At 59.4% G+C, this 55,443-nt stretch carries 59 protein-coding genes, 1 tRNA gene and 2 pseudogenes (2 of these 62 cut by a window edge); 20 read left to right on the top strand and 42 right to left on the bottom strand.

What is annotated here, in order from left to right; translation table 11 throughout:
* The 4 genes from xseA to ACW55A_RS02110 form a co-directional block, all read left to right on the top strand.
* Window positions 1-1,181, top strand: partial view of an exodeoxyribonuclease VII large subunit gene (xseA, locus tag ACW55A_RS02125; RefSeq protein ID WP_498810455.1) — the 3' portion only. Its footprint begins 199 nt before the window's first position; only the last 1,181 of its 1,380 coding nucleotides appear in the window; its start codon lies beyond the left edge, outside the window; the stop codon is at window positions 1,179-1,181.
* Between the two features lie 7 nt (window positions 1,182-1,188).
* Window positions 1,189-2,013: a peptidoglycan DD-metalloendopeptidase family protein gene (locus tag ACW55A_RS02120; RefSeq protein ID WP_498810453.1), complete on the top strand. Its 825-nt coding sequence runs from the start codon at window positions 1,189-1,191 to the stop codon at window positions 2,011-2,013.
* A 373-nt stretch (window positions 2,014-2,386) separates the two neighbouring features.
* Complete coding sequence (leuA, locus tag ACW55A_RS02115) at window positions 2,387-4,057, top strand: 2-isopropylmalate synthase (RefSeq protein ID WP_003433446.1); 1,671 nt, start codon at window positions 2,387-2,389, stop codon at window positions 4,055-4,057.
* A gap of 356 nt (window positions 4,058-4,413) precedes the next feature.
* On the top strand, window positions 4,414-5,283 hold the full coding sequence (locus ACW55A_RS02110; RefSeq protein ID WP_003365065.1) for an isocitrate lyase/PEP mutase family protein: 870 nt from the start codon (window positions 4,414-4,416) through the stop codon (window positions 5,281-5,283).
* A gap of 111 nt (window positions 5,284-5,394) precedes the next feature.
* On the opposite strand, the gene ACW55A_RS02105 is transcribed toward ACW55A_RS02110, so the two are convergent.
* The 22 genes and pseudogenes from ACW55A_RS02105 to trmJ form a co-directional block, all read right to left on the bottom strand.
* Window positions 5,395-5,841, bottom strand: a complete 447-nt coding sequence (locus ACW55A_RS02105) for a FlxA-like family protein (RefSeq protein WP_054080731.1) — start codon at window positions 5,839-5,841, stop codon at window positions 5,395-5,397.
* Between the two features lie 59 nt (window positions 5,842-5,900).
* Window positions 5,901-6,692, bottom strand: coding sequence for an amidohydrolase (locus tag ACW55A_RS02100; RefSeq protein ID WP_024662103.1), 792 nt, complete (start codon window positions 6,690-6,692; stop codon window positions 5,901-5,903).
* Entirely contained in the window at window positions 6,680-7,828 is a 1,149-nt protein-coding gene (locus ACW55A_RS02095; RefSeq protein WP_003433449.1) for a pyridoxal phosphate-dependent aminotransferase, read from the bottom strand. Before ACW55A_RS02095 ends, ACW55A_RS02100 begins: the two co-directional genes overlap by 13 nt.
* Before the next feature lie 110 nt (window positions 7,829-7,938).
* Entirely contained in the window at window positions 7,939-9,411 is a 1,473-nt protein-coding gene (der, locus tag ACW55A_RS02090; RefSeq protein ID WP_003365072.1) for a ribosome biogenesis GTPase Der, read from the bottom strand.
* Window positions 9,412-9,549: 138 nt separating this feature from the next.
* The gene (bamB, locus tag ACW55A_RS02085) at window positions 9,550-10,695 is read right to left on the bottom strand and encodes an outer membrane protein assembly factor BamB (RefSeq protein WP_003365073.1); all 1,146 of its coding nucleotides are present in this window, start codon (window positions 10,693-10,695) and stop codon (window positions 9,550-9,552) included.
* 1 nt (window position 10,696) lies between these two features.
* Window positions 10,697-11,338: a YfgM family protein gene (locus tag ACW55A_RS02080; RefSeq protein ID WP_002552488.1), complete on the bottom strand. Its 642-nt coding sequence runs from the start codon at window positions 11,336-11,338 to the stop codon at window positions 10,697-10,699.
* Between the two features lie 39 nt (window positions 11,339-11,377).
* On the bottom strand, window positions 11,378-12,667 hold the full coding sequence (gene hisS, locus ACW55A_RS02075; RefSeq protein WP_003365074.1) for a histidine--tRNA ligase: 1,290 nt from the start codon (window positions 12,665-12,667) through the stop codon (window positions 11,378-11,380).
* A gap of 22 nt (window positions 12,668-12,689) precedes the next feature.
* Window positions 12,690-13,799 (bottom strand): flavodoxin-dependent (E)-4-hydroxy-3-methylbut-2-enyl-diphosphate synthase, encoded by a 1,110-nt coding sequence (ispG, locus tag ACW55A_RS02070; RefSeq protein WP_003365075.1) that lies wholly within the window; start codon window positions 13,797-13,799, stop codon window positions 12,690-12,692.
* 3 nt (window positions 13,800-13,802) lie between these two features.
* Window positions 13,803-14,813 carry a RodZ domain-containing protein gene (locus tag ACW55A_RS02065; RefSeq protein WP_054080729.1) on the bottom strand — a complete coding sequence of 337 codons (1,011 nt, stop codon included), beginning with the start codon at window positions 14,811-14,813 and terminating at the stop codon, window positions 13,803-13,805.
* Entirely contained in the window at window positions 14,813-15,571 is a 759-nt protein-coding gene (gene pilW / locus ACW55A_RS02060; RefSeq protein WP_003409116.1) for a type IV pilus biogenesis/stability protein PilW, read from the bottom strand. The genes ACW55A_RS02065 and pilW overlap by 1 nt, the downstream gene beginning before the upstream one ends.
* A gap of 26 nt (window positions 15,572-15,597) precedes the next feature.
* The gene (gene rlmN / locus ACW55A_RS02055; protein WP_003433455.1) at window positions 15,598-16,746 is read right to left on the bottom strand and encodes a dual-specificity RNA methyltransferase RlmN; all 1,149 of its coding nucleotides are present in this window, start codon (window positions 16,744-16,746) and stop codon (window positions 15,598-15,600) included.
* 33 nt (window positions 16,747-16,779) lie between these two features.
* Window positions 16,780-17,205, bottom strand: a complete 426-nt coding sequence (gene ndk, locus ACW55A_RS02050; protein ID WP_002552482.1) for a nucleoside-diphosphate kinase — start codon at window positions 17,203-17,205, stop codon at window positions 16,780-16,782.
* Between the two features lie 96 nt (window positions 17,206-17,301).
* Window positions 17,302-17,502, bottom strand: coding sequence for a Fe-S cluster assembly protein IscX (gene iscX / locus ACW55A_RS02045; RefSeq protein WP_002552481.1), 201 nt, complete (start codon window positions 17,500-17,502; stop codon window positions 17,302-17,304).
* A gap of 14 nt (window positions 17,503-17,516) precedes the next feature.
* On the bottom strand, window positions 17,517-17,858 hold the full coding sequence (gene fdx / locus ACW55A_RS02040; RefSeq protein ID WP_003433456.1) for an ISC system 2Fe-2S type ferredoxin: 342 nt from the start codon (window positions 17,856-17,858) through the stop codon (window positions 17,517-17,519).
* Between the two features lie 3 nt (window positions 17,859-17,861).
* Window positions 17,862-19,724: a Fe-S protein assembly chaperone HscA gene (gene hscA, locus ACW55A_RS02035; RefSeq protein WP_455807828.1), complete on the bottom strand. Its 1,863-nt coding sequence runs from the start codon at window positions 19,722-19,724 to the stop codon at window positions 17,862-17,864.
* 44 nt (window positions 19,725-19,768) lie between these two features.
* Window positions 19,769-20,290, bottom strand: a complete 522-nt coding sequence (gene hscB, locus ACW55A_RS02030; protein WP_002552478.1) for a co-chaperone HscB — start codon at window positions 20,288-20,290, stop codon at window positions 19,769-19,771.
* 11 nt (window positions 20,291-20,301) lie between these two features.
* Window positions 20,302-20,625, bottom strand: coding sequence for an iron-sulfur cluster assembly protein IscA (iscA, locus tag ACW55A_RS02025; RefSeq protein WP_003365093.1), 324 nt, complete (start codon window positions 20,623-20,625; stop codon window positions 20,302-20,304).
* Between the two features lie 71 nt (window positions 20,626-20,696).
* Entirely contained in the window at window positions 20,697-21,083 is a 387-nt protein-coding gene (iscU, locus tag ACW55A_RS02020; RefSeq protein ID WP_002552476.1) for a Fe-S cluster assembly scaffold IscU, read from the bottom strand.
* 82 nt (window positions 21,084-21,165) lie between these two features.
* Window positions 21,166-22,380, bottom strand: a complete 1,215-nt coding sequence (locus ACW55A_RS02015; RefSeq protein WP_498810442.1) for an IscS subfamily cysteine desulfurase — start codon at window positions 22,378-22,380, stop codon at window positions 21,166-21,168.
* Window positions 22,381-22,424: 44 nt separating this feature from the next.
* Entirely contained in the window at window positions 22,425-22,916 is a 492-nt protein-coding gene (gene iscR, locus ACW55A_RS02010) for a Fe-S cluster assembly transcriptional regulator IscR (protein ID WP_002552474.1), read from the bottom strand.
* Between the two features lie 435 nt (window positions 22,917-23,351).
* Window positions 23,352-23,852, bottom strand: a pseudogene (cysE, locus tag ACW55A_RS02005) (serine O-acetyltransferase); the annotation flags it as partial.
* Complete coding sequence (gene trmJ / locus ACW55A_RS02000; protein ID WP_455807830.1) at window positions 23,852-24,616, bottom strand: tRNA (cytosine(32)/uridine(32)-2'-O)-methyltransferase TrmJ; 765 nt, start codon at window positions 24,614-24,616, stop codon at window positions 23,852-23,854. The gene trmJ and the pseudogene cysE, both read right to left, overlap by 1 nt.
* Window positions 24,617-24,831: 215 nt before the next feature.
* Here trmJ and suhB point away from each other — a divergent pair, with 215 nt between their 5' ends.
* On the top strand, window positions 24,832-25,647 hold the full coding sequence (gene suhB, locus ACW55A_RS01995) for a type III secretion system regulator SuhB (protein ID WP_003314166.1): 816 nt from the start codon (window positions 24,832-24,834) through the stop codon (window positions 25,645-25,647).
* Between the two features lie 66 nt (window positions 25,648-25,713).
* On the opposite strand, the gene ACW55A_RS01990 is transcribed toward suhB, so the two are convergent.
* The 6 genes from ACW55A_RS01990 to queA form a co-directional block, all read right to left on the bottom strand.
* Entirely contained in the window at window positions 25,714-26,253 is a 540-nt protein-coding gene (locus tag ACW55A_RS01990; RefSeq protein WP_002552471.1) for a glycine zipper 2TM domain-containing protein, read from the bottom strand.
* A gap of 108 nt (window positions 26,254-26,361) precedes the next feature.
* Window positions 26,362-27,273, bottom strand: coding sequence for a protein translocase subunit SecF (gene secF / locus ACW55A_RS01985; protein ID WP_003433459.1), 912 nt, complete (start codon window positions 27,271-27,273; stop codon window positions 26,362-26,364).
* 9 nt (window positions 27,274-27,282) lie between these two features.
* Window positions 27,283-29,151, bottom strand: a complete 1,869-nt coding sequence (gene secD / locus ACW55A_RS01980; RefSeq protein ID WP_003433461.1) for a protein translocase subunit SecD — start codon at window positions 29,149-29,151, stop codon at window positions 27,283-27,285.
* 63 nt (window positions 29,152-29,214) lie between these two features.
* A complete protein-coding gene (gene yajC, locus ACW55A_RS01975; protein ID WP_002552468.1) occupies window positions 29,215-29,550 on the bottom strand; it encodes a preprotein translocase subunit YajC in 336 nt (111 codons plus the stop codon).
* A gap of 53 nt (window positions 29,551-29,603) precedes the next feature.
* Window positions 29,604-30,737 (bottom strand): tRNA guanosine(34) transglycosylase Tgt, encoded by a 1,134-nt coding sequence (gene tgt, locus ACW55A_RS01970; protein WP_003409100.1) that lies wholly within the window; start codon window positions 30,735-30,737, stop codon window positions 29,604-29,606.
* Window positions 30,734-31,798 (bottom strand): tRNA preQ1(34) S-adenosylmethionine ribosyltransferase-isomerase QueA, encoded by a 1,065-nt coding sequence (gene queA, locus ACW55A_RS01965; RefSeq protein WP_002552466.1) that lies wholly within the window; start codon window positions 31,796-31,798, stop codon window positions 30,734-30,736. The genes tgt and queA overlap by 4 nt, the downstream gene beginning before the upstream one ends.
* Before the next feature lie 117 nt (window positions 31,799-31,915).
* Between queA and ACW55A_RS01960 the strand changes: the two genes are divergently transcribed.
* The 3 genes from ACW55A_RS01960 (at window position 31,916) to ACW55A_RS01950 (ending at window position 33,891) form a co-directional block, all read left to right on the top strand.
* Window positions 31,916-32,000: transfer RNA gene (locus ACW55A_RS01960), tRNA-Leu, on the top strand.
* Window positions 32,001-32,320: 320 nt separating this feature from the next.
* A complete protein-coding gene (locus tag ACW55A_RS01955) occupies window positions 32,321-32,704 on the top strand; it encodes a type III secretion system chaperone (protein WP_455807831.1) in 384 nt (127 codons plus the stop codon).
* A 59-nt stretch (window positions 32,705-32,763) separates the two neighbouring features.
* Window positions 32,764-33,891: a T3SS effector HopA1 family protein gene (locus ACW55A_RS01950; protein ID WP_003365117.1), complete on the top strand. Its 1,128-nt coding sequence runs from the start codon at window positions 32,764-32,766 to the stop codon at window positions 33,889-33,891.
* 147 nt (window positions 33,892-34,038) lie between these two features.
* Here ACW55A_RS01950 and ACW55A_RS01945 read toward each other — a convergent pair.
* From ACW55A_RS01945 to hrpL, 3 genes and pseudogenes are all read right to left on the bottom strand, one after another.
* Window positions 34,039-34,247: pseudogene (locus ACW55A_RS01945) on the bottom strand (hypothetical protein); the annotation flags it as partial.
* A 259-nt stretch (window positions 34,248-34,506) separates the two neighbouring features.
* Window positions 34,507-36,810: a type III effector HrpK domain-containing protein gene (locus ACW55A_RS01940; RefSeq protein ID WP_455807832.1), complete on the bottom strand. Its 2,304-nt coding sequence runs from the start codon at window positions 36,808-36,810 to the stop codon at window positions 34,507-34,509.
* A gap of 73 nt (window positions 36,811-36,883) precedes the next feature.
* Window positions 36,884-37,438, bottom strand: a complete 555-nt coding sequence (gene hrpL, locus ACW55A_RS01935) for an RNA polymerase sigma factor HrpL (RefSeq protein ID WP_003365122.1) — start codon at window positions 37,436-37,438, stop codon at window positions 36,884-36,886.
* Between the two features lie 242 nt (window positions 37,439-37,680).
* On the opposite strand from hrpL, the gene sctW reads away from it, so the two are divergent.
* From sctW to sctU, 12 genes are read left to right on the top strand one after another with little or no spacing between them, the layout of a single operon-like run.
* The gene (sctW, locus tag ACW55A_RS01930) at window positions 37,681-38,787 is read left to right on the top strand and encodes a type III secretion system gatekeeper subunit SctW (protein WP_003365124.1); all 1,107 of its coding nucleotides are present in this window, start codon (window positions 37,681-37,683) and stop codon (window positions 38,785-38,787) included.
* The gene (gene sctV / locus ACW55A_RS01925; RefSeq protein ID WP_498810433.1) at window positions 38,787-40,874 is read left to right on the top strand and encodes a type III secretion system export apparatus subunit SctV; all 2,088 of its coding nucleotides are present in this window, start codon (window positions 38,787-38,789) and stop codon (window positions 40,872-40,874) included. Before sctW ends, sctV begins: the two co-directional genes overlap by 1 nt.
* A gap of 33 nt (window positions 40,875-40,907) precedes the next feature.
* Complete coding sequence (sctD, locus tag ACW55A_RS01920; RefSeq protein WP_003365128.1) at window positions 40,908-41,882, top strand: type III secretion system inner membrane ring subunit SctD; 975 nt, start codon at window positions 40,908-40,910, stop codon at window positions 41,880-41,882.
* The gene (gene hrcN, locus ACW55A_RS01915; protein ID WP_003365129.1) at window positions 41,879-43,228 is read left to right on the top strand and encodes a type III secretion system ATPase HrcN; all 1,350 of its coding nucleotides are present in this window, start codon (window positions 41,879-41,881) and stop codon (window positions 43,226-43,228) included. The genes sctD and hrcN overlap by 4 nt, the downstream gene beginning before the upstream one ends.
* Before the next feature lie 2 nt (window positions 43,229-43,230).
* Window positions 43,231-43,677, top strand: a complete 447-nt coding sequence (locus ACW55A_RS01910; RefSeq protein WP_003365131.1) for a hypothetical protein — start codon at window positions 43,231-43,233, stop codon at window positions 43,675-43,677.
* A gap of 6 nt (window positions 43,678-43,683) precedes the next feature.
* Window positions 43,684-44,256, top strand: a complete 573-nt coding sequence (gene hrpP, locus ACW55A_RS01905) for a type III secretion system protein HrpP (RefSeq protein ID WP_455807834.1) — start codon at window positions 43,684-43,686, stop codon at window positions 44,254-44,256.
* Window positions 44,253-44,969 (top strand): hypothetical protein, encoded by a 717-nt coding sequence (locus tag ACW55A_RS01900; RefSeq protein ID WP_060708756.1) that lies wholly within the window; start codon window positions 44,253-44,255, stop codon window positions 44,967-44,969. Before hrpP ends, ACW55A_RS01900 begins: the two co-directional genes overlap by 4 nt.
* The gene (locus ACW55A_RS01895; protein ID WP_455807835.1) at window positions 44,959-45,360 is read left to right on the top strand and encodes a FliM/FliN family flagellar motor switch protein; all 402 of its coding nucleotides are present in this window, start codon (window positions 44,959-44,961) and stop codon (window positions 45,358-45,360) included. The genes ACW55A_RS01900 and ACW55A_RS01895 overlap by 11 nt, the downstream gene beginning before the upstream one ends.
* The gene (sctR, locus tag ACW55A_RS01890) at window positions 45,357-46,010 is read left to right on the top strand and encodes a type III secretion system export apparatus subunit SctR (RefSeq protein ID WP_003409078.1); all 654 of its coding nucleotides are present in this window, start codon (window positions 45,357-45,359) and stop codon (window positions 46,008-46,010) included. The genes ACW55A_RS01895 and sctR overlap by 4 nt, the downstream gene beginning before the upstream one ends.
* 7 nt (window positions 46,011-46,017) lie before the next feature.
* Window positions 46,018-46,284 carry a type III secretion system export apparatus subunit SctS gene (gene sctS, locus ACW55A_RS01885; protein WP_003339811.1) on the top strand — a complete coding sequence of 89 codons (267 nt, stop codon included), beginning with the start codon at window positions 46,018-46,020 and terminating at the stop codon, window positions 46,282-46,284.
* Window positions 46,285-47,079 (top strand): type III secretion system export apparatus subunit SctT, encoded by a 795-nt coding sequence (gene sctT / locus ACW55A_RS01880; RefSeq protein ID WP_003433471.1) that lies wholly within the window; start codon window positions 46,285-46,287, stop codon window positions 47,077-47,079.
* Entirely contained in the window at window positions 47,076-48,155 is a 1,080-nt protein-coding gene (gene sctU, locus ACW55A_RS01875) for a type III secretion system export apparatus subunit SctU (RefSeq protein WP_498810426.1), read from the top strand. Before sctT ends, sctU begins: the two co-directional genes overlap by 4 nt.
* A gap of 398 nt (window positions 48,156-48,553) precedes the next feature.
* Here sctU and ACW55A_RS01870 read toward each other — a convergent pair whose 3' ends face one another.
* From ACW55A_RS01870 to ACW55A_RS01820, 11 genes are all read right to left on the bottom strand, one after another.
* On the bottom strand, window positions 48,554-48,901 hold the full coding sequence (locus tag ACW55A_RS01870) for a hypothetical protein (protein ID WP_003365146.1): 348 nt from the start codon (window positions 48,899-48,901) through the stop codon (window positions 48,554-48,556).
* A gap of 2 nt (window positions 48,902-48,903) precedes the next feature.
* Window positions 48,904-49,107 (bottom strand): HrpT family type III secretion system protein, encoded by a 204-nt coding sequence (gene hrpT / locus ACW55A_RS01865; RefSeq protein WP_003314144.1) that lies wholly within the window; start codon window positions 49,105-49,107, stop codon window positions 48,904-48,906.
* Complete coding sequence (gene sctC / locus ACW55A_RS01860; RefSeq protein WP_003433473.1) at window positions 49,104-51,209, bottom strand: type III secretion system outer membrane ring subunit SctC; 2,106 nt, start codon at window positions 51,207-51,209, stop codon at window positions 49,104-49,106. Before sctC ends, hrpT begins: the two co-directional genes overlap by 4 nt.
* Before the next feature lies 1 nt (window position 51,210).
* Window positions 51,211-51,651, bottom strand: a complete 441-nt coding sequence (locus tag ACW55A_RS01855; protein WP_003415377.1) for a type III secretion system protein HrpG — start codon at window positions 51,649-51,651, stop codon at window positions 51,211-51,213.
* Window positions 51,629-51,853, bottom strand: a complete 225-nt coding sequence (locus ACW55A_RS01850) for a type III secretion protein (RefSeq protein WP_003314139.1) — start codon at window positions 51,851-51,853, stop codon at window positions 51,629-51,631. The genes ACW55A_RS01855 and ACW55A_RS01850 overlap by 23 nt, the downstream gene beginning before the upstream one ends.
* 83 nt (window positions 51,854-51,936) lie before the next feature.
* Window positions 51,937-52,518: a type III secretion system stator protein SctL gene (gene sctL, locus ACW55A_RS01845; RefSeq protein ID WP_455807837.1), complete on the bottom strand. Its 582-nt coding sequence runs from the start codon at window positions 52,516-52,518 to the stop codon at window positions 51,937-51,939.
* 33 nt (window positions 52,519-52,551) lie between these two features.
* Complete coding sequence (locus ACW55A_RS01840; RefSeq protein WP_003365149.1) at window positions 52,552-53,079, bottom strand: hypothetical protein; 528 nt, start codon at window positions 53,077-53,079, stop codon at window positions 52,552-52,554.
* Window positions 53,079-53,885, bottom strand: coding sequence for a type III secretion system inner membrane ring lipoprotein SctJ (sctJ, locus tag ACW55A_RS01835; protein ID WP_003433474.1), 807 nt, complete (start codon window positions 53,883-53,885; stop codon window positions 53,079-53,081). Before sctJ ends, ACW55A_RS01840 begins: the two co-directional genes overlap by 1 nt.
* An 8-nt stretch (window positions 53,886-53,893) precedes the next feature.
* A complete protein-coding gene (gene sctI / locus ACW55A_RS01830; protein ID WP_003314135.1) occupies window positions 53,894-54,268 on the bottom strand; it encodes a type III secretion system inner rod subunit SctI in 375 nt (124 codons plus the stop codon).
* 27 nt (window positions 54,269-54,295) lie between these two features.
* On the bottom strand, window positions 54,296-55,321 hold the full coding sequence (hrpZ, locus tag ACW55A_RS01825) for a type III secretion system effector HrpZ (RefSeq protein ID WP_455807838.1): 1,026 nt from the start codon (window positions 55,319-55,321) through the stop codon (window positions 54,296-54,298).
* Window positions 55,322-55,373: 52 nt separating this feature from the next.
* Window positions 55,374-55,443, bottom strand: the 3' end of a protein-coding gene (locus tag ACW55A_RS01820; protein ID WP_455807839.1) for a type III secretion system major pilin HrpA. 257 nt of this gene lie beyond the right edge of the window; only the last 70 of its 327 coding nucleotides appear in the window; its start codon lies off the right edge, out of view; its stop codon occupies window positions 55,374-55,376.

Here is a 55,443-nt window from a genome sequence, read left to right as displayed (position 1 = left end):
CCTTGTTCCGGCAGAGCGCGGCGCGTGTGCGTCAGGCGCTCAAGGACGGCTTGCAGGTCAAGGTGCGCGGCAAGGTCTCGCTGTTTGAAGGCCGCGGCGACTATCAGTTGATTCTCGACACGGTGGAGCCTGCCGGTGATGGTGCGTTGCGCCTGGCATTCGATGCGTTGAAAGCCAAGCTCAGCGACGAAGGCCTGTTCAGCGCCGAGCGCAAGGTCGCACTGCCGCTGCACCCGCAACGTATCGGGATTATCAGCTCTCCGACCGGTGCGGTGATCCGCGACATCATCAGCGTGTTCCGCCGTCGCGCGCCGCGGGTCGAGCTGACCTTGATTCCCACAGCCGTTCAGGGTCGCGAGGCGATCAACCAGATTGTCCGCGCGCTGAAGCTGGCCGACAGCAGGGGCTTCGATGCGTTGATCCTGGCCCGTGGCGGCGGCTCGCTGGAGGACCTGTGGTGCTTCAACGAAGAAGCTGTCGCCCGCGCCATCGACGCGTGCGTGACGCCGATTGTCAGCGCTGTCGGGCATGAAACCGATGTGTCCATCAGCGACTTTGTCGCCGACGTGCGCGCACCGACGCCCTCCGCTGCCGCCGAACTGCTCGCCCCGGATTCCAGCGACCTGCATCGACGCGTCGACAACCTGCACCGGCGACTGGTCAGCCGCATGCAGGACCGCCTGATGCGCGAGCGGCTGCGTCTGGAGGGTATTTCCCGGCGTCTGCGCCACCCTGGCGAGCGCTTGCGTCAGCAGTCGCAACGGCTGGATGATCTGGACATGCGCCTGCTCCGCGCCTTCGAACAGAACATGCATCAACGCCAAGTGCGCCTGGCGCACATGCAGAGCCGCCTTGCTGCCCAGCACCCGGGTCGGACCCTGGCCTTTTTGCGCCAGCGTCTGGATGCCCTGGCCGAGCGTCTGCCGCGAGCCATTCGTGAACAGATCAAGGCGCGCAAGCTGCAACTGCAAAGTCAGGTGCAGACCCTCAACGTGGTCAGCCCGCTCGCCACACTGGGACGCGGTTACAGCATCCTGCTCGACGAGCGCGGCCATGCGATCCGCAGCGCGGCACAGACGCAAACGGGCCAACGGCTTACCGCCAGGCTCGGCGAAGGCGAACTGCAAGTGCGCGTTGAAGACAATCACCTCACACCCGTGACCCTCTCCCTTCTGGACTGACTGCCTGATGCTACGTTTTATCGCCCCGCTGTTCGCCCTGCTGCTCTGTCTTCCCGCTCACGCTGACAGCTTTATTACCCGCGCACTCGACAAACCGGTGCCAGGCGGCGTGGCGGTTGTCGATCTGGGCACTGGCGCTCAGGCTCCGACCGCCACCTATCAAGGCAAACCGGTGCTGGTGGTCAAGGAACAGGGCACGCGCTGGCTGGCCATCGTGGGCATTCCGTTGACCGTCAAACCCGGCACTCAGCAAGTCACGTCCGGCGGGCGCACGCTCAACTTCACCGTTGGCAGCAAGAAATACCCGGAGCAGCACATCACGCTCAAGAACAAACGTCAGGTCAATCCCAACCCTGAAGACAACAAACGCATCGAGGGCGAATTGGCCGAGCAACTGCGCGCTTACCGCAGTTTCAGCCCAGGCACGCCAAGCAACCTGATTCTGGACAAGCCGGTCAACGGCCCGCTGTCGAGCAAATTCGGCGTGCGTCGCTTCTTCAACGGCGAAGAGCGCAACCCGCATTCGGGACTCGACTTCGCGGTTCCGGCCGGCACACCGATCAAGTCCCCGGCAGCGGGCAAGGTCATCCTGATCGGCAATTATTTCTTCAATGGCAACACCGTATTCGTCGATCACGGGCAAGGCTTCATCAGCATGTTTTGCCATATGTCGAAGATCGACGTGAAGGTCGGCGACCTCGTCCCGCGTGGCGGAGTGGTCGGCAAGGTCGGCGCCACCGGTCGCGCAACCGGGCCGCACATGCACTGGAACGTCAGCCTCAACGATGCGCGCGTGGACCCGGCGATCTTCATCGGCGCTTTTCAGCCATAAGCCTGTTGGTGAGCGAGCGTTACGGCGCTCGCTCACGCAACCCCTCACTTGCGCACATCGCTTTCGACCAACAATAACCTGGATATAACGCTTTAAATACCGCTATAAAAACTCGCCAAAGACGTATTTTCGAGAATTTATTCCAATCTTTTTCAAGTGCTTGCCATCATCCATGCCAATGGTTACGGTTGGCCTCATGAAAACCTCTCAAACCCTTATTCTGTTGCGCCAACACCGGTGCCTCAGCCTGGTCAGCGCCCGACTGCCTGGCTAGCATGCTGTGCCTCGTCCCTGTGTTCGCAATTCCCTGTGCTATCTATCCAGAACGGCAGGCCGCCCAACCCCGGCCCCGTGAATACAAAAGGATTTCCTGATGACCATGCTCAAAGACCCTTCGAAGAAGTACCGTGCGTTCCCGACCATTGATCTGCCTGACCGCACCTGGCCTTCGAAGACCATCGATGCAGCGCCGATCTGGTGCAGCTCCGACCTGCGCGACGGCAACCAGTCGCTGATCGAACCCATGGACGCGGCCAAGAAACTGCGCTTCTGGAAAACCCTGGTCAGCGTTGGCGTCAAGGAAATCGAGGCATCCTTTCCATCGGCTTCGCAGACTGACTTCGACTTCGTGCGTACCCTGATCGAAGACGGACATATCCCGGATGACACCACCATCCAGGTACTGACCCAGGCTCGCGAAGACCTGATCGCCCGCACCTTCGAATCGCTGCGCGGCGCGAAAAAGGCCATTGTTCATCTGTATAACGCGACCAGCCCGTCATTCCGCCGCATCGTCTTCAATCAGGACAAGGCCGGGGTGAAAGAGATCGCGGTCAACGCGGCCAAGCTGTTCGTCAAATATGCAGCACAACAGCCTGAAACCCAGTGGACCTTCGAGTACTCGCCGGAAACCTTCAGTGCGACCGAGCTGGAATTCGCCAAGGAAGTCTGCGATGCGGTGATCGAGGTGTGGAACCCGACGCCCGAGAACAAGGTGATCCTCAACCTCCCGGCCACCGTGGAAGTGGCGACACCCAACATTTACGCTGACCAGATCGAATGGTTCGGCCGCAACATTACCCGCCGCGACAGCGTGCTGATCAGCCTGCATACCCACAACGACCGTGGTACGGGCGTTGCCGCTACCGAGCTGGGCCTGATGGCCGGCGCAGACCGCGTCGAGGGCTGCCTGTTCGGTAACGGCGAGCGGACCGGCAACGTCGATCTGGTCACCGTGGCCCTGAACCTTTACACCCAAGGCATCAACCCGGAGCTGGATTTCTCGGATATCGACGGTGTGCGCAAGGTCGTCGAAGAATGCAACCAGATTCCTGTGCACCCACGTCACCCGTATGTTGGCGACCTGGTTCACACCGCGTTCTCCGGTTCGCACCAGGATGCGATTCGCAAGGGTTTCACCCAGCAGAAGGAAGGCGAGTTGTGGGAAGTGCCTTACCTGCCGATTGACCCGGCCGACATCGGTCGCAGCTACGAGGCGGTGATTCGCGTCAACAGCCAGTCGGGCAAAGGTGGCATCACTTACCTGCTGGAACAGGAATATGGCATCTCCCTGCCACGCCGCATGCAGATCGAGTTCAGCCAGGTGGTTCAGGGTGAAACCGATCGTCTGGGTCTGGAGATGACGGCCGAGCAGATTCACTCGCTGTTGCGTCGTGAGTACCTGCAAGCCAACGTTCCCTATGCGCTGATCAGCCATAAGTTGCAGGAGGAGAACGGCAACAGCTCGGTGGATGCCGAGGTGCACGTCGACGGCGAAACCCAGCACTGGCGCGGCAAGGGCAAGGGCGCCCTGGAAGCACTGGTTGCCGGTCTGCCGGTGGCCGTGGAAATCATGGATTACAACGAGCATGCGATCGGCTCGGGTACCACCGCCAAGGCGGCTGCCTACATTGAGCTGCGCGTGAATGGCGAACGCGCCGTCCATGGCGTGGGCATCGATGAAAACATCACCACGGCAAGCTTCCGCGCCCTGTTCAGTGCCCTGAATCGTTCACTCAGCCAGACCCAGGCCAAAGCTGCCTGATTCAATAGCCGGATGACGGACGCAGGTCCGTCATCCGCATCGCCCTCTTCCCTCCCCGCCTCACACTGCACCAGCCTCTTGCATTCCGCGCATGACCCTGCCTGTTTCGGCATAATCTTTTTCATTTATGCTGTGGTAGCATGCTGCCCTTACTCCAGAGCGCGCCCAATCCAACAGCAATTCATATGCTGACGATGCCTGCTCGGACTTACCTGCCAGCTGCACCTTTCCTATAAAACCAAGACGACTATTGCATTGATTTCCGGACGAAAAGAATGCTCGGGCAGACCCACCGTGCATTGAAATTACCATCGGCCTCGGTACGCTGAGCTGATCCAATCACATTTGGAGCGATTATGCCCAAGGCTTCCCATCAAGATTTGCGCCGTAGCTTCCGTGCGCTCACCTCGTCGAACGCTTGCTTTCACACAGCCTCGGTATTCGACCCCATGTCAGCGCGAATCGCAGCGGATCTGGGCTTTGAAGTAGGCATCCTCGGCGGCTCCGTGGCGTCGCTGCAAGTCCTGGCAGCCCCTGACTTCGCCCTGATCACCCTGAGCGAATTCGTTGAACAGGCCACGCGCATCGGCCGTGTCGCACAGCTCCCGGTCATCGCGGACGCAGACCATGGTTATGGCAATGCCCTTAACGTCATGCGCACCGTTGTCGAACTGGAACGTGCCGGTATTTCTGCACTGACGATCGAAGATACCCTGCTACCGGCACAGTTCGGACGCAAATCCACTGATCTGATCTCCACTGCCGAAGGTGTTGGCAAGATCCGCGCAGCGCTGGAGGCTCGCGTCGATCCGGAGATGTCGATTTTCGCTCGTACCAACGCAGCGATCATTCCGGTTCAGGAAGCCATCAGCCGGGTTCAGCAGTATCAGGCTGCCGGGGCTGACGGCATTACCATCGTCGGCATTCGGGACTTCGATCACCTGGCGCAGATATCCGAAGGCGTGACCGTACCGCTGATGCTGGTGACGTACGGCAACCCGGAACTGCACGACAACGCGCGCCTTGCCGAGATGGGTGTGAGGATTTGCGTGCATGGCCACGCAGCATACTTCGCGGCGATCAAGGCCACCTATGACTGCCTGCGCGAGCAGCGTCAGATACTGGGCAACGAATCGAACATGAGTGCGACTGAACTGACCCACACCTACACGCAGCCTGAAGACTACGTAGAGTGGGCACGCAAGTTCATGAACGTGAACGAGTGACAGGCAACGCTGGACGCTGCGCCGCCTGATCAGGGGCGCAAGCAGCTGAATGCCCACGCAACACTGTGCGCGGGCATGATGAGCGTCACTTCGGACGCAAAGCAGGCGATATCACGCGGTGGTGTTTACACCGCCACCGGTTTCCAGCTGCAGCAACGAGGCCTGCAACGTCTGCAGGTTGGCGCTGATGGTCGCGATCTGGCCCTGAATCGCCATGGATTTCTGCGCCTTCTCTTCCGCTGACCCTTTACCGCTTTGAGCAGCAGCCAGCTGCGCCTTCTGCTCGGCGAGTTGCTTCTGAGCGTCCTTGATCTGCTGCTTTATCTGCTCGATCGTCTGATTGAGAGACGATTCGCTGGAGCCACCCACGCTGCCGCCGCCACCCGCTGCACCGGCCTTGCCACCTTCAGTAGACGCCTGATCAGAGCTTTTCTCCGTTTCGGTAGTCGTGGTGGCGGCAGCAGTCGCGGTCTTGGCCGTTTCAGCATCAGTAGGCTTGACCGTTAGAGTAAACGAGCTTGAGTAACTGTTCAGCGTGGAGGTATTGATAGTAGTCATGACGGTCTCCTGGAAGACTGGAACAGCTATCGGCCGACTGGAAACATTCTGAAGTACTTTTATTGAATATTGAAAGAGTCCGCGTCCAGCCCAGCCGGAAACCGCGTACGGTAGGCTTGCAGGTCTGCCGCGCTGAGCGTCGCCCTGAACACTCCATCCGCTTCGCCCGCGCTCAACAGGCTCTCGCCCTGAAAATCCAGGACCTGACTGTCACCGGTGTACGCAAAGCCCTTGCCGTCCGACCCGACGCGATTGACCGCCGCCACGTAGCACAGGTTTTCAATGGCTCTGGCGGGCAGCAGGCGGTTCCAGTGCAGACGCCGTGCGCCCGGCCAGTTGGCGGTGTACAGCAACAGATCGGTGTCCTGGGCGTCACGGCTCCAGACCGGAAAGCGCAGGTCATAGCAGATCAGCGGGCGTACACGCCAGCCGTTGAGCTCAAACATCACCTGGCGATCACCCGGCGTGTAGTGCTCGTGTTCACCGGCCATGCGAAACAGATGACGCTTGTCGTAATGCAGCAGTTCACCGTCTGGCCGCGCCCACAACAGGCGATTGCGATGACTGCCATCGGCAGCGCGCATCATGACGCTGCCGGTCACCACGGCGTTGATACGCCTGGCCTGCGCCAATAGCCATAGCGATGTAGGCCCGGCTTCCGGCTCTGACAGGGCCTCGGACTCCATCGAGAACCCGGTGGTGAACATCTCTGGCAGGATCACCAGGTCCGCGCCGCGCGCCTGATCCAGCAATGGCTCGAAATGCTCGAGATTGGCCTCGCGATCATGCCACGCCAGCGTGGTCTGGATCAGTGCGAGGTTGAGGTTGGGCAGCCCGCTTATATCGCGCATAGTTTCTCCGCCGCCAGACGCAGCGTCTCTTCCTGTTTGGCGAAGCACAGGCGGATCAGGCGCTGCCCTTCTGGCGGGCTCTGGTAGAACACCGAAATCGGAATGCTCGCCACGCCATGCTCACGGGTCATCCACAAGGCCATGTCGACGTCATTGAGGTCGGGCCTGATCTGCGAGTAATCCACCAACTGGAAATAAGTCCCGCCCACCGGCCGGAAGCTGAAACGCGACTCGGCCAGATGACTGCAGAAAAAGTCGCGCTTGGCCTGATAGAAGCCTGGCAGTTCATCGACATGCTCAGGGTGTTCGGCCATGAAGTCGGCCAATGCGTATTGCAACGGCGTGACACCACAGAAGCTCACATACTGATGCACCTTGCGCAGTTCGGACGTCAGCGCAGGCGGCGCGACCACGTAACCGGTTTTCCAGCCTGTGACGTGATAGGTCTTGCCGAACGAGCTGACGACGAAGGCGCGCTGATACAGCGCTTCGTGGTCGAGCACACTGACGTGGCGTGCGCCGTCAAACACCAGGTGTTCATAGACTTCATCGCTGAGCAGGTAAATGTCGCGATCGGCGATCAGCGCGGCCAGTCGATCGAGCTCTGCACGACTGATCAGGGCGCCGCTGGGGTTGTGCGGGCTGTTGATGACAATCATGCGGGTACGCGGGCTCAGCGCATCGCTGAGCTTTTGCCAGTCGATGGAGAAGTCATCCAGCCCCAGTTGCACATGAACGCAGCGCCCACCGGCCAGTTCGACGGCAGGCTCGTAGCTGTCATAACAAGGGTCGAAAATGATCACTTCATCGCCAGCACGAATAACGCTATGGATCGCGCAGAAAATCGCTTGGGTGGCACCCGGTGTAATAGTGATTTCAGTGTCCGCATTGACCGTACGCCCATAGCTGCGGGCGATCTTTGCCGCAACTTGCTGACGAAGCGCAGGCAGCCCGGTCATCGGTGAGTATTGGTTATGGCCTTGAGTAACGTGTCGGCAGACCGCATCACGCAGCGCCTGCGGCCCGTCAAAATCAGGAAACCCCTGGGACAGGTTGATAGCTCCGGTTTCGGCGGCCAGCTGTGACATGACGGTGAAGATAGTGGTGCCCACGTTGGGCAACTTGCTGTCGATCATGGAACCCTTTCCCTGCAATCTCCCGGCACCGGGCGGCACGGGGTCAGGCAGGATAGCCCATTAAACGGACACAAAAAAAGGCGCCGAAGCGCCTTTTTCCAGATGCTGACTCAGCGCTTGTCGCGGCGCTTCTTGTCGGCCTTCTTGTGGTGCGACATCATCCGACGCTTCTTGTTGACCTGACGGTCGGTAAGCGTGTTCTTGTTGCCTTCATACGGGTTCTCGCCGCCCTTGAACTCGATACGGATCGGCGTACCGACCAGTTTGAGCACACGCCGGTAAGTGTTTTCCAGGTAACGAACGTAGGACTTGGGTACTTTCTCGACCTGGTTACCGTGGATCACGATCAGCGGCGGGTTGGCACCACCCAAGTGAGCGTAGCGCAGCTTGATGCGGCGGCTGCCGACCATCGGTGGCGCATGCTCGCTGACCGCATCTTCGAGAATCTGGGTCAGGCGGCTGGTTGGCCAGCGGGTTACCGCAGACTTGAACGAGTTCTGTACCGACTGATACAGGTTACCCACGCCCGTGCCGTGCAGTGCGGAGATGAAGTGGATGTCGGCGAAGTCGACGAAGAACAACCGGCGCTCCAGCTCGATCTTCACGAAATCGCGTTCGCCCGGCGTCATGCCGTCCCACTTGTTCAGCGCGATGACCAGCGCACGACCCGCTTCAAGGGCGAAGCCCAGCAGGTTCAGGTCGTGGTCGACCACACCTTCGCGGGCGTCCATCACAAAGATCACCACGTTGGCGTCCTTGATGGCCTGCAGCGTCTTGACCACCGAGAACTTTTCAACTTCCTCGTGGATCTTGCCGCGCTTGCGCACACCCGCGGTGTCGATCAGCGTGTACTTCTCTTCGTTACGCTCGAAGGGAATGTAGATACTGTCGCGCGTGGTGCCTGGCTCGTCATAGACGATAACCCGGTCTTCACCCAGCATACGGTTGACCAGCGTCGACTTGCCGACGTTGGGACGACCGATGATGGCGATCTTGATGCCGTCTTTCTCGCTAGGGCCGGGAATGCGCTTGGCTTCCTGACCTTCGGCGACTTCCTCGACCTCAACGCCCTCTTCAGGCTCGTCTTCGTCCCTGGGGAATTCGCGCAGAGCGATTTCGAGCATCTGCGAGATACCACGACCGTGGGCACCGGCCACCGGAATGGCGTCGCCCAGGCCCATCGGGCTGAACTCGGCGCGTGCCAGGTTCTCGTCGATGTTGTCGATCTTGTTGGCAACCACGTAGGAACGCTTGTTGCGCTTGCGCAGGTGCTCACCAATCATCTGATCAGCAGCGGTGTAGCCCGCACGGGCGTCTACCAGAAACAGCACCACATCGGCTTCTTCAATGGCCAGCAGCGACTGCTCGGCCATCTTTTCGTCCATGCCATGCTCGTCACCGGAGATACCGCCGGTGTCGATCAGAATATAGGAGCGCCCTTGCCACTTCGCCTCTCCGTATTGGCGATCACGGGTAAGACCGGACAGATCGCCGACAATGGCGTCGCGAGTCCTGGTCAGGCGGTTGAACATGGTGGACTTGCCGACGTTCGGTCGACCCACCAGGGCGATTACGGGAACCATGCGGCTCTCCACTTCGTTATTTCAGAAAATACAAAAGCCGCTGCAGGGCAGCGGCCGGAGTTCGGGGCGATGCCACAAAGGCACCGCAGCCTTGCCGAAGCAAGGGCACCCAGGGCCATTGGCCCCGGGCATGGACACTTATTGCTTGATGGTCAGGGCTTCCAGTTTGCCGCTGTTGCCATACACGTAAATCATGTCCCCAACCACCAGCGGACGCGCACGCAGGCCGTCGCTGTCGATACGTTCGCGACCGACAAAACGACCGTCCACCTGGCTCAACAGGTGCAGGTAGCCTTCCATGTCACCGACCGCTACGTAGCTGGAATACACTTCCGGCGCGCCGAGCTGGCGGCGAGCCAGTGATTCGTTGCTCCACAGTGCAGAGGACGAACGCTCGTCGATACCTTCGACAGTACCGGAGGCCAGAGTGGCATAGACGCTGCCAAAGCCCTGGGCGACACCCGAGTAGCTCGAAGCATCACGCTGCCAGAGCACACGACCGCTTTCCAGATCGAGACCGGCGACGCGACCCTGATAGGTAGCAACGTACAGCGTACCGCCGGACAGCAGCAGGCCGCCGTCGATATCGACGACACGATCCAGTTCCGAGCGACCTTGCGGGATGGCAACACGCTGCTCCCAGATCGGCACGCCGTTGGTGATATCCAAAGCGACGACCTTGCCGGTCGACAGACCTGCCACGGCAAGACGGTTCGTCGCCAGCGGAGCACCGGTACCGCGCAGGGTCAGCACCGCCGGGGTACTTTCGTAGATCCAGAGCTGCGAACCGGTAGAGGCGTCGAAACCGACGATGCGGTCATCCTGAGTCTGGACAACGACCACGGAACCGTTGGTGGCAGGCGGAGCCAGCACTTCGCTGGTGACGCGAGCGCGCCACTTTTCTTCACCGGACGTGGCGTCCATGGCAATCACTTCACCCTTGAGGGTGCCGATCATCACCAGTCCGTAGCCCACGCCGACTGCACCGGAAACGGGCAGGTCGAGATCCTTCTTCCAGATCACGTCGCCAGTCAGACGGTCCAGCGACACGACTTCGCCCGTGACGTCAGCCGCATAGATGCGGTCGCCATCAATGGCCGGCACGAGCATGTTGTAAGTCTTGCCCTGACCGTCGCCAATGGAACGGCTCCACTGCTTGTGCAGAACCACTTCTTCTTTGAAGTCGGTCAGCTCGGCCGGAGGCAATTCCTTTTTGCTGTTGCTGCTGCAACCCGCGGCCAGAATGGCCAGAGCCAGCAATGCTGCATGTTTCCAACGAATCACGTCACGCATCCCCTTTCGCCAGATCGTCGAGCTTCATTTGCAGGCCACCCACTGCTGCGTCTTCGGACAGAGCAGATTTGGCCTTTTGGTATGCAGCATACGCCTCGTCGGTACGACCCAGCTGTACCAGCAGGTCACCCTTGAGTTCTTCACGACTGGCGAGGAAAGCCTTGTCGGCATCGCCGTCGAGCAGCTTCAGCGCGTCATCGGTCTTGTTCTGCGCAGCCAGCACGCGTGCCAGACGTTGACGGGCAATCTCGCCCAGCGTGTCATTGGCAGGTTTGTCGGCCACGGTTTTCAGCTCGGCTGCAGCATCGTCCAGCTTGCCAGCATCGACCGCCACCTTGGCGACGAACAGGCTACCGAACTGTGCGTAGGTAGTGCCACCGAATTCGCTTTTCAGTTTGCCGGAGATCTCGGCGACACGTGCGGTGTCTGCCTGACCACTGGGCGTCAGTGCGGTTTCCAGCAATTGCTGATAAAGCATCGAGGCGCCTTGCGACTGGCTGGCCTGATACCTGTGCCAGAACTGCCAACCCAGAACCACGACCAACGCAAGCAGACCGCCGGTCAACAGAGGTTTGCCGTTGCGCTGCCACCAGTCCTTCATTACCGCCAGCTCTTCATCTTCGGTACCCGACACCCCAATACTCCTATTCGCTAAACGGCTGTTAAATCAGCTTCAACCCTGCACGACGCAGGAGGCCAGGTGCTCTGACAGAGCATCCCAGGCAATATTTTGTTGTTCACCCTGGCCACGCAGGGGCTTGACGCCAATGACCTTCGCCGCCAGTTCTTCTTCGCCGAGGATCAGTGCGAACAGCGCACCGCTCTTGTCGGCCTTCTTGAACTGGCTTTTGAAGCTGCCGGCACCGGCGTTGACCTGCAACCGCAGGGTCGGCAGCTGATCACGGACCTTTTCGGTCAATGCCAGTGCCGCCAGCTCGGCCGCTTCGCCGAATGCGCACAGGTAGACATCGACCTGACGGGCAATCTCTTCCGGCACCTGTTCAAGGGTTTCGAGCAGCAGAACCAGACGCTCGATACCCATCGCGAAACCGACGCCTGCAGTAGGTTTGCCACCCATCTGCTCGACCAGACCGTCGTAACGACCGCCCGCACAGACCGTACCCTGGGCACCGAGTTGATCGGTGACCCACTCGAAAACGGTCTTGCTGTAGTAGTCCAGGCCACGCACCAGCTTGGGATTGATCACATAAGGAATACCGGCGGCGTCCAGACGGGCCTTCAGGCCTTCGAAGTGAACGCGGGATTCGTCATCCAGGTAGTCCGCCAGTTTCGGCGCATCGACCAACACAGCCTGGGTTTCAGGGTGCTTGGTGTCCAGCACGCGCAGCGGGTTGGTTTTCAGGCGGCGCTGGCTGTCTTCGTCCAGTTGGTCGAGACGGGCCGAGAGGTATTCGACCAGCGCGTCGCGATAACGCGCACGCGCCTCGCTGGTGCCCAGGCTATTCAGCTCAAGCTTCACGGCGTTGCGGATGCCCAGCAGGCCCCACAGGCGCCAGGTCATGACAATCAGTTCGGCATCGATATCCGGACCGTCCAGGTTGAAAACCTCGACACCGATCTGATGAAACTGACGATAACGGCCTTTCTGTGGACGCTCGTGACGGAACATCGGACCGATGTACCACAGTTTTTGAACCTGGCCGCCGCCAGTGATGCCGTGTTCGAGGACCGCACGCACGCATGCGGCAGTGCCTTCAGGGCGCAGGGTCAGAGAGTCACCGTTACGATCGGCGAAGGTGTACATCTCTTTCTCGACGATATCGGTCACTTCACCGATGGAGCGCTTGAACAGCTCGGTGAATTCGACGATAGGCATACGAATCTGGCGGTAACCGTAGTTATCCAGCAGACGGGCAACAGTGCCTTCGAAGTGACGCCACAGCGGCGTCTGCTCGGGCAGGATGTCGTTCATGCCACGAATGGCTTGTAGAGACTTACTCACAGAAAATCCTTAGCAATCCGGGTTAGCCGCGCACGATGACCGAGGCGTCGGCTTCGGCTTTTTCAGCCGCTTTCTCGCGAATCAAGCGTTCCAGCTCATTCACGAGATTGTCATTGGTCAGTTTCTGCGCGGGTTTGCCGTCGATGTAGATCAGGTTCGGCGTACCACCGGTCAGGCCGATATGCGCCTCTTTGGCTTCGCCCGGACCATTGACCACACAACCGATGACCGCAACATCGAGCGGAACCAGCAAATCCTCGAGGCGACCTTCCAGCTCGTTCATGGTCTTGACCACATCGAAGTTCTGCCGTGAGCAACTCGGGCAGGCGATGAAGTTGATTCCACGCGAACGAAGACGCAACGATTTGAGAATGTCGTACCCGACCTTCACTTCCTCGACCGGGTCAGCCGCCAGCGAGATGCGGATAGTATCGCCAATTCCTTCGGCGAGCAGCATACCGAGACCGACAGCCGATTTCACCGTACCTGAACGCAAGCCACCGGCTTCGGTGATGCCCAGGTGCAGCGGCTGAACAATCTCCTTGGCCAGCAGGCGATAGGCAGCGACGGCCATAAACACATCGGAAGCCTTGACGCTGACCTTGAAGTCCGGAAAGTTCAGGCGTTCCAGGTGCTCGACATGGCGCAGCGCAGATTCTACCAAGGCCTCTGGCGTAGGCTCGCCGTACTTCTTCTGCAGGTCTTTTTCCAGCGAACCGGCGTTGACGCCGATACGGATCGGGATGCCTCGATCACGCGCAGCATCGACCACGGCCCGCACACGGTCTTCACGACCGATATTGCCCGGGTTGATACGCAGACAGTCGACGCCCAGCTCCGCCACACGCAGGGCGATGCGGTAATCGAAGTGGATGTCGGCGACCAGCGGCACCTTGACCAGCTGCTTGATGCGGCCGAATGCTTCGGCAGCGTCCATGTCGGGCACCGAAACACGCACGATGTCGACACCCGCCGCTTCCAGACGATTGATCTGTGCCACGGTAGCGGCCACATCGTTGGTATCACTGTTGGTCATGCTTTGCACCGCGATCGGCGCATCACCGCCGACTGGTACGGAACCGACCCATATTTTCCGGGATTCGCGACGCTTGATTGGAGATTCGCCGTGCATGACTTATTGCCCTAGCTTCAGGCGAGCAGTTTCGCCGCTGGTAAAAGGTGCTACATCCACAGGCTGACCGTTGTAGCTGACCTGCGCACCGCGCGCGTAGCCCAGACGCAGGGTCAACGGCGGCTTGCCGCTGACATCCAGACTGTCGCCCTTGCGCTTGAGGCCGCTGACCAGCACCTTGCCGTTTCCGTCAGTGACCTGGGTCCAGCAATCGGCAACGAACTGTACGGTCACCTGACCGGCACCCGCCACGGCAGGCACTGGCTGCTCGGCAGGTGCAGTCGGCATCGACGGCACGGTCGGCGCAGCAACGGGGGCTTGCGGCGTGCTCGCCGGTGGCGTGGCAGCAGCAGGCGTCTGTGTTTGTGGTTGTGCGGTTGCATGACCTGTAACGCTGGAAGCCGGGGCCGCTGGCGCAGCAGCTGGCGCCTCACTGGCAGGCGCACCGGTATTCAACGGCAAGGAAGTTTGTCCGGAGGCAGGCGTTTCAGCCACAGCAGGCTCTTCCGGCTCGTCGAGCGGGTGAATCTGCGTGGTGCCGTCGGCACTTTCGACTTCGACGTGCTCCATGTTCAGCCCGGACTGATCCCTGCCGCGCAAGGTCGCCTGATCCTGCCACCAGAAGAAACCACCGCCGACCAGGATCACCAGCAACAGCAGGCTGACGATACGCAGAATGTTGTGCGACAGCCTGACCGGCTCTTCGATACGGCCCAGCGCGTGGACCGAACTGCCCTTACCGTCAGTGCCGGTGAACTGGTCGAACTGTTCGACCAGCGCCGCCTGATCAAGGTCAAGCAGTTTGGCGTAGGCACGCACGTAGCCCCGGGCAAACGTATGCCCAGGCAGCTTTTCAAACTGGCCGTTCTCCAGATTGGTCAGGGAGGTCACGGTGAGATTGAGTCTCAAGGCCACATCTGGCAGCGACCAGCTCCTGCTCTCGCGGGCCTGGCGCAGGGTTTCTCCAGGATTCACGCGATTGGTTGCTACAACTTCGGGATGCGCCGCTTTCATCATTGCTCCGACAGGTATTGCTGATATTCCGGCGTACCGGGATAGAGTCTTTTCAACAGCAGGCCAAAGCTGGCTGCCTTGTTACGATCATCATATATCTTCGCCAGCCGTGTACCGAGCAATAGACTACGTGCATTTTGCTCGCTGAGTTGGCTAAAACGGTCGTAATAGTCACGCGCCGGCACATATTGCTTGTCTTCGTAGGACAGCTGAGCCATTTCCAGCAAGGATAATGGCAACTGACGGTCCAGGCGCAATGCCTTGGTAAAATGCTCGCGAGCCTGCTCGCGGTTGCCCAGTTTCAGCGAGGTCATGCCCAGGCTTTCAAAAACCCGTGACCGCTCAGGATACAGGTTGTCGGCAGCCGCCTGTTCAAAACGCTCGTAGGCTTCCTTGTAACGTTTTTGCTCGAACAGAAAACTGCCGTAATTGTTGACGATACGTGTTTCGTTATTGCTGGCGGCCAACGCCTTGCGAAAGTACTGCTCTGCCAGCTCCGGCTCCATCTCTGTCTGGAACACCAGGGCCAGCGCGGCGTTGGCCTGCGCATCCGAGCTGTCGAGTTCAAGCGCCTTTTTCAGCGGAACCTTGGCGCGCTCGGTCTGCCCCTGCTGGAAATAACCCAGGCCAAGCTGCACGTAAGCCTTGCGCGCTTCCTCGCGCCCCTGGGCCGTCGTCAGCGGATTGACGTTACCGGTGGACACGCACGCTGTCAGCAGGACGACAACACAGAGCAGCAGCGAGGCACGCACAGGCATGGAGTCTCTCTCGGTCAGGTTCGCAGTCAGGTTCGAGTCACCGCGACAGGGGCCGCATCGGCCTCGGCGCTCAACTCACGCACTGCAATGTAGCGTTCGCTACGGCGTGTGCGGTCCATCACCTGCCCGACCAACTGGCCGCATGCAGCATCGATATCTTCACCGCGTGTGGTGCGCACAGTGACGTTATAACCGGCCTGATGCAACAGGTCCTGAAAACGACGGATTGCGTTGTTGCTGGGACGCTCGTAACCGGAGTGCGGAAACGGGTTGAACGGAATCAGGTTGATCTTGCAAGGTGTGTCCTTGAGCAGTTCGATCATCTCGACCGCGTGCTCTACCTTGTCGTTGATGTCCTTGAGCATGGTGTACTCGATGGTGAGCACACGCTTTTCGCCCAGATTGGACATATAGCGACGGCAGGACTCGAGAAGCATTTTCAACGGGTATTTCTTGTTGAGCGGCACCAACTGGTTGCGCAGCGCATCATTCGGTGCGTGCAGCGACAAGGCCAGGGACACGTCGATGTGCTTGGAAAGCTCATCGATCATCGGCACCACACCGGAGGTGGACAAGGTCACCCGGCGCTTGGAAATGCCATACCCCAGGTCATCCATCATCAGATGCATGGCGGCAATGACATTGTCGAAGTTCAGCAGCGGCTCACCCATGCCCATCATCACCACGTTGGTGATGGCACGGTCGACGGTCGCCGGGACGCTGCCGAAGGATTTGTTGGCAATCCACACCTGACCGATGACTTCGGCGGCGGTGAGGTTGCTGTTGAAGCCTTGCTTGCCCGTGGAACAGAAGCTGCAATCCAGGGCACAGCCCGCCTGGGACGAAACACACAAGGTGCCACGCTTGCCCTGCGGAATGTAGACGGTCTCGACACAGCTGCCGGACTCTACGCGCACCACCCATTTACGGGTGCCGTCGCTGGAGATGTCCTCGCTGACCACTTCGGGACCGCGAACTTCGGCACAGGCCTTGAGCTTTTCGCGCAGGGCCTTGCTGACGTTCGTCATCGCGTCGAAATCGTCGACGCCGAAGTGGTGAATCCACTTCATGACCTGACCGGCACGGAAGCGCTTCTCCCCGATAGAGTCGAAGAATTTCTCCATTTCCTGTTGAGTCAGCCCCAGCAGGTTGGTTTTACCAGTCGATGCAATCATGAATTCACCCTTCACTCGTCAGTCAAAAATGACTTAGCGAGCGGTTACTTCGGTAGCTGCGAAGAAGTACGAGATTTCGCGAGCGGCGGCTGCTTCGGAATCGGAGCCGTGAACAGCGTTGGCGTCGATGGAATCAGCGAAATCAGCACGGATGGTGCCGGCAGCAGCTTCTTTAGGGTTGGTAGCGCCCATCAGCTCGCGGTTCAGAGCGATAGCGTTTTCGCCTTCCAGAACCTGAACGACAACCGGACCGGAGATCATGAAAGCAACCAGGTCGCCGAAGAAACCGCGAGCGCTGTGCTCAGCGTAGAAACCTTCAGCTTCGGCCTTGGACAGTTGCTTCAGCTTGGAAGCGACAACGCGCAGACCGGCTTTTTCGAAACGAGTGGTGATCTCGCCGATTACGTTCTTGGCAACGGCGTCAGGCTTGATGATGGAGAAAGTACGTTGAACAGCCATGGTGAAACTCCAGAAGCAGTGATTGAAGCGAAAAATTAAACCCGCGAATTATACGCGGGTTCTGGTGTATTGCCTAACTGCGTACGTTACTGAACGTCAATCGGCCTCTTCGATCCATAACCCCTGGATCGCCTCGAGAACCTTTTCCCCACTACGGTCAGGGTGGTCATCGAACTCAGGCAAGGCCATGACCAGATTACGCAGCCTGGGGAAACTCACAGTCAGCGGATCGACATCCGGGTGGCTTTCAGCCAGCTGGATGGCGATTTCCTGCACATCAACCCATTTGAGACTCATGAGCAATCCTTGAATCAGTGTGGCGCTTCAGCGGCGTGGTTGAGCGAATACTTGGGTATTTCGACCGTGAGGTCTTCGTTGCCGACAATGGCCTGACAGGATAGACGCGATTGCGCTTCCAGCCCCCACGCCTTGTCGAGCATGTCTTCTTCCAGCTCATCGGCTTCATTCAGCGAACCGAAACCTTCGCGAATGATGCAATGGCAGGTGGTGCACGCACACACGCCACCACAGGCGCTTTCAATCTCGATGTGGTGCTCGTGGGCAATGTCGAGAATAGACGTGCCGGGCTCCACTTCTACAACCAGCCCGTCCGGGCAATGCTCGGCGTGGGGCAGAAAAATCACCTGCGGCATCAGTTATTCCTCAATCTCATTCAAGTTGCGCCCGGCCAGTGCGGCTTTTACCGTCGAATCGAGGCGTCGGGCAGCAAATGCATCGGTTACCTGCGACAGACGCTTGGTCTGCTGCTCGATGGCATAACCATCGGTGCCTTGCATCAGTTCACGGAGTTCGTCCATCTGCAGATTGATGACCAGGCGCTCTTCCTCGTCGAGAAGACGCTCGCCATCGGCATCCAGGGCACCCTGAACAGCTTCGAGCAGACGCTCGGCATCAACCTGATGCTCACGCAGCACACGAGCGACCTTGTCGTCGCCGGCATACTCGAAGGAGTCCTTGAGCATGCGGGTGACTTCGTCATCGGTCAGCCCGTAGGAAGGCTTGACCTGAATGCTCGACTCGATACCCGAGCCCATTTCACGCGCCGAAACGCTGAGCAGACCGTCAGCATCGACCTGGAAGGTGACACGAATCTTTGCCGCACCCGCGACCATCGGCGGGATGCCACGCAGCTCGAAGCGCGCCAGCGAACGACAGTCGCTGATCAATTCACGCTCACCCTGCAGTACATGAATCTTCATGGCCGCCTGGCCATCCTTGTACGTGGTGAATTCCTGACCACGCGCCACAGGGATGGTGGTGTTGCGCGGAATGACCTTCTCCATCAGACCGCCCATGGTTTCCAGCCCCAGCGAGAGCGGAATGACATCGAGGAGCAGCAGTTCGCCACCGTCACGCTTGTTGCCGGCCAGAGTATCGGCCTGGATCGCAGCCCCGATGGCCACCACCTGATCCGGGTCAATCTCGGTCAGCGGCTGACGACCGAACAGCTCGGCCACCGCTTCGCGTACGCGTGGAACTCGGGTCGAACCGCCGACCATGACCACCGCTTCGACTTCTTCAAGCTCGATACCGGTATCACGCACCGCACGACGACAGGCCTTGAGACTGCGCGCGACCATAGGCTCGATCAGCGCATTGAGCGCCTCGCGGGTCAGCGTGCCACGCCAGTCACCGTAGGCGACCTCGACAGACTCGGCGTCAGTCAGCGCTTCCTTGGCCGAGCAGGCAGCCTGCAGCAGGCTGCGTTGCGCGGAAGGGTCGATATCGGCAGACAGACCGGCATCAGTGACAATCCAGTTGGCTATCGCATGATCGAAGTCATCGCCACCCAGAGCGGTATCGCCGCCAGTGGCCAGTACTTCAAACACACCGCCGGTCAGGCGCAGGATCGAGATATCGAAGGTCCCGCCACCCAAGTCATAGATGGCAACCACGCCTTCGGCTTTCTGATCCAGGCCATAGGCGACAGCCGCCGCCGTGGGCTCATTGAGCAGGCGCAGTACGTTGAGACCCGCCAGTCTGGCAGCGTCCTTGGTCGCCTGACGCTGAGCGTCATCGAAGTAGGCAGGAACGGTGATCACCGCGCCTACCAGCTCGCCACCCAACGAGGCTTCTGCGCGCTGGCGCAGGACCTTGAGGATGTCGGCAGACACTTCGACCGGACTTTTCGGCCCCTGCACGGTGTCGATGAACGGCATGTGCGACTCACCGCCAACAAACCGGTACGGCAGCTGCTCGCCCAGTTGCTTGACGTCAGTCAGACCACGCCCCATGAGACGCTTGACCGACAGAACGGTATTGAACGGGTCCTGGGAGGCGGCGATCTTCGCTGACTGCCCTACTTCGACACGATCAGCGTGATAGCGCACGGCAGACGGCAGAATGACCTGCCCCTCTGCATCGGCCAGCGGTTCGGACAGGCCGCTGCGTACCGCAGCAACCAGAGAATTGGTGGTGCCCAGGTCGATACCCACAGCCAGACGACGCTGGTGCGGTTGAGGACTCAGGCCGGGTTCGGCGATCTGCAGTAAAGCCATGCTGTTCAGAATAATCACTGGCGCGCGGCCGAAGCCGCGCGGGGTTAATCGTCGAGGCGCTCTTCTAACTGGCGCACTTCGTGAGAGAGCTTGTCGAGAAACTGCATACGCCGCATCAGCTTTTCAGCGTGCTCGCGCTGTGCAGCATCATTCCAACAGGCCGCGAAGCTCTGGTTCAGTTCGTCCTGAGCGACCTTGAGCTGACGCTTGAAGGTCGCAACGCCGGCGAGATCAGCCTCTTCCTGCAAGTCCTCAAGGTCTTCGCGCAATTGCATCTGCTGCAGAAGAAACTCGGGATCATGCACCGTGACTTCGAGCGGCACTTCGTTGCCGTTCATTGCCAGCAGGTAGCGCGCCCTTTTCGGCGGGCTTTTCAGGGTCTGATAGGCCTCGTTGAGACTGGCCGAGCGCTCCAGCGCCACACGCTGCTCACGCTCAGGGGCATCCGCAAAGCGATCCGGATGCACGTTACGCGCAAGCTCACGGTAGCGCGTGGCCAGCTGGTCAAGATCAAGCTGAAACTCGGGCTTGAGGTCGAACAGGGCGAAGTGACAGGGAGTACCCACAATAAAAAGCCTCAGACGTTGAAGCTTTCGCCACAGCCGCACTCACCGCGCGAATTGGGATTGTTGAACTTGAAGCCTTCGTTCAACCCTTCACGCACGAAATCGAGCTCGGTGCCATCCAGATAGACCAGACTCTTCGGGTCAATGATCACCTTGACGCCGTGCATTTCAAACACGGTGTCTTCGCTGGCCGCCTCATCGACGAACTCGAGCACATAGGCAAGACCTGAACAGCCTGTGGTGCGAACACCCAGACGAACGCCGTCACCCTTGCCGCGCCCCTCGAGGGAACGTCGTACGTGGTTAGCGGCAGCTTCTGTCATGCTGATAGCCATCGGAACTCCTTAGCCTGTTGCATTAGCCTGTTGCAGTTGACTCTGTCGCAAGCTTCTCTTGAAAAGCCTGCTTACAGCAGACCTTTCTTTTGCTTGTAATCGCGAACGGCCGCCTTGATGGCGTCTTCAGCGAGTACCGAGCAGTGAATCTTCACTGGCGGCAGTGCCAGCTCTTCAGCCAACTGAGTGTTCTTGATGGTCTCTGCTTCATCCAGAGTCTTGCCTTTCATCCACTCGGTCGCCAGGGAGCTGGACGCAATGGCCGAACCACAGCCGTAGGTCTTGAACTTGGCGTCTTCGATAACGCCCTGCTCGTTGACCTTGATCTGCAGGCGCATCACGTCGCCGCACGCAGGAGCGCCGACCATGCCGGTGCCAACATCAGGATCTTCCGCGTTCATCTTGCCGACGTTACGTGGATTTTCGTAGTGGTCGATGACCTTTTCGCTGTAAGCCATGATTCTATTCCTCTCACATCAGGGAGCCGCTCTGCAGGTCACGTCGCAATTGCCCATGACCTGTCTTGGAGGCGACTTTAAATTAGTGCGCCGCCCACTCGATCTTGGAGATGTCGACGCCGTCTTTGAACATGTCCCACAGCGGCGAAAGCGTGCGCAGCCGGGTGACAGCCTCGCAAACTTTCTGCGCGGCGTAATCGATTTCTTCTTCGGTGCTGAAACGGCCGAAGGTGAAACGAATCGAGCTGTGCGCCAGTTCGTCGTTGCGACCCAGGGCACGCAGCACGTACGAAGGCTCAAGCGAGGCCGAGGTACAGGCCGAACCGGACGATACCGCCAGATCCTTGAGCGCCATGATCAGCGACTCGCCTTCGACATAGTTGAAGCTCAGGTTCAGGTTGTGCGGTACGCGTGCGGTCAGGCTGCCGTTGACGTACAGCTCTTCCAGGTTTTCGACCTGCTTGAAGAAACGATCGCTGAGGGCCTTGATGCGCACGTTTTCAGCAGCCATTTCTTCCTTGGCGATACGGAATGCTTCGCCCATGCCGACGATCTGGTGAGTCGCCAGGGTGCCGGAACGCATGCCACGCTCGTGACCGCCGCCGTGCATGGTCGCTTCAAGGCGAACACGTGGCTTGCGGCTGACGTAGAGTGCGCCGATGCCTTTGGGGCCGTAGGTTTTGTGTGCAGAGAATGACATCAGGTCAACCTTGAGGCTGGCCAGATCGATTTCAACCTTGCCGGTCGACTGCGCGCCATCGACGTGGAACAGCACACCACGTGAGCGGGTCAGCTCACCGATCGCGGCGATATCGTTGATGGTGCCGATCTCGTTGTTCACATGCATGATCGAAACCAGGATGGTGTCGTCCCGCAGTGCCGCTTCAATCATGGCAGGCGTGATCAGACCGTCTTCGCCTGGCTCGATGTAGGTCATTTCGAAACCTTCGCGTTCCAGCTGGCGAGTGGTGTCGAGGACAGCCTTGTGCTCAACCTTCGACGTGATCAGGTGCTTGCCTTTGCTGGCGTAGAAATGCGCAACACCTTTAATAGCCAGGTTGTTGGATTCAGTGGCACCCGAAGTCCAGACGATTTCGCGCGGATCGGCGTTGACCAGATCAGCGACCTGACGACGAGCGTTCTCGACCGCTTCTTCGGCTTTCCAGCCAAAGACGTGGGAGCGCGAGGCCGGGTTGCCGAAGTTTCCTTCGACGGTCAGGCAATCGATCATTTTCTGCGCGACACGCGGATCGACCGGGGTCGTCGCAGAGTAGTCGAGGTAAATTGGCAATTTCATTGAAGCTCTCCTATCAGGCAGGCGCACCGCTCATTCATCTGCGTTCATTCGACGGCGGACGTTTCGATCTTACCCAGTTGCGACATGTGATTATGACCACGGCGCATATCCTGGCGCTGAGCGACTTCTTGTACCTCACGGCGAGTGACAAGATCCGCCAAGCTGATACCGCTTAGAAATTCGTGAATCTGCTGGCTCAGGTCGCACCACAGGTGGTGGGTCAGGCAGGTATCGCCAGCATGGCAATCGCCCAGACCCTGACACCGCGTGGCATCGACAGATTCATTGACTGCATCGACAACCTGAGCAACCTGGATGCCTTTCATGTCGCGCGACAGCTGGTAACCACCACCCGGACCACGAACACTGGAAACCAGATTGCCGCGACGCAGCTTGGCGAACAGCTGCTCGAGGTAGGACAGGGAAATACCCTGCCGCTCGGAGATGTCGGCCAGAGACACTGGCCCGTTCTGCGCGTGCAACGCCAGGTCAAGCATGGCTGTTACAGCGTATCGGCCTTTAGTAGTCAGTCGCATGGCGTATACCGCAGAGGTTCGGAATGAGAGCGAGTATGCTATTCCCGAGTAAAAGAGTCAACTATTAGACCAAGTAAAACAGTCGGGATTAGCGAAAAGCGCGGGCTGCATCATAGCAAAGGTGCGGCGTAATGGCACGCACCCTGCCCACCGTGAGCGCTAGCCGACCTTGCCTTCCTGGCAGTCCTTGACGCAGTCGAAAACTTCGTCACGCAGCTCCGGCAGCTCCTTGGCGCGGTAATCGCTGCCAAGCCTGCCGAGTGCATCGCACATGCCTTCCAGGCGCCCATCGACAGCCTGCAAATGGTCAAGCAACTGGCCAATGGCGCGCGCGACCGGATCGGGCATATCTGCACTGACACCGTAGGCATCGAAGCCGAGCTTCTCGGCCATGGCCTTGCGCCTGGCCTCAACCTCATCGTCCGACTTGACGATGATGCGCCCCGGAATACCCACGGCAGTCGCGCCCGCTGGCACAGCCTTGGTGACCACTGCGTTGGAGCCGATCTTGGCGCCGGCGCCCACCGTGAACGGCCCGAGCACCTTGGCACCCGCCCCGACCACTACACCGTCTTCCAGCGTCGGATGGCGCTTGCCGGCATTCCAGCTGGTGCCACCCAGGGTCACGCCCTGGTAGAGGGTGACGTCATTGCCGATCTCGGCGGTTTCGCCGATCACGATGCCCATGCCGTGATCGATGAAAAAACGGCGGCCGATGCGCGCGCCCGGATGGATCTCGATTCCGGTCATCCAGCGGCCAAAGTTCGAGACCACCCGTGCCGGCCATTTCCAGCCGTTGCGCCACAGAATATGGGCGAAGCGGTGCAGCCAGATCGCGTGCATCCCCGGATAGCAGGTCAGGACTTCAAAGGCGTTGCGCGCTGCGGGATCGCGGTGGAACACGCTTTGAATGTCTTCTCGCAGACGCTCGAACATCACTGATCCTTTCGCTTGTAGGGTTCACCGCGCGCGGCTTTCTGGGTTTCAGTGAGCACACCGCGCAGGATACTCAGCTCGGATCGCTCGACTTCGCTACGCCCGTACAGCCTGCGCAACCGGGCCATCAGATGCCGTGGCTTTTCCGGATCAAGAAAGCCGATGGCCACCAGCGTGGCCTCGAGGTGGGTGTAGAAACCTTCCATTTCATCCATGGTCGCCAGTTCAGCACTGTGCGCCGACGCCGGCCTTGAAGTCTCGCCCTGCTCCGCGGCAGTCAGCCAGGCCACGCGCACCTCATAACTGAGCACCTGTACGGCAGCCGCCAGATTGAGAGAGCTGAACGCGGGGTCAGACGGGATGTGCACATGGAAGTGGCAACGCTGCAGCTCTTCGTTGGTCAGGCCCGCATGTTCGCGACCGAACACCAGCGCCACCTTGGCACCGTCGCCGGCCTGTTCGATGACTTTTTCACCCGAGGCACGCGGATCCAGCATAGGCCAAGGCAGGCTTCGATCCCGCGCGCTGGTGCCCAGCACCAGACGGCAGCCGACCAGCGCTTCTTCAAGGGTCGCCACCACCTGCGCGCCCTCGAGAATGTCGGTAGCGCCGGACGCACGCGCATCGGCATCGGGCGAAGGAAAAATGCGCGGATCGACCAGCACCAGACGCGAAAGCCCCATGTTTTTCATGGCGCGAGCAGCCCCGCCGATATTTCCGGGATGGGTAGTGCCGACCAGGACAACACGAATGTTCTGCAACAAAGCGAACGCTCACTGATACGAATTAGGGGGGCAAATCTTACAGAAACGGCTCGACTAACGCCATGAAGCTGTGAGAGCTGCAACAGCATGAGCGACCGCGCCGGACGCAAAAAAACACACACGAACCCGACAACCGTAACAACGCAAGGCTGGAAATAATTCGAATCAGCCCATAGAATGCCCGGCTCTCTTTAACAACCTTAGGTGAATTATCCATGCAGCCCATGCTGAATATCGCGCTGCGCGCCGCCCGCAGCGCCAGCGAATTGATTTTCCGCTCCATCGAGCGCCTGGATACCATCAAGGTTGACGAAAAAGAAGCCAAAGACTACGTCACAGAGATCGACCGCGCTGCCGAGCAAAGCATCATCACCGCTCTGCGCAAGGCCTACCCGACTCACGGCATCCTCGGCGAAGAAAGCGGCCTGCACGAAGGCAGCGGCGAAGGCACCGACTACCTGTGGATCATCGACCCACTGGACGGCACCACCAACTTCGTTCGCGGCATCCCGCACTTTGCCGTCAGCATCGCCTGCAAATACCGCGGCCGCCTCGAGCACGCCGTGGTTCTCGACCCGGTCCGCCAGGAAGAATTCACCGCAAGCCGTGGTCGTGGCGCAGCCCTGAATGGTCGCCGTCTGCGCGTCAGCCAGCGCAAGAGCCTGGAAGGCGCCCTGCTCGGCACCGGCTTCCCGTTTCGTGACAACCAGATGGACAACATCGAGAACTACCTGGGCATGTTCCGTAGCCTGGTAGGCCAGACCGCCGGCATCCGCCGCGCAGGTGCTGCCAGCCTCGACCTGGCTTATGTCGCTGCCGGTCGCTTCGATGCGTTCTGGGAGTCGGGCCTGTCCGAGTGGGACATGGCCGCAGGCGCCCTGCTGATTCAGGAAGCAGGCGGTCTGGTCAGCGATTTCACCGGTGGTCACGACTTCCTCGAGAAAGGCCACATCGTTGCCGGCAACACCAAGTGCTTCAAGGCGGTACTGACCGCGATCGCACCGCACCTGCCAGCTTCGCTCAAGCGTTAAGCGGCAGGCATAAAAAAACCGGCGCAAGCCGGTTTTTTTATGTCTTGTGAAGCTCAGCGGCTGGCGTTACTGCGCCTGACCCAATATCAGCTGACCGTTCTTGTCGACCGGAATCTGGCTACCCGGATCACGCTCCATACGAACCTGACCCACCTTCTCGTTCAGCTTGTACTTGACGTTGTAGCCCACAACCTTGTCGCTCACATCATTGACCGTCGTGCAGCGGTTCTGCGTAGTGGTGTAGGTATCACGCTCCTGCATGCCTTCCTGAACCTTGTTACCAGCATAACCACCACCTACCGCGCCCGCGACTGTAGCGATCTTCTTGCCGTTACCGCCACCGATCTGGTTACCCAGCAAGCCACCGGCAACCGCGCCAATAACGCTACCAACGATCTGATGCTGGTCCTTGACCGGCGCCTGACGGGTAACGGTTACGTCCTTGCAAACTTCACGGGGGGTTTTGATCTGCTGATTGATCGGCTCTACCGCCAATACATCCGCATACTCAGGACCACCCTTGACCAAGCTATAGGTGGCAACGGCGCCGCCAGCAGTCACGACAGCAGCACCTAACACAGCACCAACAAGCATAGACTTGTTCACTTGAACCTCCTGACCAATCGAAACGCAGCATGGCTGCGCAATGCCTAGCCTTGGAGCATAAAAAAAGGCGCGAGTTCAGCACTCGCGCCTTTTTTATGATGGCCGGACCTACGGGAGGTCGTCAGCCTTCTCGACGACCACTGGAGGAATGAGATCCTCGGTGGTCAGGTTCAGCCAGATCAGCACCACGTTGGCGATGTAGATGGACGAGTAGGTACCCGCCAGTACGCCGATAAACAACGCGATGGAGAAGCCTTCCAGGCTGTCACCGCCAAACACCCACAATGCCACGATCGCCAACAGGGTCGAAACCGAGGTGGCAATGGTGCGCAGCAGTGTCTGCGTGGTGGAGATGTTGATATTCTCGATCAACGAAGCCTTGCGCAGCAGGCGGAAGTTTTCGCGTACCCGGTCGAAGACCACAATGGTGTCGTTCAGCGAGTAGCCGATGATCGCCAGCACCGCCGCCAGCACCGTCAGGTCGAAGGTGATCTGGAAGAACGACAGGATCCCCATCGTCACCACCACGTCGTGAATCAGCGAGACGATCGCCCCGACTGCGAATTTCCACTGGAAGCGGAATGCCAGGTAGATCAGAACACCGCCCAGCGCCATCAACATGCCGAGGCCGCCCTGATCGCGCAGCTCTTCACCGACCTGCGGGCCGACGAACTCGACACGCTTGACCACTGCCGGGTTATCGGCACCGGCCTTGCGCAGCGCCTCGGCGACCTGGGTGCCCAGTTGCGGGTCTTCACCCGGCATGCGCACCAGCAAGTCGGTGGTGGCGCCGAAGCTCTGTACAACGGCTTCGTGATAGCCCGCCGAAACCAGCTCCTGACGAACCTTGCCCAGGTCGGCGGGACGTTCGTAGGTCAGCTCGATGAGCGTACCGCCGGTGAAGTCCAGACCAAAGTTGAGCCCTTTATGGAACCAGCTGAACAACGCCAGTACGGTAAGGAGCATTGTGATGGCGAACGCAACATTGCGAACGCCCATGAAGTTGATGGTACGTAACATGGCAGCCCCTTAAATCCACAACTTCTTGAAGTCACGACCGCCGTAGATCAGGTTGACCATAGCGCGGGTCACCATGATGGCCGTGAACATCGAGGTAAAGATCCCGAGCGACATGGTCACCGCAAACCCCTTGACCGGGCCGGTGCCCATCGCAAAGAGAATGCCGCCGACCAGCAGCGTCGTCAGGTTGGCGTCGAGGATCGCCGTGTAGGCACGATCGAAACCTTCGTTGATAGCACGCTGAACCGTCATGCCGTTGGCGATCTCTTCACGAATCCGCGAGAAGATCAGCACGTTGGCGTCCACCGCCATACCCATGGTCAACACGATACCGGCGATACCCGGCAGGGTCAGTGTGGCACCCAGCAAGGACATCAATGCCAGCAGCATGACCATGTTGAGGGCCAGTGCCACGGTCGCGATCAGACCGAAGAAGCGGTAGATCGCCATGATGAACAGCGAGACGAACAGCATGCCCCACAGGGAAGCGTCGATACCCTTGGTGATGTTGTCGGCACCCAGGCTAGGACCGATGGTGCGCTCTTCAGCGAAGTACATCGGTGCCGCCAGACCACCGGCACGCAACAGCAGCGCCAGCTCGGAAGACTCACCCTGACCATTCAGACCGGTAATCCGGAACTGGCTGCCCAGTGGCGACTGAATGGTCGCCAGACTGATGATTTTCTTGTCTTCCTTGAAAGTCTGCACCGGCACGTCTTTCTCGACGCCATCGACCATCTGTTTGGTGTAGGTGGTGGTCGGACGCTGCTCGATGAAGATCACCGCCATGCTGCGCCCCACATTGCTGCGGGTTGCACGGCTCATCAGTTCGCCGCCGTGACCATCGAGGTTGATGTTCACCTGTGGACGACCATGCTCGTCGAAGCTGGCCTTGGCGTCAGTCACCTGATCACCGGTAATGATCAGACCACGCTCCACCGCCGCTGCCGGACGACCGCCTTCGCGGAATTCGAACATCTCGGTGGTGCCTTTCGAATCATCCGGGCCTGCACCCAGACGGAATTCGAGGTTGGCGGTCTTGCCCAGAATACGCTTGGCCTCGGCCGTGTCCTGCACACCCGGCAGCTCGACCACGATGCGGTTGGCACCTTGGCGCTGAACCAGCGGCTCGGCAACACCCAGCTCGTTGACCCGGTTACGCACGGTGGTCAGGTTCTGCTTGATCGAGTATTCGCGAATCTCGGCCAGCTTGGCAGGCGTCAACGCCATGCGCAGTACCGGGATACCGTTCAGCTCGGCAGGCGTGATTTCGAAATCGGTAAAGGTCTTGCGTACCAGTGCACGCGCCTGCTCACGCTCTGCGTCGTCGGTGAAGCCCAGCTGAATCACATTGCCCAGCTGCGGCAGGCTGCGATAACGCACCTTTTCCTTGCGCAACAGGGATTTGACTTCGCCTTCGTAGACTTTCAGACGTGCATCGATGGCCTTGTCCATGTCGACCTCCAGCAGGAAGTGCACACCGCCGGACAGGTCGAGACCAAGCTTCATCGGGCTTGCACCCAGGTGACGCAACCAGGTCGGTGTGGTACGCGCCAGGTTCAGTGCAACGACATAGTCGTCACCCAACGCCTTGCGCACGACATCCTTGGCTGGCAACTGATCTTCCTGCTTGCTCAGACGCAACAAACCGCCCTTGCCATTCTCGGCCAGAGAAGAAGCCTTGACCGAGATGCCGGCATCGGCAAGCGCCTTGGCTGCACGATCCACGTCCGCCTGATTGACTTGCAACGCAGTGCTTGCGCCGCTGATCTGGATGGCAGAATCATCAGGGTAGAGATTGGGTGCGGAATAAATAAAACCGACCACCAGCACCGCCAGGATCAGTACGTATTTCCACAGAGGGTATTTGTTCAGCATCACGCCGCCCGCTTAAAACGCGGGGCGCCTTGCGCGCCCCGTCGATGGGTAAAAAGTTGTTGCTCAGATCGCTTTCAGGGTGCCTTTAGGCAGAGTGGCCGCGATGGCGCCCTTCTGGATTTTTAGCTCAACGGTGTCAGACACTTCGATGACCACGAAGTCATCGGTCACTTTGTTGATCTTGCCCGCGATACCGCCACTGGTGACAACTTCGTCGCCTTTCTGCAGGTTGCCCAGCAGGTTTTTCTGCTCTTTGGCGCGCTTGGCCTGTGGACGCCAGATCATCAGATAGAAGATGACCAGGAAGCCGACCAGGAAGATCCACTCGAAACCACTGCCCGCAGGACCGGCAGCCGGTGCAGCAGCATCCGCAAAAGCGGGAGAGATGAAAAAGCTCATTTGTCGCTCCAGTTACATAATTAGTATAAAAAGCAGGAAAAACTCGTTCTGTTTCAACCCAGAGGCGGCGTTGGAAGACCGCGTTTGGCATAGAAGGCATCGACGAAGGCGGCCAATGTACCCTGTTGAATAGCCTCGCGCAAACCAGCCATAAGCAGCTGGTAGTGCCGCAAATTATGGATTGTATTGAGCATGCTCCCCAGCATTTCCCCGCACTTGTCCAGGTGATGCAGATAAGCGCGCGAGAAGTTCTTGCAGGTGTAGCAATCGCAGGTCGGGTCCAGCGGCGAATTGTCGTGGCGATGGAACGCGTTACGGATTTTCAATACACCGGTATCGGTGAACAGATGGCCGTTGCGGGCGTTGCGGGTGGGCATCACGCAGTCGAACATGTCGACGCCACGGCGCACACCTTCGACCAGATCTTCCGGCTTGCCTACACCCATCAGGTAACGAGGTTTGTCTGCCGGCATGAGGCCTGGCAGGTAGTCCAGCACCTTGATCATCTCGTGTTTGGGTTCGCCCACCGACAGACCGCCGATCGCCAGACCGTCAAAGCCGATCTCGTCCAGGCCTTCCAGCGAGCGCTTGCGCAGGTTCTCGTGCATGCCGCCCTGAACGATGCCGAACAACGCGGCAGTGTTTTCGCCGTGGGCGATCTTGGAACGCTTGGCCCAGCGCAGCGACAGTTCCATGGAGACCCGCGCCACATCTTCGTCGGCCGGGTACGGCGTGCATTCATCGAAGATCATCACAACGTCCGAACCCAGATCACGCTGGACCTGCATCGACTCTTCCGGCCCCATGAACACCTTGGCACCATCGACCGGCGAGGCGAAGGTCACGCCCTCTTCCTTGATCTTGCGCATGGCGCCCAGGCTGAACACCTGAAAACCGCCGGAGTCGGTCAGAATCGGCCCCTTCCACTGCATGAAATCGTGCAGGTCGCCGTGGCCCTTGATGACTTCGGTGCCGGGACGCAGCCACAGGTGAAACGTGTTGCCCAGAATCATCTGCGCACCGGTGGCCTCGATATCACGCGGCAGCATGCCCTTGACCGTGCCATAGGTGCCCACCGGCATGAACGCCGGGGTTTCCACCACACCGCGCGGGAAGGTCAGCCGACCGCGACGGGCTTTGCCATCGGTGGCCAACAACTCGAAAGACATACGACAGGTGCGACTCATGCGTGATCCTCTGGTGCCGATTCCTGTGGGGCCGTCGGCGCGGGATTGCGGGTGATGAACATCGCATCACCGTAACTGAAGAAGCGGTAGCCGTGCTCGATGGCCGCAGCATAAGCCGCCATCGTCTCGGGATAACCGGCGAACGCTGAAACCAGCATCAACAGCGTGGATTCAGGCAAATGGAAATTGGTCACCAGGGCATCGACCACGTGAAACGGCCGGCCTGGATAGATGAAGATGTCGGTATCGCCGCTGAACGGCTTCAGTTCGCCGTCACGCGCGGCACTCTCCAGCGAGCGAACACTGGTGGTCCCGACGGCAACCACTCGCCCGCCCCGTGCACGGCACGCGGCCACAGCGTCGACCACGTCCTGGCCAACTTCCAGCCATTCGCTGTGCATGTGGTGATCTTCGATCTGCTCGACGCGCACCGGCTGGAATGTACCCGCGCCAACGTGCAGCGTGACGAACGCAGTCTCGACGCCCTTGGCGGCGATCGCCTCGAGCAGCGGCTGATCGAAATGCAAGCCGGCAGTCGGCGCAGCCACAGCACCCGCACGCTGCGCGTAAACGGTCTGATAGCGCTCGCGATCCGCGCCTTCATCCGGACGGTCTATATAAGGAGGCAACGGCATATGGCCGACACGCTCCAGCAACGGCAGTACTTCTTCGGCGAAGCGCAGCTCGAACAGCGCATCGTGCCGCGCCACCATCTCGGCCTCGCCACCGCCATCGATCAGAATCGACGAGCCAGGTTTGGGCGACTTGCTCGAACGCACATGCGCCAGCACACGATGGCTGTCCAGCACGCGCTCGACCAGAATCTCCAGCTTGCCGCCGGAGGCCTTTTGCCCGAACAGACGTGCGGGAATGACCCGGGTATTGTTGAACACCATCAAATCGCCCGGGCGCAGATGCTCAAGCAAATCGGTGAATTGACGATGTGCCAGCGCGCCCGTCGGCCCATCGAGGGTCAACAGACGACTGCTGCGACGCTCGGCCAGCGGGTGGCGAGCAATCAGGGAATCGGGGAGTTCGAAGGTAAAGTCGGCGACGCGCATGATCGGGTTCGTTTAGCAGGGCCGGGAAGTTTATCCGGTTTGACGGCATTAGTAAAAAACCTGCGTAAATCCCTGTTGACCAACAGAAAACTCATCCTTATACTTCGCCGCCATTGAGCCCTGATGGCGGAATTGGTAGACGCGGCGGATTCAAAATCCGTTTTCGAAAGAAGTGGGAGTTCGATTCTCCCTCGGGGCACCACCTTTAAAAAAGACCTTGAAATTCAAGGTCTTTTTTTTCGTCTGGTGGAAAGTGCCTTGATCCAATCCTCGCTCTTCCGCCTCTTTCTCGGAATAGAGTGCTAAACGTCCAGCAAAGCCTTCCTGCATTAAACATTCGTCGTTACACACATGCCTTCGATGAGCAGTGGCCGAAGACCTCCAAATGCCGGTCCCCTAATCACTTGAACCTTTCGAAACGTAAGCACTGACAGGGCGTCTGCCTGACGTTTCTGTACGCGCATGGAACCTTATCGGGAAAATTTGCCACCCACCCGACAAATCCACAGTGGCGAACCGATTATGAGTAGCCTTTTCTACAAAACGTTGCTTGATGACTTTTCAAGATGCATGGAGATGCCCGCCTTGGCGTTTGACGATAAGGATGCGTGCAACATGATCATCGACAAGGCATTCGCTCTGACGCTGTTGCGCGACGACACGCATCAACGTTTGTTGCTGATTGGTCTGCTTGAGCCACACGAGGATCTACCCTTGCAGCGCCTGTTGGCTGGCGCTCTCAACCCCCTTGTGAATGCCGGCCCCGGCATTGGCTGGGATGAGCAAAGCGGCCTGTACCACGCTTACCAAAGCATCCCGCGGGAAAAAGTCAGCGTGGAGATGCTGAAGCTCGAAATTGCAGGATTGGTCGAATGGATGAAGTGTTGGCGAGAAGCCCGCACGTGACCGCGCTTTCAATCTTCCGACGTATTTCAACTACTCTTGCTTAGCGTAAGGAGCTTTTAGTGAACCCTATCCATGCACGCTTCTCCAGCGTAGAAGCGCTCAGACATTCAAACGTTGATATTCAGGCAATCAAATCCGAGGGTCAGTTGGAAGTCAACGGCAAGCGTTACGAGATTCGTGCGGCCGCTGACGGCTCAATCGCGGTCCTCAGACCCGATCAACAGTCCAAAGCAGACAAGTTCTTCAAAGGCGCAGCGCATCTTATTGGCGGACAAAGCCAGCGTGCCCAAATAGCCCAGGTACTCAACGAGAAAGCGGCGGCAGTTCCACGCCTGGACAGAATGTTGGGCAGACGCTTCGATCTGGAGAAGGGCGGAAGTAGCGCTGTGGGCGCCGCAATCAAGGCTGCCGACAGCCGACTGACATCAAAACAGACATTTGCCAGCTTCCAGCAATGGGCTGAAAAAGCTGAGGCGCTCGGGCGCGATACCGAAATCGGTATCTACATGATCTACAAGAGGGACACGCCAGACACAACGCCTATGAATGCGGCAGAGCAAGAACATTACCTGGAAACGCTACAGGCTCTCGATAACAAGAAAAACCTTATCATACGCCCGCAGATCCATGATGATCGGGAAGAGGAAGAGCTTGATCTGGGCCGATACATCGCTGAAGACAGAAATGCCAGAACCGGCTTTTTTAGAATGGTTCCTAAAGACCAACGCGCACCTGAGACAAACTCGGGACGACTTACCATTGGTGTAGAACCTAAATATGGAGCGCAGTTGGCCCTCGCAATGGCAACCCTGATGGACAAGCACAAATCTGTGACACAAGGTAAAGTCGTCGGTCCGGCAAAATATGGCCAGCAAACTGACTCTGCCATTCTTTACATAAATGGTGATCTTGCAAAAGCAGTAAAACTGGGCGAAAAGCTGAAAAAGCTGAGCGGTATCCCTCCTGAAGGATTCGTCGAACATACACCGCTAAGCATGCAGTCGACGGGTCTCGGTCTTTCTTATGCCGAGTCGGTTGAAGGGCAGCCTTCCAGCCACGGACAGGCGAGAACACACGTTATCATGGATGCCTTGAAAGGCCAGGGCCCCATGGAGAACAGACTCAAAATGGCGCTGGCAGAAAGAGGCTATGACCCGGAAAATCCGGCGCTCAGGGCGCGAAACTGAAATCGGGGCTAAATAGCTGACACACTCACTGCCCTTATGACCTGTGTGGTCCTGAGATAGATTTATACCTGTTTCACACTTAAAACGCTCGATGCACCGCATCGGGCGTTTTCTATTTCAGGGGTGTTTAGCAGTTCATTAAAAGCCGGAACAGTACTGAGCGCCGCAGCCTGAATGCTGAATCAGCATCTGATCGGTTTTTTGCTCTCCAACCGCTTTCTCCGGAGCCTTTATCACCGACTGGGTAGAGGGCTATGAGTGGTCTTGTGATAAGCCCGTTGGCGAGGAACCTGCTCGCGCGCATCACGAATGAGGATAAACAGACGGTCTCTGCCTACGCACGACAACGCAGGAGCAATCAATATGAAAAAGCCCGCTCACCGCGGGCTTTTGAATTATTTTTGAGTAGGTGCCTGATGGGTCCGAACGCGACACTGGATAAACTTGCCAACCGCTGCCTATGGGCAACGTGTTCCTCGACCTCGGCATCAACATGCCAATACTTTCCTGGCAAGTAAAAAACCCTAGGATTGAAGACGGGCGGAACAACACAAGCACCTCATACACAGCACAAGAGGAAGAGGCTTGAAAAAGAGTTCAACCTCTTCCCTGCTATCAATGCGCCCTGTCAATCCCGAACTGATCCAGCACCGGGTCAACGTTATGATCAAACGCCTTCTGTGCCTTGTGCTTTTTGACTGCGTCGATAATCGCCGAAATACCAAAACCCAGAGCCATGGCGCCGTCGATGGCCCAGCCGATCACCGGGATTGCAGCGCCCAGCGCTGCGCCTGCGGCAAGTCCTGTGGCTTCACCGGCAACCAGACCGACAGCGCGGCCGATCATCTGCCCGCCCAGACGACCAAGGCCGGCAGACGCCTCGCGACCCATCATTTTCGCGCCGGTGTCTATGCCGCCCTTGATTGCCTCCGCACCCAACCTGGAGCTGTCGATGATGCTCTGAGCCGCGCCCAGCTTGTCGCCGCTGGCGAGCCTGTCAGACACTGACGCGAAGCCCATGACCGAATTGAATGCCTTGCCCCCGATACCTTGCTCGGCGAGCTGCTCTGCCAGCGAAGGGCCACCCTCTTCATCGGTCTTGCCCTCCAGCAACTTGCGGCCTTTTTTGGAGTTCTGCAGTTCGGACAAGGTGCTGGCCGTGTAGCTCTCACGCTCACCATTAACGAAATCAGCGGGCAGCACGCTTTCATACGCCGCTTTCTGGTTATCTGCGGTTTGCAGAGACTCACCGGCGTCAGACTTTTTCTGGCCAAGTTGTTTCAGAGCGCCCCCCTCGCTGAAGTTGCGAACGTAGGAATCGGCAATCTTCGTTTGCACTTCATCAGGCTGGTTGTTGAATACTTGCTGGGCAGTGGGCACCTGGGCATCGGGAAACAGGTCTTCTTGAAGCTGCAGTTGAGCCGACAGGCCGGTGATGGCGCCGCTGTAATCGGGGTCGGGGTTGTGTTTGCCGACGGCCTTGTCTGCGGTTGCCAGGTCGGTTTGCAAGGCCTTCCCGCTGTTGACGTTTTGAGCCTGCTCAGTCACGGCCTTCTGCAGCGCCGAATCGCTGCGAACCAGGCTGCGCTCCTGTTCGGGAATGCTTTTGTTGAGGTACTCCTGAACGTCAGGATCGGCTTGCAACTGAGCGATTCGCTCGTTAAGGCCCGCCTCGGTCTTCTCGGTATTGCGCAAACCCCGCCCGGCTATCACGCTCTGCTGAGTCTGCTGCAACTTGATCATCACAGCGGCCTTCTGCGCGCCGGTGTAAGCCTTGGGCTTCTCGAAAACCTGGGCGTTGAGTTTGCTGATATCGATACCGGCTACCGAATTCAACGTCGCGGCGTCGCTGAGCATGCTGGCGAACTGGCCACCATTTTTGGGAGCGCTCTTCCTGATCCACTCGCTCATATTGGACGCATCGAACACCTGGTCGGGACTATGCGCAGCCTTCTTGCGCCCGGTCAGACCGGCTTCATCCACCTGGCTGAGGAAGCCCGCCTGCGACCACATGTTGGACGACTGTTTGAGCGTACCTGACAACCCGGGGTTACTTTTAATCAGCGCTTTCAGACCCTCGGCGCTGACATTGCCATCGACATCGGTCTTGTCCGCCGCCCCGACTGCATGATGAGGGTCGGCAGCCGTGGCCAACGGCATATTGGCGCGCATCACCGCTGCGCTGCGCACCATTTCAAGGGATTGAGGATCGGCGCCGGGGTTGTCTTCCATGTACTTGGCCACGTCCTTGTCGGCATTGTCGGCCGCCTTCTCCATGTTTTTGGCGAACGCCTTGAGGTCTTTGTTGGTGATTTTGCCATCTGCATTACCACCGTCCTTGCCGACGTCGACCGCCGTCTTCAACGCAGGATTGGCATTGATGAACGCCATCGCCTTTTCGGCGTTGGGGCCATTCTCTCTGGCCATCCAGGCTGCGGCGATGGGCCGGTTGAGTTCTTTGGCGGCCTGCTCGCGCTCTTCGGGCGGCAGGTTGGCAACCATCGGTTCCCAGCGCTTGAGCGCCTCGGGCGAAGAGTATTCGGAGTTATCGAGAAACGCTGCATCGGTCGCGCTCGGTGCATTCGCCGGGTTGGAGGCCGCCGTGGGTGACGCGCTCGCGGTTGACGAGACCGACGTCATCGGGGACACCTGATCACTGTCCTGATCGACGCTTGAGGTACTTTCGCTACTGCTGCTGCGAGTCAGCAGACTCATCAGCGATGAGCCGCTTTGCTCGGTTCCCGAAAAGGACGATGGGCTGTCGTTGGCCTGGCCGAACTGTACAAAAGCCTGACCACCACCTGCGCCGCTCTGCGTGAGCGAGGCTTTGGCCAATGGCGTCTCAGCAGCCAGTTCGCCAGAGGTGGGTTGATTCACGATGCTGCCGAGGGCAGGACTGGGAGAACTGGATATACGCATGGTTGCCATCCAAGTGGTGAGGGATGGCAACTGTGTGGTTTTGCGTGCGAGTTGGTTCCAGACAGATAACCACTCAGGCAAACGGGTCTATCTGTTGCTTGAGCTGCACCCGTGCCCGGGACAACCGTGAGCGGACGGTGCCGATCGGGACACCCAGCGTGTTGGCGGTTTCCTGATAATTGCCGTCCATTTCCAGCGAAACTTCCAGGACCTTCTGCATGTTCGTCGGCAAGCAATCGATGGCCTCTATGACACGTGCCAACTGCCGGTGCCCGTCTACCTGATGAGTAATATCGCCGTGCCATTCCAGATCGGTATGGACGTCGTCTTCCCAGCTTTCCTGATAAGGCTGGCGATACATTTTGCGGAAGTGGTTGCGGATCAGATTCAGTGCAATGCCACACAACCAGGTTTGCGGTTTGCTGGCGTGCTGAAACTTGTGCTCATTGCGTAACGCTTCGAGAAACACACACTGCAGGATGTCATCCACATCATCGGCGTTCTTTACCCGCTTCTGAATGAACGCCCTGAGCATCTGGATCTGATCGGCCGTCAATTGACGAATACCAGCGGACGAGGATGGTTTGCGTGGTTCGGTTACATCAAGGATCACAAGATTCGGGAGCATGGGCTTGCCTCATTTGATGGAGTGCAAGCCCTATAGCGATAACCATGCCAGCCAAAAAATATTTATAAGCACATGTTTTATAAAACTATTTTAAAATTTGAAATTCTTTGAAATACATTTTTTTGCGCAACACGGTTTTTGGCTCGGCAGCTTTTGGCACAAACGCACAAGCCTTCGGCACCAGGGAACCGAACCGCGTCAATGACCCACTCAGCGGTCATGACCAGGCCCAGAATCGTCCTATGAAAATCGTCGCCCCGCCTACATTACCCATTCGTCCGGTAGCGCCAATCCGCGCCATCACACCGGCTGCGCGAGCGATTCCCGGCAGCGGGTTGCCTGATGAAAAAGGCACCTCGTCACTGCAGGTCTCGCGCTTCGCCGCAGCGCTGGTGCAGCACAGCCGGATACTGCGTGAGCGAGAGCTGATCGCGAGCAGGAACGCGCTGCAGTCGCGGGCCGTCAAACTGGGCGAGCTTTATCAGTTGCTGATGAGCACCAGCGACACCGGGCTGGATAACGCCGCCAGACTGCTGCGCAAAAAACTGCTGCAGGACAACGACGCCGATCTGGAACAGGTTCTGGAATTCGCTGACGGCGACGCTGCCAAGGCTCACGTGGTGTTGCAGGCAGCGCGCAAACAGGCAGAAGACGATGGGGCTGAAGAAGAATATGCAGCGCTGACCCAGACGCTTAAACATCTGCGCCGCCGATTCGGTCCGCGCGCCCGCGCCGGTATCAATACCGCAAGAGCCTTCGGGCGCCAGAACATCGATAACAAGCGCCGCACTGCCTTGCGCAATCTGTATGGCGTAGCGGTGTCGGGACAACCCAACGTCACGGGTTTGATCGAAGCCCTGATTGGCGAGCAACAGGAACCCGGCGAGTTCGACCTGAACCTGCGCGACATGCGTAGAGCCATCGCCGACGATCTTTCGGCGATTACCCCGTCGGCTTCCCATGAACAACTGCGCACGCTGATGCATGGCCTGACCACCGCGCGCCATGTCACGACGTTGCTGCGCGGTTGCGAACACCTGCTAGGACGCATGCGTAAAAAGAATCCCAAACTGACCGTGGACCCTCCGGCCTTCCTCAAGCACATGCTGACCCTGACAGCCAATGGCATGAACGTGAATCAGACCTTGCAGCTGACCCAGCACATCGGGGGCAACAAACTCGAACACCAGTTGGCGTTTCTCAATGGCCTGCGGCCGATGCTGATGCAACTGCCGATCCTGCTCTGGCGGGACCTGAAAAGCCGCCAGGCCGCGCTGAATAATCTACTCACGCTGATGGCCGAGCTTACGCATAAGGAACAGAAGCAACTATACGAGGGGCTTGCCTGATGAACCGGGTCATCAACTTTCTGAACATGGTCGCGCTGTCGGCCATGCGCCGCTCGGAACTGGTCGGTGCGTTTTTTGTGATCGCCATCGTGTTCATGATGATCACGCCGCTGCCCACCGGGTTGATCGACGTGCTGATCGCCGTGAACATCTGTATTTCCTGCCTGCTGATCATGCTGGCGATGCACCTGCCCAGGCCACTGGCGTTCTCGACCTTCCCTGCCGTGCTGCTGCTGACCACGATGTTTCGTCTGGCCCTGTCGGTTTCCACCACGCGGTTGATTCTGCTCAACCAGGACGCCGGACACATCGTCGAGGCGTTCGGGCAGTTTGTGGTGGGCGGCAATCTGGCGGTGGGTCTGGTGATCTTCCTGATCCTGACGGTGGTCAACTTTCTAGTGATTACCAAAGGCTCGGAACGGGTCGCCGAAGTCGGTGCGCGTTTTACCCTGGACGCGATGCCCGGCAAGCAGATGTCCATCGACAGTGACCTGCGTGCCAACCTGATCACCGTCCACGAGGCCCGCAAACGACGCGCTGAACTGAACAAGGAAAGCCAGTTGTTCGGTGCGATGGATGGCGCCATGAAGTTCGTCAACGGCGATGCGATCGCCAGCCTGATCATCGTTGCCATCAACATGATCGGCGGCATTTCCATCGGCGTGCTGCAACACAACATGGCGGCGGGCGACGCCTTGCAGCTGTATACCGTGCTGACCATCGGTGACGGCCTGATCGCGCAGATTCCTGCGCTGCTGATTTCCGTGACCAGCGGCATGATCATCACCCGCGTGCCCAATACCGAGGCGGGTGTGGAAGCCAACATTGGCCGCGAGATCGCCGAGCAGATCACCAGCCAGCCCAAGGCCTGGATCATCGCCTCGGTGGCCATGCTCGGCTTCGCGGCCCTGCCGGGAATGCCGACCGGTGTTTTCATTACCATCTCGATCATCTGCGGTGCCGGTGGACTGCTGCAGTTGCAACGGGCAAAACCCAAGGCCGATGAGCAACGTACAGCCGCTGTGGCGCCAGAAATGAACGGCAAGGAAGACCTGCGTACCTTTTCGCCCAGCCGCCAGTTTGTGCTGCAATTCCACCCCGGTCAGGACAGCGCACAGATCGAAGCGCTGGTCAGCGAAATACGCAAGCGCCGCAACCGTCTGGTGGTGCAGTACGGCCTGACCCTGCCTTCGTTCATCATCGAGCATGTCGATGACATTGCCCCGGACGAGTTTCGCTTCACCGTCTATGACGTACCGATGCTCAAGGCCACCTTCACGCAGAGCCATGTCGCCGTGGAAGCGCGCCAGCTGGCAGGCGAAAACCTTCCAGCGGCCATCCCGGGCAATACCGACCGCCAGGAAGATCAATGGGTCTGGCTGCCTGCCGAGCAGTCTGGCGATTTGAACCCGGTCAGTTCCACGACGCTGATCATCGAACGCATGGAGCGTGCATTGCAGTCCTGCGCGCCGCAGTTCATCGGCTTGCAGGAAACCAAAGCGATCCTCAGCTGGCTGGAGTCCGAGCAACCGGAACTCGCTCAGGAAATGCAGCGGGTCCTCACCCTGACGCGCTTCTCGGCCGTCCTGCAACGCCTGGCCTCGGAGTGTGTGCCGCTGAGGGCGATCCGCGTCATTGCCGAAACCCTGATCGAGCACTGCCAGCATGAACGCGATACCAATGTGCTGACCGACTATGTGCGCATAGCGCTCAAGTCGCAGATCTACCACCAGTACTGCGGTGCCGAAGGCCTGCAAGTGTGGCTGCTCACGCCGGAAAGCGAGGGGTTGTTGCGCGATGGCCTGCGCCAGACGCAAACCGAAACATTCTTCGCGCTGAGCAACGAGACCAGCCAGATGCTCGTGCAACAGCTGCACATTGCCTTCCCGGTACGAGCTCCCGAACAGGCGGTTCTGCTGGTGGCACAGGATCTGCGCAGCCCTCTGCGTACCTTGTTGAGGGAGGAGTTCTACCATGTACCCGTACTATCTTTTGCGGAAATCAGCAACGCGGCCAAGGTCAAGGTCATGGGTCGATTCGACCTTGAAGACGATCTCGAGCCGCTGGACAACGAGCACGCTGCCTGAGCCTGCAAGGCCTGAATGCACGGAGACTTTCAGATGTTTGAATTACGCGTACTGAATGGCCAGCACCAAGGCGCGGCATTACCGCTGATCGGTGAGCAATGGTCGATTGGCTCTGCCGGGCAACACGATCTGGCGCTGGACGATGCGGGCGTGGAAAGCCTGCATTGCCGCCTGCAACGTGTCGACGACAACTGGACACTGAACGCTGAACAAGGCGCGGTCTGCGACGAACAGGGCAATGCCCGGCCGAGCATCGACCTGACGCTCAATAACGCTTTCATGCTGGGTTCGGTGTGGCTGTGCGTTTCGCCTGCGGGCGATGAGTGGCCCTCGGTGCCCGCCGTGCTTCCCAAACAGCCCGAGGCCGAATCCGGGCCGGCACACAACGATGTGCCGCTGGAGAAGGTCAAGTCCCGCTCGCAATTTCTCAACCGCACCACGGGCATCATCGCCGGGCTGCTGGTGGGCGTCATCGGCAGCGCCTGGAGCCTGACCCGCCCGCCTGCTATTGCGATGGATCAGAGCCCGGCACACCTGGCTGCCGCCACGACAGAGGCCTTGCCCGATACGCCCAAGGCACCAGCCAGGGCTGCAAACCCTGTGACCGACAAACGCATACGCCTGAGCAACGCGGATGCCGTCCGCCATCAGTTGAGCACCATGCTCAGCGACCGCCTGCTGACTGACATCAGCGTGGAAGAGACGCCCGACGGTCTGATCCTCAACGGCGATCTGAAAGAAGAATCGCTGCTGGTCTACCAGCGCATGCTTCAGCGCTTCAAGGCGCTGTATGACTCGCCGGTAACCGTCCTGGACAACGTGGGCAGCAATCGCAACACCCTGCCCTTTGTGGTGGTTCAGATCATGACCGGGCCGCATGCGCACCTGGTGACTGCCGACGGTCGACGTGTTTACGTAGGTGACGAAGTGGATGGCCTGCGCCTCACCCGAATCGATAATCAGCGTCTGCAATTCGACGGTAATCGCCATATCGAGGTGAACTGGTGAATGCAGCACTGAACCTGTGGAAAGACGCACATGCCAAGCGTTTGAGTCAGTATTGCGCGGTGCGCGTCATTGGCCGGGTCAGCGCCGTGCGCGGGATTCTGCTGGAGTGCAGGATTCCATCGGCCAAGGTCGGCGATCTCTGTGAAGTGAGCAAAGCCGATGGCTCGTTGCTGCTGGCCGAAATCGTCGGTTTCACCCAGGAATGCACGCTGCTCAGTGCCTTGGGCCCACCCGACGGTATTCAGGTGGGCGCGCCGATCCGACCGCTGGGCGTGGCACACCGGATCGGCGTCGATGACAGCCTGCTCGGCTGTGTACTGGACGGTTTCGGGCGGCCGCTGATGGGCGATTGCCTCGGCGCGTTCGCCGGCCCCGAAGACCGCCGCACGACTCTGCCGGTGATCGCCGACGCCCTGCCGCCGACCCAGCGACCGCGCATCACCCGGGCCTTGCCCACCGGGATACGCGCCATCGACAGTGCGATTCTGCTCGGTGAGGGACAGCGTGTCGGGCTATTCGCCGGTGCGGGCTGCGGCAAGACCACACTGATGGCCGAACTGGCGCGCAACATGGATTGTGACGTCATCGTTTTTGGCCTGATCGGCGAACGGGGTCGCGAGTTGCGCGAGTTTCTCGATCACGAACTGGACGAAACCCTGCGCCGCCGCTCGGTGCTGGTCTGTGCAACTTCCGATCGCTCCAGTATGGAGCGCGCCCGCGCTGCGTTCACCGCCACCGCCATCGCCGAAGCCTTTCGCGCCCGTGGCCAGAAAGTGCTGTTGCTGCTCGACTCCCTGACCCGCTTCGCCCGCGCGCAACGGGAAATCGGTATTGCATCGGGCGAACCACTGGGGCGCGGCGGTCTTCCGCCCTCGGTGTACACCCTGCTGCCACGGCTGGTGGAGCGCGCCGGGATGAGCGAGAACGGTTCGATCACCGCGCTTTATACGGTGCTGATCGAACAGGACTCGATGAACGATCCGGTCGCCGACGAAGTGCGCTCATTGCTCGACGGACACATCGTACTGTCGCGCAAGCTGGCCGAGCGCGGCCACTACCCGGCTATCGATGTGTCGGCCAGCATCAGCCGGATTCTGAGCAACGTCACCGGTCGTGAACATCAACGGGCGAACAATCGCCTGCGCCAGTTACTGGCCGCCTACAAACAAGTGGAAATGCTCCTGCGCCTGGGTGAATACCAGGCCGGGGCCGACCCGGTCACCGACTGTGCCGTGCAACTGAACGAAGCCATAAACGCGTTCCTGCGCCAGGACCTGCGTGAGCCCGTGCCGTTGCAGGAAACCCTGGACAGGCTACTGCAACTCACCTCTCAACTGCCGGAGTAGCCATGGACGAACCACTGGAAGACGACCCGCAACAGGTTGCTCTGCATCAGGTGATCGGTCTGCTCACGCCACTGCGTCAACATCGTCAGGCCAGTGCCGAGCGGGCTCATCGCCAGGCGCAGTTGGAACTGAAATCGATGCTCGACCACTTAGCAGAGACCAGGGCGTCGCTGAATCAGGAACGCGAAAACCACAAGCGCCGCCGAGAGAGTCTGTCCCATGCGCATTTGCAAAGAACTCTCAGCCTGACTGATGTAGACGGCTGGCACGAAAAGGAAAGAACCATGCTCGACCGCCTGGCTTACATCCGCCAGGACGTGCAGCAACAGCAAATGCGAGTAGCTGAACAACAGGCGTTGCTTGAACAGAAACGGCTGCAAGCCAAGGCGTCTCAGCGCGCGGTCGAGAAACTCGCCTGCATGGAGGAGACGCTCAACGAAGAAGGTTAAGTGACGATGACCGCACCGATCAAAACCCCCGCCAAAGCGCCACCCGCGCCGAGTGCGCCGCCAGCCGCCTCGCGCCCCCTGCCTTCGCGGCGTCAGCCCGCGAGGTTCGATGACCAGCCGCCAGCCTTTACCGGTACGCCTCGGAGCGATGCGCAGAAGGTTCGTTTCGCGCTGAACCGTTCAGTGACCGACAGCCCGATGAGCGCCGACGGCATGTTCTTCTCGCAACTGCTGATACCGCTGGTAGGCGAAGAGCCGGATCAGCAGGGCTTCGGAGGCAGCGGTGTGGCCTTCTCCGCACAGTCCGAAAACGTACCGACGCAGTTGATCGACGAGCTGGCTCAGCGCTTGCCCGATCAGCCGGACGGTCCGCTGGCATTCAGTCTGCTCATGCCCAATCTGGGGAGCGTGCGGGTCAACGCCAGCAAATCCGAAAACCGCTGGAATATTCAACTGGGGTTTGGTCGGCGTGACGTTCTCAAGCGCTTGCAGGGCCAGGCCGGCGCATGCCGGGAATCGCTGGCACAGGCGCTCGGTCAGGACGTCGAGCTGGACATGCATGAAGACTTCACAGCATGAGCGCCCTGCGTCTGCGCAAGGTCGACGCTCTGCTGGCCCAAGCCACACGCGCACTCGGTGCCGGACGGCGTCTGGGCTTCAGCAGCCGCGGTCAGCACGCCGAACTGAGCCTGCTACCGCTGCTCGAAGACGCGCGGATACCCGCAGACGGTGTCTGGTTGAATACGGCGGTCGGCCCCTTGTTGCTGAGCGATGCCGAAGCGTTGCTCAGCCTGCTGGGCGAAGTGCCCTTCACGCTTGGCGGCGAGCACCAGGGCTGGTACTGGCAGTTGTTCAACCAGCGCCTGAGCCCGGTGGTCGCCGACCTGCTGGCGCCTGTTGCGCCGTTTTCCGACACCCCGACCGAGCTGGCCATCGGCTGCCGCGTTCACGTGCGACTGGGCAGCGAGCGACTGGATACCCGCCTGCACGCCACACCCGCCACCCTGCTCAGGCTTCTGGGTTCGGCTGACTGGCAGGTCTTGAATCGTAACCTGGACGAATCCTGGTCGGTGTCGACACCGCTGATCGTCGGCGAACTGTCACTGACCCGGGAACAAATCGCCTCGCTACGCCCCGGTGACGTGGTGCTGCCCGCCCGCTGCCGCTTCGACAGCGCCGGACAAGGGTCCGTGACACTCGCTGGCCGTCAATGGGCGGCCCGCACCGACCAACAGGCACAGCATCTTTTTCTGCAGCTCAGTCATGAGGAGCACAGTCACCATGAGTACTGAAGATCTGTATCAGGACGACGTCGAGATGCTCGACGACTATGAAGAACCGGTGCCTGAACAGGCTGATCAGCAACAGCGTGAAGACGAATACGCCGAGCACGCATTCGGCTACGCGGACAGCGACGCGGAGCATGAAGAGCAGTCGGGAGACCACCATGAATCGCCGATGCTCGATTCACTGGAGCTGGACCTGACCTTGCGCTGCGGCGAGCTCAGATTGACCCTTGCCGAACTGCGTCGACTGGACGCCGGAAGCATTCTTGAAGTCAGCGGCATCGCGCCAGGGCACGCCACGCTGTGCCACGGTGAGCAGGTGGTTGCCGAAGGCGAACTGGTCGACGTCGAAGGCCGCCTCGGTTTGCAGATTACCCGGCTGGTGGCGCGCTCATGATCATGGAGGGCGTCAACCCGATCATGCTGGCGCTGTTTCTCGGCTCGCTGTCGCTGATCCCGTTCCTGTTGATCGTCTGCACCGCCTTTCTGAAGATCGCCATGACGCTGCTGATCACCCGCAACGCGATCGGCGTTCAGCAAGTACCGCCGAACATGGCGTTGTATGGCATCGCCCTGGCCGCGACGATGTTCGTCATGGCCCCGGTGGCGCACGACATACAGCAGCGGGTCCATGAACACCCGCTGGAACTGAGCAACGCCGACAAACTGCAGAGCAGCCTCAAAGTGGTCATCGAGCCGCTGCAACGCTTCATGACACGCAACACCGACCCGGACGTCGTCGCCCACCTGCTGGAAAACACCCAGCGTATGTGGCCCAAGGAAATGGCCGATCAGGCCAACAAAAACGATCTTCTGCTGGCGATCCCGGCCTTTGTGCTGTCGGAACTGCAGGCCGGTTTCGAGATCGGTTTTCTGATCTATATCCCCTTCATCGTCATTGACCTGATTGTCTCCAACCTGTTGCTGGCACTGGGCATGCAGATGGTCTCGCCGATGACACTGTCGCTGCCGCTAAAACTGCTGCTGTTCGTGCTTGTATCGGGCTGGTCGCGTCTGCTCGACAGCCTGTTCTATTCCTATATGTGAGGCGGTGATGGAAGCGTTGGCGTTGTTCAAGCAAGGCATGTTTCTGGTCGTCATCCTGACCGCCCCGCCGCTGGCCGTTGCGGTGCTGGTGGGTGTGGTCACCTCGCTGCTGCAGGCACTCATGCAGATTCAGGATCAGACATTGCCCTTCGGCATCAAACTGGGGGCCGTCGGACTGACCCTGGCCATGACCGGCCGCTGGATCGGCGTCGAGCTGATCCAGTTCATCAATATGGCCTTCGACCTGATTGCCCGCTCCGGGGTCAGTCACTAAATGCCCTTCGACGCGCACAGCGCCTTTCAATTCATGCTGGGCATGGGACTGGCAATGGCGCGGCTGATGCCCTGCATGCTGCTGGTGCCAGCCTTCTGCTTCAAATACCTCAAAGGCCCGTTGCGTTATGCCGTCGTGGCGGTGATGGCGATGATCCCGGCACCGGCCATCACCCGGGCTCTGGAGTCCCTCGACGACAACTGGTTCGCAATCGGCGGCCTGCTGATCAAGGAAGCGGTACTCGGCACCCTACTGGGGCTTTTGCTGTATGCGCCGTTCTGGATGTTCGCCTCGGTCGGCGCACTGCTCGACAGCCAGCGCGGTGCGCTCAGCGGCGGCCAGTTGAACCCGGCGCTGGGCCCTGACGCCACGCCACTGGGCGAATTGTTTCAAGAAACCCTGATCATGCTGGTCATCCTCACCGGGGGGCTGTCGCTGATGACTCAGATCATCTGGGACAGCTACAGCGTCTGGCCTCCGACGGCCTGGCTGCCGGGCATGAACGCTGGCGGCCTGGATGTATTTCTGGAGCAGTTGAACCAGACGATGCAGCACATGCTGCTGTACGCCGCCCCCTTCATCGCGCTGCTGCTGTTGATCGAAGCAGCGTTCGCGATCATCGGCCTGTATGCGCAACAGCTGAACGTTTCGATCCTCGCCATGCCGGCCAAGAGTATGGCCGGCCTCGCGTTTCTGCTGATCTATCTGCCGACGCTGCTGGAACTGGGCACAGGTCAACTATTGAAGCTGGTTGATCTGAAGTCGCTACTGACACTTCTGGTGCAAGTGCCGTGAGCGAAAAAACCGAAAAGGCCACGCCCAAGCAACTGCGTGACGCGCGGGAAAAGGGTCAGGTGGGGCAGAGTCAGGACCTCGGCAAACTGCTGGTGCTGATGGCTGTCAGTGAAATCACCCTGGCCCTGGCTGATGAAAGCGTCAACCGCCTGGAGGCGCTGTTGTCGCTGTCCTTTCAAGGTATCGACCGCAGCTTTGCCGCCTCGGTCGAGCTGATTGCCAGCGAAGGATTCTCCGTACTGCTCAGCTTTACCTTGTGCAGCGTCGGTATAGCGATGCTGATGCGTTTGATCAGCAGCTGGATGCAGATCGGCTTTCTGTTCGCGCCCAAGGCGCTGAAAATCGATCCCAACAAGATCAACCCGTTTTCCCACGCCAAACAGATGTTTTCCGGGCAAAACCTGCTCAACCTGCTGCTCAGTGTGCTCAAGGCCATTGCCATCGGCGCGACGCTGTATGTGCAAGTCAAACCTGTGCTGGGTACCCTTGCAGTGCTGGCCAACAGCGATCTGACGACCTACTGGCACGCGCTGGTCGAGCTGTTCAGGCATATTTTGCGAGTGATATTGGGACTGCTGCTGGCGATCGCCATGATCGACTTCGCCATGCAGAAATACTTCCATGCGAAAAAACTGCGCATGAGCCACGAAGACATCAAGAAAGAGCACAAGCAATCGGAAGGCGACCCCCACGTCAAAGGCCATCGTCGGCAACTTGCCCAGGAGATCCTCAATCAGGAGCCCAGCGCTGCGCCCAAGTCGGTGGAAGACGCCGACATGCTGCTGGTCAACCCGACCCACTATGCGGTGGCCCTGTATTACCGACCAGGCGAAACGCCTCTGCCTCTGATTCATTGCAAAGGGGAAGACGAGGAAGCCCTGGCATTGATTGCCCGGGCCAAAAAAGCCGGCATCCCGGTGGTGCAAAGCATCTGGCTGACCCGCACGCTGTACCGCTCCAAGGTCGGCAAATACATCCCCCGCCCCACCCTGCAGGCTGTCGGCCACATCTACAAAGTGGTTCGGCAACTGGACGAAGTCACCGATGAAGTGATTCAGGTCGAAGTCGAGCTGTGATGGCTGTTTAGCCATACGCGTACCCTTCCAGCCAAGTGACCTCAATCGACGTTATCTCGTGGTCGTCGAAGCCTGCATGAATCACAGACAGCGTCATACCGGGTCATACCAGGCTGCATTGCCCATTGTCGGCCTGGATGTCGGGGCTGCGCCGTTGCCATGGCGCTTGACCAGGCCGCTGCTTGATGTCGGCTATGGTCTTTTTATCGCTGGCGTCCGCAGTTGGCCTGGTCGTCCCATCCTGATGGCAGTGCTCGCTGCCGGGGTGACAGCTGTGCAGTGTCGAAAACCGACCGAGCTCCGCATGACCAGTAACTGCCTGATGCTTTTGGATTGCATCTGCGCAAAAAAAGACCGCCCCAGATGGGGCGGTCTTCTTTTCACGCGGGTGTTATCTCCTAAGCCAGATGATCCAGGCCTGCCAGTATCAGCTCGTTTCGCCGGATATCATCCAGGTTGGTGACGGCATAGGGGGCGTCGCTCACCGCGTGCCACACCACGAAATCACGCCGCATATCCAGGAACAGAAAGTAGTCATTGAATCGTTCGGCTTGTGAAAACCTCAGTTGCAGCGCCTCTCTGAGTTGTTCGGGACGCAGCGCTCGACCCTCGATGTGCAGCGCAATGCCCCAGTCATGATGCTCGCGCCGGCTGACGAAAGACACTCCGTTTGCCACCGGCCAGACCGCAGGACTCTGCGCCGCAACGTTGTAGTAGAACGCTGTTTTCTCCTCGACCTCGATCATGTCTAGTCCCTTAACTTCACGACGGTGTAATCACGCTCGTGGTCCTGGTCGTCAAGACCGTCACGCATGTCCGGAGGCCACCAGATGACCAGTTCGCGGCTGGTGGAGTCCGGGCGTTTGCAGGCAGTTCCCGAACAACCGTGGGTGGCGCACCCGGTCAGGGTAGCGAACACCACCAACACGACTGCAACGCTGCTGATCTTCATGGCTTTGCCCCCCGGAGCAGTGATGGCCGGCTCTCTTTGGCCATTTTCGATATCTGTGGCTGACGTACCGCGATATACACTTCGCTTTCCTCGCCCGGTTGCAGCCATGCATGGGGCCAGGCGGCGACGCCGATGACCCAGCGACCACCGCAGCGACTCTCGTCGATCCGCACCGGTTTGTCGGTATTGTTGCGCGCGACCACGACAGCCACACCCCAGTCCTTGCGGGCATACCATTGCGAGCGCTGGCCATCGAGGCTCAGGCCCTGGCCCGGGTCACACAGGCTGTCGGTTTCAAAGGGCAGTGTTTCGCCATCATGCATGCCCTCTGGCGCAGCGCCATCAACCATCTGCGTGAAGACTTTCTGAATGTCGCCACGGGTAGGCAGCTCACCGCCGTCACGCCGTTCCTTGATCCTTTTCATCTGGTCATCGACGTCGTGAGGGTTGCCGTTCTGCACATAGCGAGCCGGGTTGACTTGGTCGCCAATCAGTCTTGGCGTCAGGATGAACAGGCGCTCGCGCTGGCTCAGTTCACGGCTGCGGGACTGGAACAGCAGCTTGCCGATGTAGGGAATGTCGCCCAGCAACGGAACCTTGTGGACCTTGTCGTTGGCTTCAAGACCATGGAAACCACCGATGACCAGCGAACCGTGCTCGGCTATGACGGCCTGGGTACTGACATTGCCTTTGCGCACACTTGGCTGCGTGTCATTGATGTCGGAGATGTCGATCTGACCATCCTCGATATCGACGATCAGTTGCACCTGAGGCTTGCCATCGTGATCCAGCGAGCGCGGAGTCACCTGCAGACTGGTGCCTGCGGTGATGGGCTCGATATTGGCCACGCGTTCCGAGGTCGCGGTGAGGTATTCGGTGCGACTGAAGTCGATCACGGCCGGCTGGTTTTCAAGGGTAAGAATGGACGGGTTGCCGATCACCGACGCCGAGCCGTTACCTTCCAGCGCATGCAGTTCGGCGGCGAACTTGCCGGCGTTCTGAATGAACAGGGTGGAGCTGGTGCCAGCGTCGAACATGTTGGCGCCCCCGTTGACACTCCCGGCATTGAAGTTCCAGCGGCTGGACAGTTCTGCCAGCTCGTTGCGATCGATGTCGAGAATCACGGCGTCGATTTCGATCAGGTTGCGCGAAACATCCAGCTCTTTGATGAGCTTTTCGTACATGGCCTTGCGCGAGGGCAAGTCGTAGATCAGCACGGCATTGTTACGGACATCGGCGGTTACACGGATGTTGGCCCGCCCGCCAGAGCGACTTTTTCCACTGCTTTTGCTGCCGCCGCCACCATAGTGCAGCACCTGATCGAGGCCCTGCTCCAACGCATTGGTATCGAGGCCGCTGGAGCTCATTGGCAGACTCGGAGTGTCCGGGCTGCCACCGCCCGCCAGACCGTTACCGCGACCGCCTCGCCCCAGCAGATCCATACCATTGATGGACCCGCCATGAGAACGGGTATCCAGCAAATCCTGGAGAATGCTGGCGACACCGGCGACCACCAGTTGTTGATCGCGATAGCGAATGGTGCGGTCCGCAGCACTGGCGTACTTGAGCGGAAATACGATGACGTCCTGCTTGTCGCCCTTTTCCGGCGCTTCGACTTTCTTGCTGTAATCGCGCACCAGTTCCACATATTTTGCCGGGCCGCGAACCAGAACCACGCCTTCGTTCGGCAATACCCCCCAACCGAAGCGCTTGTCCAGCAGCCCCACATCGGTCAAGGCAGTCTGCAGGTCATCCACCGCGTCGGAGGACACTTCGATGCGTGCCGAGGTGTGCTCGCTGGAGGGGCTGACGTACAACGTGTCGTTATACACAAACCACTGGAAGTGATATTCCTGGCCCAGACGGTCGAGAAACTCTTCCGGGCTCTGGGCGCGTATCCGGTCATCGAGGACTCCCGGGATGGGCGGCATGTCCAGCGCCATGCCGAATTCCTTGGCGAAGTCGGCCAGCGCTGTCGCCAGCTCGGTCTGCCGGGCATCGTAGGCGTAAGCCGTATGTTTCCAGGCTTCGGGGGTCACCGCCCACGTGGCGGGGGACAGCCCGATCAACAATAAAGGCAACCACATCAAGGCCTTGCGCATTTCAAACTCCCGGTTGCCGGTGATTGAGGGTCGTGCGCCCGGCTAAGGCGGGCACGGAATTGACCAGAGTGGTGTGCATCAGGCTGAGCAAGGCCGCGCGCTGATTGGCCAGGCTTTCCAGACGGTTCAGCAGATCGGCAAGGCCGCAGGGGCCAGGCATCCAGCTGACCAGCACCATGCAGCGCGTTTGCGGATCGATGGCGAACGCGCCGTCACAGGCACACGCCAGGCTGGCACCGCCGTGACTGAGCAATGCTTCGATACGCTGAGGGTCGTTGGCGTCATAGGGGTCGAGTAATTCGATGCTGCAACGGACTCCGCCACCCACCATTTCCAGCCGTGCGTTGGCGTCGTCGACCCAGCAGTCGAGCGGGCTCGCCGGACGCTGATCACGCCACAGGCCGACGACCTCCTCGAACTCACTGAAATCCATCGATGACATTTTTGGTCATTTTATAACCAGCCTGCTGGCATTGATCAGCGATGTTGGAGCTGACCGCAGCCTGCTGGCTCGCCTCACTGAAGGCATCGATGTCGTCGGCGGTGAAATGCCCATTGCCCCCGTCCAGCACGTCATCCACGTCGGACAACGCGCGAGTGAGCGTGGAATCGAGGTTATTTTGCAGGGATTTGAAATTTATCATGTCCTGATACTCCAGCAGAAAGGTTCAAACCTTGAGTGGAGCAAACAGGTGGAGCGGTTCCATTTTCGCCGCAAGAGTCTGTTTCAGGCAGCTGGCTCCGCGCCTGCCAGCCCATTGCGAAGGGTTGCCCAATCGATTTCGAAAGCGCCGTTGGCGTCGCTCAGGCGCAGGCTTTCGGTGGTCAGCGTCGCATCGCGCTTGAGCTCCCAGTGCTCTGCAAAACGGCTCTCTGCCAACCATTCGGCGACCGGCTCGGCCATCTCCGGATGAACGCTGAGTGTGGCCACTGCTTCGTTGAGCTGACTGGCTGCCAGGTTCCTGACCAGTGCCCGAGCGCGCTCGGCAAGGGTTGTTTCGTCGAGCAACTGGCACAATGCCTCAGTCAGCAGTTCCTCTACAGCAGTCATGGCCTGCCGCTGCAAGGCTTCGCGCTGAACATGCAGCTCGTCCAGAAAGACATTGGCACGCTCCCAGAACTGCGCAAGCGCCTCCTGATGCCGACGATCGGCTTTAGCCTGCTCAAGCACCAGCAGTTGCTCCGCCTGACGGCGCGCGTCAGTCAGAATGTCGCGAGCCAGCAAACTGTTGGCGATGTCTTCACGGCGCAATACCGGCTCGGGCAGCACCGCGTCGGCAGTCAAAGTAATACTGCGTTTGGCAAGCATGGGAGAATTCCTGGTGCAGAGAGGAGCGGATACTCAGGCCGCGGTGACACGCCATAGAACAGCCTGCCACAACGTCTGAAGTTTATTTTCGGGGGCCGCGCAAGGTCTGTCGGCGACCTCATCGGGCGCCCAGGCCAGACGCAATCGCGACCAATACTCAGGCCCGAGCCAGGCACCCAACAGCAAGCGCGCATCTTCACGCTCCAGCTCCAGCCAGACACCGGGGCGCAACGCTTTGGTCAGCGCCCAGCACCACTGCCCGTCATGGCCGTCGCTTTCGTTACGGGAAAAACAGATGCGCTGCGCCAGATCCAGCGCCTGATCACGCTGCACGGGCGTCAGTGCCAGCCAGTTCAAAACAGGCTCCGCAGGCATTGGCGGTTGACTTGGCGTGATGCCGATACTCTGCAGGAACACACTGTGACGGCTGACCATAAGGGCTTCACAGTCGCTGACGGTCAGTCCGCAGCGCTCGGCGAAGCGGCTTTGCCAGCCCGGATGTGCCCACGGCCAAGGATTACACCACCACTGAGTCCAATAGTCTTCGGCGGTCAGGTCCATCACGCGCGCGCCGGTACGGTCGAGCGACTCCGGCCGGCAAAGCCGATCCGCCGCAGCACTGAAGCGCGCCAGTCACTGCGCAACAGCAGCGCGGTGATCAGCAGCAATACCGCCAGGCCAGCCGGCACCAGCCAGAGCATCAGGTTCCAGAACGGCAGATTGGCGCTGTCCAGCTTGAACGGTCCGAAACTGACCCACTGTGTGGTTTCCTGAAACTCGGTAGCCGGTACGAACACAATGGAAAACTTTTTCGATTCTGCCGCTTGCGTCGACATGCCGGGGATACTGCTGGCGACCATCTGCTGAATGCGTCCGCGCACGCTGTCCGGGTCAAGCGCTGCGGAGTGTTTGATGAACACCGCAGCAGAAGCAGGTTGCACCGGTTCGCCCGGTGCGATGCGTTCCGGAAGTACCACGTGCACCCTGGCCACGATGACACCGTCTATCTGCGAAAGTGTCGCTTCGAGTTCCTGAGACAGGGCATAGATGTAGCGGGCGCGCTCTTCGAGCGGGGTCGAAATGACCCCTTCTTTCTTGAAGATATCCCCCAGACTGGCGCGGGACTGACGTGGCAGGCCGGCAGCGTTGAGCACCCTGACGGCGCGGTTCATGTCGCTTGTGGCGACGGTGACGACAACGCCGGTTTTTTCCAGACGTTTGCGCGCGTCGATATGCTGATCGGCAAGGCGCGCAACGACCTCGTTGGAGTCCTGCTCGGACAGGCCGGTGAACAGATCGGTTTCATCACTGCAGCCGCCGAGCAACACCATGCAAATCAGCAACAGCCCTGCGCTCAGAAATTTCACGGAAACCTCTACTGCAAGTTAGTCAGCTTGTCGAGCGCCTGCGCAGTCTTGCTCACCACCTTGGTGGTGAGCGCAGTCTGCAACGAGCATTGCGACAAGGTTCTGGTCATCGCCGCGATATCCAGCGCGTCTCCAGTCCCGGAGGCTTTCTTCATCGACCGCATCGCTTGCTGAGACATTTTTTCGGTTTCGCCCAGACCCCCGGAAATTGCGCTGGCGATATGCTCGGAAAGCGGCGCTCCACTTGAAACGCCGTCCGGCTGCGTGGCAGCGGTGAAGATGTCGACATCCGCCTGGGCCGGTTCTGAAACGAGCCCCTGTGGCACATCCTGCCCGAGTTCCGGCGAGATGCTTTTAACATTACCAAGGTGGGAAATGGTCACGTGAGTTCTCCGTCAGGCGGTTGTCGGTCAGGCCGCAGCCTGATTGCGGGTGCCTTGCAGCAGCGTACTGACCAGCAAGGTGGCGATTTGCGCAGCGCTCGACTGCACGTCGGTGCCTGTTTGCCCGGCATCCTTGAGCGTTGCCTCCAGGCCCTTGAGCAGCAAGCCGCCCAGCAACTGATCAAGATCCTGAGCGGACTGTCCGCCATTCGCCGACGTACCGGTCTGCGGGGTGTTTACGGGTGTGCCCAGTCCACCACCGGCCAATACCGATTGCAGGCCACGGTCGATAAGCTCGCCGATCAGTTGCCCCGCGTCACCACGGGTATTGCCGCTGTCACCGGGACCGGTATTGGCGTCGATCAGCGGATCACCCATCACGGACGAGTTGTTGGAAAAACTGCTCGGAGTGCCCAGACCTCCACCCGTCCCTGCCAGACTGCCAGCGTCACTCTGCTGATTACCCAGTTGCTGGCCAATGATGTCGAGTGCCGAACGGAACGCAGCCGTTTCGTCGCCATCAAGGAAGTTGTCTTCCTTGAGTTCGTTCACCCAGGAGCCCGAGTCCGGCTTGGGAAACTGTGCGGGATTGTCATCCATGAACTGCGCGATCTTGTTCAGCATCGGCATATCGTCTTTGGAGAAGCTTGTCCCGCCATCCTGCTTGGTCAGAAGATCATCGAGCATCGACTTGGCCAGGCCATTGAGCACCTGAGTCATCAGGTCCTGCTGTCCGGTACCCGAGGCGCTGTCCGCAGACGCGCCGAAGTTGTCACCGAGCTTTTCATGGATCAGCTTGTCCAGCGCAGCGATGACATCCTCGATACCGCCGCCCGCCTTGCCATCCGCGGCCATCGACTTGGCCAGCAGTTTGCCCAATGGCGAGCTGTCGTCGAGTTGACCATTGCGCATCAGTTCCTCGGCCAGCTTCACGACAACTTCCTGAAGCGCCTTGCTCGACGTACTGCCAGTCGTCTCGGCTTCAGGACGTACCAGGACAAGGGCCATTGCCGGGGTTTGCAGCGAGCTGCTGTTAAGACTGAGACTCTGCATCACAACCTCCTAAAAGTAGCAGCCCCCTCAGGTACGAAGGGGCGTCAAGAAATCAGAACTGGACGACCGAGTTCCGGATCTTGCTTGCGACGATCTGGTTGGAAAGCGCCTCTTTCTTGTCC

The sequence above is a fragment of the Plantibacter cousiniae (nom. nud.) genome, assembly GCF_977070315.1.
The sequence above is the reverse complement of the archived record's forward strand: the minus strand, read 5'-3'. Positions and strand labels throughout refer to the sequence as shown.

What these genes read in the sequence shown, in the direction of transcription:
- ACW55A_RS01895 (WP_455807835.1), top strand. Translation starts at nt 44,959, where the DNA reads ATGAGTACTGAAGATCTGTATCAGGACGACGTCGAGATGCTCGACGAC.
- iscR (WP_002552474.1), bottom strand. Translation starts at nt 22,916, where the DNA reads ATGCGACTGACTACTAAAGGCCGATACGCTGTAACAGCCATGCTTGAC.
- ACW55A_RS01910 (WP_003365131.1), top strand. Translation starts at nt 43,231, where the DNA reads ATGGACGAACCACTGGAAGACGACCCGCAACAGGTTGCTCTGCATCAG.
- iscX (WP_002552481.1), bottom strand. Translation starts at nt 17,502, where the DNA reads ATGAGTCTCAAATGGGTTGATGTGCAGGAAATCGCCATCCAGCTGGCT.
- leuA (WP_003433446.1), top strand. Translation starts at nt 2,387, where the DNA reads ATGACCATGCTCAAAGACCCTTCGAAGAAGTACCGTGCGTTCCCGACC.
- sctW (WP_003365124.1), top strand. Translation starts at nt 37,681, where the DNA reads ATGAAAATCGTCGCCCCGCCTACATTACCCATTCGTCCGGTAGCGCCA.
- secF (WP_003433459.1), bottom strand. Translation starts at nt 27,273, where the DNA reads ATGTTACGTACCATCAACTTCATGGGCGTTCGCAATGTTGCGTTCGCC.
- ispG (WP_003365075.1), bottom strand. Translation starts at nt 13,799, where the DNA reads ATGCACGGCGAATCTCCAATCAAGCGTCGCGAATCCCGGAAAATATGG.
- queA (WP_002552466.1), bottom strand. Translation starts at nt 31,798, where the DNA reads ATGCGCGTCGCCGACTTTACCTTCGAACTCCCCGATTCCCTGATTGCT.
- sctD (WP_003365128.1), top strand. Translation starts at nt 40,908, where the DNA reads ATGTTTGAATTACGCGTACTGAATGGCCAGCACCAAGGCGCGGCATTA.
- ACW55A_RS02120 (WP_498810453.1), top strand. Translation starts at nt 1,189, where the DNA reads ATGCTACGTTTTATCGCCCCGCTGTTCGCCCTGCTGCTCTGTCTTCCC.
- hrpZ (WP_455807838.1), bottom strand. Translation starts at nt 55,321, where the DNA reads ATGCAGAGTCTCAGTCTTAACAGCAGCTCGCTGCAAACCCCGGCAATG.
- hrpL (WP_003365122.1), bottom strand. Translation starts at nt 37,438, where the DNA reads ATGCTCCCGAATCTTGTGATCCTTGATGTAACCGAACCACGCAAACCA.
- ACW55A_RS01840 (WP_003365149.1), bottom strand. Translation starts at nt 53,079, where the DNA reads ATGGACCTGACCGCCGAAGACTATTGGACTCAGTGGTGGTGTAATCCT.
- sctT (WP_003433471.1), top strand. Translation starts at nt 46,285, where the DNA reads ATGCCCTTCGACGCGCACAGCGCCTTTCAATTCATGCTGGGCATGGGA.
- ACW55A_RS01940 (WP_455807832.1), bottom strand. Translation starts at nt 36,810, where the DNA reads ATGCGTATATCCAGTTCTCCCAGTCCTGCCCTCGGCAGCATCGTGAAT.
- yajC (WP_002552468.1), bottom strand. Translation starts at nt 29,550, where the DNA reads ATGAGCTTTTTCATCTCTCCCGCTTTTGCGGATGCTGCTGCACCGGCT.
- der (WP_003365072.1), bottom strand. Translation starts at nt 9,411, where the DNA reads ATGGTTCCCGTAATCGCCCTGGTGGGTCGACCGAACGTCGGCAAGTCC.
- hscA (WP_455807828.1), bottom strand. Translation starts at nt 19,724, where the DNA reads ATGGCTTTACTGCAGATCGCCGAACCCGGCCTGAGTCCTCAACCGCAC.
- pilW (WP_003409116.1), bottom strand. Translation starts at nt 15,571, where the DNA reads ATGCCTGTGCGTGCCTCGCTGCTGCTCTGTGTTGTCGTCCTGCTGACA.
- rlmN (WP_003433455.1), bottom strand. Translation starts at nt 16,746, where the DNA reads ATGATTGCATCGACTGGTAAAACCAACCTGCTGGGGCTGACTCAACAG.
- ACW55A_RS01955 (WP_455807831.1), top strand. Translation starts at nt 32,321, where the DNA reads ATGAGTAGCCTTTTCTACAAAACGTTGCTTGATGACTTTTCAAGATGC.
- hrpP (WP_455807834.1), top strand. Translation starts at nt 43,684, where the DNA reads ATGACCGCACCGATCAAAACCCCCGCCAAAGCGCCACCCGCGCCGAGT.
- ACW55A_RS02015 (WP_498810442.1), bottom strand. Translation starts at nt 22,380, where the DNA reads ATGAAATTGCCAATTTACCTCGACTACTCTGCGACGACCCCGGTCGAT.
- sctL (WP_455807837.1), bottom strand. Translation starts at nt 52,518, where the DNA reads ATGCTTGCCAAACGCAGTATTACTTTGACTGCCGACGCGGTGCTGCCC.
- sctV (WP_498810433.1), top strand. Translation starts at nt 38,787, where the DNA reads ATGAACCGGGTCATCAACTTTCTGAACATGGTCGCGCTGTCGGCCATG.
- sctC (WP_003433473.1), bottom strand. Translation starts at nt 51,209, where the DNA reads ATGCGCAAGGCCTTGATGTGGTTGCCTTTATTGTTGATCGGGCTGTCC.
- iscU (WP_002552476.1), bottom strand. Translation starts at nt 21,083, where the DNA reads ATGGCTTACAGCGAAAAGGTCATCGACCACTACGAAAATCCACGTAAC.
- sctS (WP_003339811.1), top strand. Translation starts at nt 46,018, where the DNA reads ATGGAAGCGTTGGCGTTGTTCAAGCAAGGCATGTTTCTGGTCGTCATC.
- ACW55A_RS01855 (WP_003415377.1), bottom strand. Translation starts at nt 51,651, where the DNA reads ATGTCATCGATGGATTTCAGTGAGTTCGAGGAGGTCGTCGGCCTGTGG.
- tgt (WP_003409100.1), bottom strand. Translation starts at nt 30,737, where the DNA reads ATGAGTCGCACCTGTCGTATGTCTTTCGAGTTGTTGGCCACCGATGGC.
- ACW55A_RS02095 (WP_003433449.1), bottom strand. Translation starts at nt 7,828, where the DNA reads ATGATCGACAGCAAGTTGCCCAACGTGGGCACCACTATCTTCACCGTC.
- hrpT (WP_003314144.1), bottom strand. Translation starts at nt 49,107, where the DNA reads ATGAAGATCAGCAGCGTTGCAGTCGTGTTGGTGGTGTTCGCTACCCTG.
- ACW55A_RS01850 (WP_003314139.1), bottom strand. Translation starts at nt 51,853, where the DNA reads ATGATAAATTTCAAATCCCTGCAAAATAACCTCGATTCCACGCTCACT.
- ACW55A_RS02110 (WP_003365065.1), top strand. Translation starts at nt 4,414, where the DNA reads ATGCCCAAGGCTTCCCATCAAGATTTGCGCCGTAGCTTCCGTGCGCTC.
- sctR (WP_003409078.1), top strand. Translation starts at nt 45,357, where the DNA reads ATGATCATGGAGGGCGTCAACCCGATCATGCTGGCGCTGTTTCTCGGC.
- suhB (WP_003314166.1), top strand. Translation starts at nt 24,832, where the DNA reads ATGCAGCCCATGCTGAATATCGCGCTGCGCGCCGCCCGCAGCGCCAGC.
- iscA (WP_003365093.1), bottom strand. Translation starts at nt 20,625, where the DNA reads ATGGCTATCAGCATGACAGAAGCTGCCGCTAACCACGTACGACGTTCC.
- ACW55A_RS01870 (WP_003365146.1), bottom strand. Translation starts at nt 48,901, where the DNA reads ATGATCGAGGTCGAGGAGAAAACAGCGTTCTACTACAACGTTGCGGCG.
- ACW55A_RS02100 (WP_024662103.1), bottom strand. Translation starts at nt 6,692, where the DNA reads ATGCGCGATATAAGCGGGCTGCCCAACCTCAACCTCGCACTGATCCAG.
- fdx (WP_003433456.1), bottom strand. Translation starts at nt 17,858, where the DNA reads ATGCCGCAGGTGATTTTTCTGCCCCACGCCGAGCATTGCCCGGACGGG.
- ACW55A_RS02105 (WP_054080731.1), bottom strand. Translation starts at nt 5,841, where the DNA reads ATGACTACTATCAATACCTCCACGCTGAACAGTTACTCAAGCTCGTTT.
- ndk (WP_002552482.1), bottom strand. Translation starts at nt 17,205, where the DNA reads ATGGCTGTTCAACGTACTTTCTCCATCATCAAGCCTGACGCCGTTGCC.
- ACW55A_RS02065 (WP_054080729.1), bottom strand. Translation starts at nt 14,813, where the DNA reads ATGAAAGCGGCGCATCCCGAAGTTGTAGCAACCAATCGCGTGAATCCT.
- secD (WP_003433461.1), bottom strand. Translation starts at nt 29,151, where the DNA reads ATGCTGAACAAATACCCTCTGTGGAAATACGTACTGATCCTGGCGGTG.
- ACW55A_RS01900 (WP_060708756.1), top strand. Translation starts at nt 44,253, where the DNA reads ATGAGCGCCCTGCGTCTGCGCAAGGTCGACGCTCTGCTGGCCCAAGCC.